This window comes from Streptomyces sp. NPDC004031, assembly GCF_053604375.1.
The window spans coordinates 1-55,905 of the sequence record NZ_JBSGHL010000056.1 but is presented as its reverse complement, the minus strand read 5'-3'; the positions used below and the strand labels follow the sequence as shown (position 1 = coordinate 55,905).

The following is a 55,905-nucleotide window of genomic DNA, read 5'->3' as shown; positions in this document are numbered from 1 at the left end:
TCGACACGGTCCTCGACCGCACCGCCGCGCAGCTCCTCCAGCCGGACGACCTGGGCGGCGGCGAAGGGCGCGTCACCGACGTCGGCGAGCGCCGGACCGCGCCAGAGCGCGAGGGCTTCCCGCAACACCTCGGCGGCCAGGGAGGGTTGTCCGGCGAGCAGCGCGTCCCGGCCCCGGGCAGCGAGCTGCTGGAAGCGGTGCGCGTCCACCTGGCCGGGGTCGATGGCCAGCCGGTAACCCGCGGGGTGCCCCTCGACCGGGACGGGCAGCACCTGGCGCAGCCGGGAGACCTGGGACTGCAGCGCGTTCGCCGCGCCCGCCGGAGGCTCCTCCCCGTACAGCGCGTCGATCAGGCGCTCGGTGCCGACGAGCCGCCCGGCGTCGAGCAGCAGCACCGCGAGCAGCGCGCGCCGCCGTGGGCCGCCCAGCGCCAGTTCGGCGCCGTCCGCGCCCAGGGCCTGTGTCGTACCGAGGATGCCGAACATCACGCCCCGATTGTGTCGCACCGGCGGCAGACAGCACCGATGCGTTCCGTGGGGTGCGTTCGCCCGGGGCGGGGCGCGGGTGGGGGCGCGTCTCAGCAGCCGGCCGCGGGAGAGCAGCCGTCGTCCTCCGCGGGATCGCAGCCGTCGTCCGTGGAGCCGTGCGCGGCGGCGTCGCACGCGGGCAGCGATCCGGACGCGGCGAGCAGCAGCAGGTCGTAAAGGGTGTCGCGCTGGTCGGCGTCCAGCGCGCCGAGCACCTCGTCCTCGACCCCGGCGAGCGAGAACTCTGCCTTGACCAGCACCCGCACCCCCTTCTCGGTGAGCCGCACGATGTGCCGCCGCCGGTCCTCGGGGGAGCGCTGCCGCTCGATCAGCCCGTCGCTCTCCAGCTCGTTGAGCAGGCCGACCACGGTGGCGCGGTCCATCATCAGCGTCGTCGCCAGCGCCTGCTGGGTGCTGCCGCCCTGGTCCCGCAGCACCGTCAGCGCCACCAGATGCCGCGGCCGCAGCCCGAGCGGCGTGAGCACGCCCTCCGCGTGCAGCCGCATGCGCCGAGCGAGCTGGTCCAGCAGCGCACCCGACCGCCGCGAGGGCTGGTTCAGCACGGGCAGGGAGACCATCCACGAATTCTATCCCGACATGCGGGAATCGTGCCGTGCTATAAATCGTTGGCGTAAGACAAATCAATGAGATAGGACAAACGAGATGCCTCACCTTCTGCACATCGACTCCAGCATCCAGGGCGAGCGGTCCACCAGCCGGCGGCTGACCGCCCGCGCCGCTGCCGCGTGGCGCGCGGCTCACCCCGGCGGCACGGTCACCTACCGCGACCTGGGCAGCAACCCGCTGCCGCACCTGACCCCCGCGACCGTGCACGCCGGGATGGTGCCGGAGGCCGACCGCACCCCCGAGCAGGCGGCGGCCTGGGCGCTGAGCCAGGAGGTCGTCGGCGAGGTCCTGGCGGCCGACACCGTCGTCCTCGGCCTGCCCGTCTACAACTGGGGCGCCCCCAGCAGCGTCAAGTCCTGGGTCGACCACCTGATCGCCGTCGGCCTGTCCGTCCACCCCGAGACGCAGGAGGGTCTGCTCGGCGACACCGACTTCGTCGTCGTGGGTTCCCGCGGCGGCGGTTACGCCCCCGGCACCCCGCGCGAGGGCTGGGACCACGCCGAGCAGTGGCTGCCGCACGGCGTCTCCCTGACCGGCCTCGTACCGCGCTTCATCACCGCCGAGCTGACGCTCTCCCGGGTCAACCCGGCGATGACCGAGCTGATCCCGCTCGCCGACAAGAGCCTCGCCGAGGCCGAGCAGGCCATCGACGCCCTGTGGCCGGCCCCCGTCACCGCCTGATCCCCGCCCGCGTCCCGCGCCCCGCGGCACCTCCCGGCAGCCGCGGGGCCCATCGCCGCCCACGCGGAGAACTCCTCGGGCAAGAGGCGCTGATGGGCCTGCAAGCCGCTGTTTCACGTGGAACATCGCCAACGGTGCACGCCGCGCAGGCGGTGGTGCCGCTCTCCGACACCGGGGCTGCCGGGGGGGCGGGCGGATCGACCGAACACAGAACGGATTTGAGCCGGACGACGACACCGCCCGCCCAGCGGGCGGCGCCCCCCGTGAGAGCCCACGTGGACGGCACGGCGGCCGGCGCCGTACGGGGAGCTGCGGGGTCCCGCCCTTCCCGGCAGGACACCGCGAAAAGGGCGGAAAAAAGCCCCGCCTGACCGGCTTCCGCAGGTCAGACAGGGTTCACGGTGTGGAGCCTAGGGGAGTCGAACCCCTGACATCTGCCATGCAAAGACAGCGCTCTACCAACTGAGCTAAGGCCCCGCAACGGAGACAGCGTACCCGGTGGAGCGGGGTCGGCCGAACGGCATTTCCGGGACCTAGGATGGTTTGCGGGATTCGCACGCGCAAACAGGGAGAGGTCATGGACGGCTCGGGCCGTACCGGAGGGGGCGGCCAGGAAGCCGGTGCGCGGGCCCTGGAGGCGCGGGAGTTGCAGCGCGGGTGGTACGGGGAACCGCTGGGCGAGCTCTTCCAGCGGCTCATCGCGGACCTGGGGCTCAACCAGGCGCGGCTCGCGGCGGTGCTGGGGCTGTCGGCGCCCATGCTGTCGCAGCTCAAGAGCGGGCAACGGGCCAAGATCGGCAACCCGGCGGTGGTACAGCGGCTGCAGGCGCTCCAGGAGCTGGCCGTGCAGGTCACCGAGGGCCGGACGGACGCGGTGGAGGCGGCGGCCCGGATGGACGAGATCCGTGACGCGGCCACCGCCTCCGTACTGAGCACGACACACTCCGCCCTCGCCGCCAGGGGTCCGGCCGCCGCCCCCCGCGAGGTGGTGCGCGGCATCCAAGAGGTGCTGCGCTCGGTGGCCTCGGCAGCGGAGGTGGAGCAGGCCGCCCGCTCTCTCGCGCCGCTCCATCCGCACCTGGCAGAGTTCCTCCGTGTGTACGGCGCCGGGCGGACCAGCGAGGCCGTGGCCCACTACGAGGCGCACCGGGACTGACGGACGGCCACGGGGGGAGAGCGGGACGCCATGGGTGAGGTCTTCGCCGGTCGCTACGAACTCGTGGACCCGGTCGGACGCGGTGGCACCGGCGCGGTCTGGCGGGCCTGGGACCAGCGGCGGCGCCGCTACGTGGCCGCGAAGGTGCTCCAGCAGCGCGACGCCCACGCCCTGCTGCGCTTCGTCCGCGAGCAGGCCATGCGCATCGACCACCCGCACGTCCTGGCCCCCGCGAGCTGGGCGGCCGACGACGACAAGGTGCTCTTCACCATGGACCTGGTGCGCGGCGGTTCGCTGTCGCACCTGGTCGGCGACTACGGGCCGCTGCCGCCGCACTACGTGTGCGTGCTGCTCGACCAGTTGCTCGCCGGGCTGCACGCGGTCCACACCGAGGGGATCATCCACCGCGACATCAAGCCCGCCAACATCCTGCTGGAGGCGACCGGCACCGGCACCCCGCACGTGCGGCTGTCGGACTTCGGCATCGCCATGCGGCAGGGCGAACCGCGGCTCACCGACGCGCACTTCGTGGTCGGCACCCCGGGGTATTTCGCGCCCGAGCAGTTGCAGGGCGCCGAACCCGCCGTCGCCGCCGACCTCTACGCGGTGGGGCTGGTCGCCCTCTACCTGCTGAGCGGGCTGCGCCCGGACGCCGAGGCCGTCAACGCCCGCTTCCTCGCCGACGGCGCCCCGCCCGCGCCGAGGGAGGTGCCGCGGCCGCTGTGGCAGGTCCTGGTGGCCCTGCTCCAGTCCGACCCGCAGGCCCGCTTCCGCACCGCCCTCGGGGCGCGCAAGGCGCTGGCGGGTGCCGTCGAGCTGCTGCCCGAGCCGCCGTCGGGGGAGGAGCCGGTCGAGATCTTCGACCAGGTGGGGCCGCTGCCCGAGGGCTTCGGCCCCGACGGGCCGGTGCGGACGGCGACCGGCGGCAGCACGTACGTGGTGGGGCCGTCCGCGGCGGGGGCAGGGACCGGGAGCGCCGGGATCCCTCGGCGGGGCGCGGAGCAGCAGCCGAGCCCCGCCGGGCCCTCCGTCACGCATCCGCCCACCAGGGCGGACGTCCCCGCTTCCGCCGTACCGCCGCCGGGCCCGGCTCCCGCTCCCGAGGCCGCGCCCGCCGTCCCGCAGCCGCCCGTACCGCCGCAGCCGCTGCCGCCGCGCGCGGACGCCGCGGGCGCCGCGACCGCGGGGGCCCGTCGGGGTGCGCACCGGACCGTCCCGCGGCGCAGGCCGGGACCACCGCGCGCGGTGGTGATCCCGGTCCTGGTCGTCGCCGCGCTGTGCTTCGCGGTCGGCATCGTGGCGCTGGCCACGGGCTGAGGCCCCGGCAGGACCGTCCGGCCCGGCGTCACCGCTACCGCGGCGGGCGTTGCTGCGTGACCGTGTCGGCGGCGGCCGGCCGCCGCCGCGCCGCGAGCGTCCACCCGCCCAGCGCCAGCACCAGCACCGTCCCGGCGCCGAGCGCGGCGAAGCCGACCAGGCGCCGCGTGGAGGTGCCGCCGTCCGCGGCGGCCCGGGACGGAGCGGTGCCGTCCGCCGAGGACACGTCGTGCGCGCCGACCCCGATCCCCGCGGCCTTCGGGTCCCCCTCGTAGGCGGGCGCCGCCTGCGCGCTGCCCGCGACCTCGATCCGCAGCGTCACCGGCACGGCGCCCCGCACGAAGGTGGCGACCTCCGGGTGCACGGTGACGGCGACGTAGTACCAGCCCGCGAAGCGCACCGCCGAGACGTCCGAGTCGTCGGCGCCGCGGTTCGCGTACGAGACGGGCGCGAGCTGCTCGTGCAGCGAGCTGGGGGTGCCGTCGTAGGACTCGTCGGTGTCGTCGACCAGCGCGCGCACCGGGTTGAAGACGGCCAGCCGCACACCGCCGCTGGTGAAGCCGGAGTCGTCGGTGACCTCGGCGTTGGAGAAGTCGGCGAAGACGGTCGCCCGCTGGCCCCAATCGACGGGGATCTTGTAGAAGCGCGTCTCGCCCGGCCGGACCGTGTCCTTCCAGATGCCGGTCCGCACCGCCGCCGCGGTCTCCGGGGAGGTGCCGCCCGCCGCCTCGTGCGGGGTCCCGGCGGTCAGCGGGGTGGGGGTCGCGCTGTCGGGGTCGATGCCGGGGTCGCTGCCGGGCACGTGCCCGGCGGGGGCGCCGGCCCTGAGCGGCGGCTCCACGACCCAGCGCAGCTCCAGCGGCCAGGGTGCCGGGTCGGAGGCGCCCTCGCTGGTGCGGTGCACGGACAGCGTGTACTGGTCGGCCTCCTGGCAGAGGTCGTCGGCCGCGATCGTGCGGGAGACCGCGGTGCCCACCGGACGTGCCCCGTCGTCCTCCCCGAAGTGCACGTCGGCGTCGTCGCACTGGTCACCGTCCGCGCTGAGCAGGGTCAGCTCGATGCCGTCGTCGAAGGCCACCCGCGCGCCGGGCGCGGGAAGCGCGAAGGCCGAGGCATAGGCGGAGGAGACGGCGTCGAGCGCGATGCCGTAGTAGCGCGTCTCACCGGGCCGGATCGTGTCGCGGTAGGTGACGCCTGGCTTCATCGCGGGGGCGTCCGCGGTCGTGGCCGCACCGGCGAGCTGCGCGCCCTGCGGCTGCCAGCCTGCGGGAGCGGCGGCCGTACCGCCCGTTCCCCCGGTCACGCCGTCCGCGTGGGCGGGCCCGGCCTGGAGGGCTCCCAGCGCCAGCAGCGCCCCCGTCACGACGGCCCCCGCCACGCGCCGCCCGCCTCCCCCACGGGCGCCGGTACGACGACGGCCCCCGGCACGTATGCCGCCGCATATGCGCCGGAAAACGCAAGACGCGGCATATATACCGAGCCGTTGAGCCGCCCCGGCCCCTAAGGCACGCCGCCCCGCGGCCCACGCCCGCGCACCGTGCTTCCCGGCCCCTGCCGCCCGTATGCGGCGGTGCGGCGCCCCGCGCCCTGTCATGCCCCACCCCTTGTCGTACGGCTCCGCATACGGCGTGCCAGGGCCGTCGCTCCGGGTCCGGCGAGCGATCCGGAGCGGTCACGGTCCCACAACAACGAAGGTCCCGGCCGCAGTCACTGCGGCCGGGACCTGGGGCGGTGGTGCCGGCTCTCGGCGGCCCACCGCGGCGTCACACGTTGGCGCCGGAACCCGCCGGGACCGAGTCAGTGGCTTCCGTCCACAGGTCCTGCTCGGCGCGGTCCGCCTGGATCTGTCGGTAGACGAACAGCCCGGCGACGGCGGCCAGTGCAACCAGGAGAAACTTCTTCATCGCCCGACCTCCTCCTTCATGCATGGTGGAAACAGCTCCTGACGCGCCCGACTATACACAGCAGCCGATACCGAACGGTGACCTGCGCCCCCGAAGCGCCGCTTCCTCTCGCTCCCAGCGCGCCGACCTGCGCACAAACGCCGAAGGCCACGTACTCGATCGAGTACGTGGCCTTCGCGCGTCGGTGGGGCTACCAGGACTTGAACCTGGGGCCTCTTCCTTATCAGGGAAGCGCTCTAACCGTCTGAGCTATAGCCCCGCGCTGCAACGAAAGATTAGCGCACGCCTGGCCATGTCCCAAAATCGGTATCGCCCGGTGCTACTCGTCCTCGGCGAGCGTCAGCTCCACACCGCCCACGAAGCCCGCGGACAGGTTGTAGATGAAGGAGCCCAGCGTGGCCAGCGCGGTGGCCAGCACGACGTCGATGACCGCGATCACCGTGGTGAAGAGCATCACGCGGGACAGCGACAGGAAGGACACCAGGTCGAAGCCGCCCTTGCCGCCCTGCTCGGACGTGGTGGCGTCGGAGATGGTCGAGCCGACGGTGCTGAAGACGCCGATCGCGTCGAGCACCATCCACAGCACCGCGACGGCCACGATCGTGCAGATGCCCAGCGCGATGGACAGCAGGAAGCTGACCTTCATCACCGACCACGGGTCGGCCTTGGCGATCCGCAGCCGCGCCTTGCGCGTGCGCGGCACCGTACGGGCCGCGGGGCGCGGGCGGCGCACCCCGGCGGAGGATGCCGAGCCGCGCCCCCCGGAGCGGCCCTGCGCGCCCCGCCCGCTGTGACCGCCCGGCGCTCCGGGCGTACCCGGCGGGGCGGGCGGCGCACCCGGCGGCGGAGGCGCGTAGGCCTGCGGCGGCTGGTGCGGTTGGGCCGGCTGCTGACGCGTGCCCGTCACTGAGTATCCCCCCTGGTCAGGGCCGCCAGCCGAGCCACGGGCACCTCCGGTCGTCCCGGACCCGCCTGCGGCGCCCGTGGCTCCACTCACGGCTTACTCCTCCGGCTCACCGGCCGCGGGCGCTTCGCCCTCGGCCGTAACGTCCTGTCCGGCGTCCTGTCCGGTGCCGGCCACGACATGTTCGATTCCGTGTCCGGACCCATCCTCGCCCATAACGGCGGGACCGGTCGCATCCGGATCATCCTCCGCTTCGGCGTTACGCGCGATACCGACCACGGCGTCGCGTTTCCCGAGGTTGATCAGTTGGACGCCCATGGTGTCACGGCCGGTTTCACGGACCTCGTCGACCCGCGTCCGGATGACCCCGCCGCTCAGCGTGATGGCGAGGATCTGGTCACCGGCCTCGACGACGAGCGCGCCGACCAGCGAGCCCCGGTCCTCGACGATCTTGGCGGCCTTGATGCCCAGGCCGCCGCGGCCCTGCACCCGGTACTCGTCGACCGAGGTGCGCTTGGCGTAGCCGCCGTCGGTGGCGGTGAAGACGTACGTCCCGGCCCGCACCACGTTCATGGACAGCAGCTCGTCGCCCTCGCGGAAGCTCATGCCCTTGACCCCGGACGTCGCCCGGCCCATCGGCCGCAGCGCATCGTCCGACGCGGTGAACCGGATGCACTGGGCCTTCCGGCTGACCAGCAGCAGGTCGTCCTCCGCCGAGACCAGTTCGGCGCCGATCAGCTCGTCGGGGGTGCCGCCCTCGGCGCCCTCGGCCCCGTCGGCGGCCTCGCGCAGGTTGATCGCGATGACACCGCCGGCCCGCGGGGAGTCGTAGTCCTTGAGCGCGGTCTTCTTCACCAGGCCGGACTTGGTGGCGAGCACCAGGTACGGCGCGGCCTCGTAGTCCTTGATGGCCAGGATCTGCGCGATCCGCTCGTCGGGCTGGAAGGCCAGTAGGTTGGCGACGTGCTGGCCGCGCGCGTCCCGCCCGGCGTCCGGCAGCTCGTAGGCCTTGGCGCGGTAGACCCGGCCCTTGTTGGTGAAGAACAGCAGCCACTGGTGCGTGGTGGTGACGAAGAAGTGGTCGACGATGTCGTCCTGCTTGAGCTTCGTGCCGCGCACGCCCTTGCCGCCGCGCTTCTGCGAGCGGTAGTCCTCGGTCTTGGTGCGCTTGACGTAGCCGCCGCGGGTGATCGTGACGACGATGTCCTCCTCGGCGATCAGGTCCTCGATGGACATGTCACCGTCGAAGGGCACGAGCTTGCTGCGCCGGTCGTCGCCGTACTTGTCGACGATGGCCTGCAGCTCCTCGCTGATGATCTGCCGCTGCTTCTGCGGCGAGGCGAGGATCGCGTTGTACTCGTTGATCTTCGCCTGGAGCTCGTCGTGCTCGGCGATGATCTTCTGCCGCTCCAGCGCGGCCAGCCGCCGCAGCTGCATCTCCAGGATCGCGTTGGCCTGGATGTCGTCGATGTCGAGCAGGCCCATCAGGCCCTCGCGTGCGACCTCGACCGTGTCGCTGCGCCGGATGAGCGCGATGACCTCGTCGATCGCGTCCAGCGCCTTGAGCAGGCCGCGCAGGATGTGGGCGCGCTCCTCGGCCTTGCGCAGCCGGAAGCGGGTGCGCCGGACGATGACCTCGACCTGGTGGGTGACCCAGTGCCGGATGAAGGCGTCCAGCGACAGCGTGCGCGGCACCCCGTCGACCAGGGCCAGCATGTTGGCGCCGAAGTTGGTCTGCAGGTCGGTGTGCTTGTAGAGGTTGTTCAGCACGACCTTGGCGACCGCGTCCCGCTTCAGGACGATGACCAGCCGCTGGCCGGTGCGCGACGACGTCTCGTCGCGGACGTCGGCGATGCCGCCGATCCGGCCGTCCTTGACGAGGTCGGCGATCTTCTGCGCCAGGTTGTCGGGGTTGACCTGGTACGGCAGCTCGGTGACGACCAGGCACTGCCGGTTCTGGATCTCCTCGACCTCGACGACCGCCCGCATGGTGATCGAGCCGCGGCCGGTGCGGTACGCGTCCTCGATGCCCTTGCGGCCGACGACGAGCGCGCCGGTCGGGAAGTCGGGGCCCTTGATGCGCTCCATGAGCGCTTCCAGCAGCTCCTCCGGACCCGCGTCCGGGTTGGCCAGGCACCACTGGGCGCCGTCGGCGACCTCGCGCAGGTTGTGCGGCGGGATGTTGGTGGCCATACCGACCGCGATGCCGGCCGAGCCGTTGATCAGCAGGTTCGGGAAGCGGGACGGCAGGACCGTCGGCTCCTGGTTGCGGCCGTCGTAGTTGTCCTGGAGGTCGACGGTCTCCTCGTCGATGTCCCGGACCATCTCCATCGACAGCGGCATCATGCGGCACTCGGTGTACCGCATGGCGGCGGCCGGGTCGTTGCCGGGCGAGCCGAAGTTGCCGTTGGAGTCGACGAGCGGCATCCGCATCGACCACGGCTGCGCGAGGCGGACCAGCGCGTCGTAGATCGAGGAGTCGCCGTGCGGGTGGTAGGTGCCCATGACGTCGCCGACGACGCGGGCGCACTTGTAGAAGCCCTTCTCCGGCCGGTAGCCGCCGTCGTACATCGCGTACAGCACCCGGCGGTGCACCGGCTTGAGGCCGTCCCGCACGTCCGGCAGCGCACGCGAGACGATGACGGACATCGCGTAGTCGAGATAGCTGCGCTGCATCTCGGTCTCGAGCCCGACGGGCTCGACGCGCAGGCCGCCGGCCTCGTTGCGCAGTTCCCGCTCGGAGTCGGGGACGTCGGGCACGGGGGGCATGTTCGGGGGGGTCTGGTCGTCGGCCATCGCTGTCAGATAGTCCTTTCACACGGCCAATGAGGGGGGCCGACTCAGATGTCCAGGAACCGGACGTCCTTGGCGTTGCGCTGGATGAAGGAGCGGCGGGCCTCCACGTCCTCGCCCATCAGGACCGAGAACAGGTCGTCGGCCTGCGCCGCGTCGTCCAGCGTGACCTGGCCGAGCACACGGTGGTCGATGTCCATCGTGGTGACGCGCAGCTCCTCCGCGTTCATCTCGCCCAGACCCTTGAAGCGCTGGATCGAGTCCTCACGGACGCGCTTGCCGTTCTGCTTGCCCAAAACCACCAGCGCGTCGCGCTCGCGGTCGGAGTAGGCGTACTCGAAGTCGTCCCGGCCCCACTTGATCTTGTACAGCGGCGGACGGGACAGGTAGACGTGTCCGGCCTCCACCAGCGGGCGCATGAAGCGGAAGAGGAAGGTCAGCAGCAGCGTGTTGATGTGCTGGCCGTCGACGTCGGCGTCCGCCATCAGGATGATCTTGTGATACCGCAGCTTGGCGATGTCGAAGTCCTCGTGCACGCCCGTGCCGAAGGCGGAGATCAGCGCCTGGATCTCCTGGTTCTGCAGGATCTTGTCGATCCTGGCCTTCTCGACGTTGAGGATCTTGCCGCGGATCGGCAGGATCGCCTGGTACTGCGGGTTGCGGCCGGACTTCGCGGAGCCACCGGCCGAGTCGCCCTCGACGATGAAGATCTCGCACTTCGTCGGGTCGTTGGACTGGCAGTCGCTCAGCTTGCCGGGCAGCGACGCGGACTCCAGCAGGCCCTTGCGGCGGGTCAGGTCGCGCGCCTTGCGGGCCGCCACCCGGGCCGTCGCCGCCTGGATGGCCTTGCGGACGATGTCCGCGGCCTCCACCGGGTTGCGGTCCAGCCAGTCGCTGAGGTGCTCGTGGACGACCTTCTGCACGAAGGTCTTCGCCTCGGTGTTGCCCAGCTTGGTCTTCGTCTGGCCCTCGAACTGCGGCTCGCCGAGCTTGACCGAGATGATCGCGGTCAGACCCTCGCGGATGTCCTCGCCGTTGAGGTTGTCGTCCTTCTCGCGCAGCAGCTTCTTCTCCCGCGCGTACTTGTTGACCAGGCTGGTCAGCGCCGCGCGGAAGCCCTCCTCGTGGGTGCCGCCCTCATGCGTGTGGATGGTGTTGGCGAAGCTGTAGACGCCCTCGCTGTACTGGCTGTTCCACTGCATCGCCACCTCGACGGACAGCAGCCGCTCCTTGTCCTCCGCCTCGATGTCGATGACGGTGGGGTGGATCAGCTCGCCCTTGCGCGAGTTGAGATACGTCACGTAGTCGACGAGGCCGCCCTCGTAGAAGTACGTGACGCTGAGCGGCTTGCCCTCCTCGTCCACGTGGTCGGCGCGCTCGTCGGTCAGCGAGATGCGCAGGCCCTTGTTGAGGAAGGCCATCTCCTGGAAGCGGCGCGAGAGCGTCTCGAAGGAGTAGTCGGTGGTCTCGAAGATGTCGCCGTCGGCCCAGAAGGTCACCGACGTGCCCGTCTCCTCGACGGCCTCGTTGCGTGCCAGCGGCGCCGTCGGCACCCCGAGCTTGTAGTCCTGCGTCCAGCGGTAGCCGTCCGTGCGCACCTCGACCGCGACGCGCGTCGACAGCGCGTTGACCACGGAGACGCCGACGCCGTGCAGACCGCCGGAGACCGCGTAGCCGCCGCCGCCGAACTTGCCGCCCGCGTGCAGCACGGTCAGCACGACCTCGACGGCCGGCTTGCCCTCGGAGGCGACCATGCCGACCGGGATACCGCGTCCGTTGTCCACCACGCGCACCCCGCCGTCGGCGAGGATCGTGACGTCGATGGTGTCCGCGTGCCCGGCCATCGCCTCGTCGACCGAGTTGTCCACCACCTCCTGCACGAGGTGGTGCAGGCCGCGCTCGCCGGTGGACCCGATGTACATGCCAGGACGCTTGCGCACCGCGTCCAGGCCTTCGAGCACGGTGATCGCGCTGGCGTCGTAGGACTTGCTGGAATTCTCGTTGGGGTTGCCGGAATCGGCCACGAAGCGCCCTTTCTGGCACAGCACGAGCCGGGTCCCGACGCGCGGGATCGGCTGCGTCTTCGACATGTTCCGCTGGGGTACCCCTGCCGCTTGGCCAGGGGAGGGCGGTGTTGGAGCCAGTCTACCGGTAGCGCCGACCCTCATGGGGCTTTGCCGGTACCTCGCTTCCCATGTGCCGCCCAAAACCGCTGCCGTGAGACTCCCTCCACGCGGACCAGGCCCCAAAACCGCTCACGCGGGCGTCCAGGGCTTCCGGCTGTCAGGGCCCGGCTACGCACAGCAGGCTCTCCCCCCGGCATCCCCGCGGCCCTGTCACCAGGCTCGCACGCAGGTCCGACACAGCCCTCTGACCTGCGCTTTCATCGCGGTACGTGAAAGGTCCGCGGCGCCGCCCGGCTCGTACGGGCGTACGGCGGTGGTACGGGGGCGCGAGTCGGGCGCTCCCCGTACGGCGTCCGGCACGCGAGGAACCGGCTCAGCCGTACGTGTCACCCGGGCCGCGGCTGCCCGGCGCGCGCAGCCGCCCGTTGTAACCGCGCGGGGGGCCCGCCGGGCCCTGGACCTTCAGCAGCTTGACCGTGCCGTGCCCGAGGTCGGTGTTGAGCCGGGCCACCAGCATCGGGGCCAGCAGCCGCAGCTGCGTCGCCCAGGCCGTGGAGTCGCACACCACGGTGAGGACGCGCGCCTCCTCGTCGTAACGCTCGGGCGCGCAGTGCTGCGCCACGTCGGGGCCGACGAGCTGCGGCCAGCGGCCCATCACCCCGCCGACCGCGGCCGGCGCCTCCCAGCCGCGCTCGGTGATCAGCCGGTTGATCGCCGCGCCCAGCGGCAGCGGGTCGCGCCCGTCGGCGTGCGCGCCGCTGCGCAGGCCGCCCCGCCTGGCCTGCTTCTTCTGCACGGCCGCCGCGCCCCTGGCCCTGGCCTGCTCCTTCGCCGCACGCAGCGCGACCCGCGCCAGATCCACACCCGAGGGCTGCTGGCCGGGCACGGCGGGGGAGGCCTCCGGGGTGCCGGACGGACCCGGTGTGCCCGGGGTGCCGGGCAGGCCGGGAGTGGCGTCGCTCACTGCCGCACCACCGTCCCGTTCTCCACCGCGAAGCGCGCGCCGCGCAGCGCCCCGGGCACGTCGTCGTCCACCGCCGCGGTGACCAGCACCTGCTCGCCGCCCGCGACGAGATCCGCGAGCCGCTCCCGGCGCCGGGCGTCCAGCTCGGCGAAGACGTCGTCGAGGACCAGCACCGGCTCGTCGCCGTCCGCGCACAGCAGCTCGTAGGAGGCCAGCCGCAGCGCCAGCGCGTACGACCAGGACTCGCCGTGGCTCGCGTACCCCTTCGCGGGCATCGGGCCGAGCTTGAGCAGCAGGTCGTCGCGGTGCGGGCCGACCAGCGTCACACCGCGCTCGATCTCCTGCCGCCGGGCCTGCGTCAGCGCCTCCAGCAGCCGCTCGCGCAGCTCTTCGCGGCCGCTCGCGCCGGCCATCGCCTCGTCGCCGATCGAACCGCGGTAGTCCAGGCCCACCGGCCCGCCGCCCGGCGCGAGCTGCTCGTACGCCTTGTCCACCAGCGGCTGGAGGGCCGCGACCAGGTCCAGCCGGTGCGCCAGCAGCTCCGCGCCCGCGCCCGCGAGATGCTGGTCCCACACGTCGAGGGTGGACAGGTCCCCCGCAGACTTCGTCGCGGGAGGTCCCCCCGGGCCCTTGCCGCCGTGCCGTCGGGCCAGCGCGGCGGTCTTCAGCAGCGTGTTGCGCTGCTTGAGCACCCGGTCGAAGTCGCTGCGCACCCCCGCCAGGCGCGGCGCCCGTGCGGTGATCAGCTCGTCCAGGAAGCGCCGCCGCTCCCCCGGATCGCCCTTGACCAGCGCCAGGTCCTCGGGCGCGAAGAGCACGCTGCGCACGATGCCCAGCAGGTCGCGCGGGCGGACCTGGGAGGAGCGGTTGATCCGGGCGCGGTTGGCGCGGCCGGGGTTGATCTCCAGTTCGAGCAGCTGGCGGCGCTCGGCCGCGTCGCCGCCGTGCGGGCCGGGTCCGCCGCCCTGCACGACCTGGGCGCGCACCACCGCGCGCTCGGCGCCGATGCGCACCAGCGGGGCGTCGGCGGCGACCCGGTGGCTGCCCAGCGTCGCGAGGTAGCCGACCGCCTCGACCAGGTTGGTCTTGCCCTGCCCGTTGGGGCCCACGAACGCCGTGACGCCCGGGTCGAGAGGGACCTCGGCGCGGGCGTAGGAGCGGAAGTCGGCGAGCGACAGGTGCGCTACGTGCATCGCGTGCTTGGCGCGCGGCCGCGCCGACCTCCTTGCTGTGCTGTGCGGTGCGGGCCGCCGGACGGCCCGCACCTGCGGCTTACTCCGCGGCGGTGACCGCGTGGCCGCCGAACTCGTTGCGGAGCGCGGCGATCATCTTCATCTGCGGCGAGTCCTCCTGGCGGGAGGCGAACCGCGCGAAGAGCGAGGCGGTGATCGCCGGCAGCGGCACCGCGTTGTCGATCGCGGCCTCCACCGTCCAGCGTCCCTCACCGGAGTCGTCGGCGTGACCGCGCAGCTTCTTCAGGTGCTCGTCCTTGTCGAGGGCGTCCACGGCCAGGTCGAGCAGCCACGAGCGGATGACCGTACCGGACTTCCAGGAGCGGAAGACCTCGCGGACGTCGGTGACCGAGTCCACGGCCTCCAGCAGCTCCCAGCCCTCGGCGTAGGCCTGCATCATCGCGTACTCGATGCCGTTGTGGACCATCTTGGCGAAATGCCCCGCGCCGACCTTGCCGGCGTGCACCGCGCCGCTGTCGCCTTCGGGCTTGAGCGCGTCGAAGATCGGCTGCGCCTTGGCGATGTCCTCGGCCTTGCCGCCGTACATCAGCGCATAGCCGTTCGCCAGGCCCCAGACGCCGCCGGAGACGCCGCAGTCGACGAAGCCGATGCCCTTGGCGGCCAGCTGCTCGGCGTGCTTCTCGTCGTCCGTCCAGCGCGAGTTGCCGCCGTCGACGACCAGGTCGCCGGGGGAGAGCAGCTCGCCCAGCTCGTCGATGGTCGCCTGGGTCGCGGCGCCGGCCGGCACCATGACCCACACCACGCGCGGCGCCTGCAGACTGTCCACAAGCTCCTTGAGGCTGTGGACATCGGCGAGATCGGGGTTGCGGTCGTAGCCGATGACGGTGTGCCCTGCGCGGCGGATGCGCTCGCGCATGTTGCCGCCCATCTTGCCGAGACCGATGAGACCGAGCTCCATCACACTTCCTTCGTTTCGAAGCCTCGCGGACCCCCGGAACGCGCACCGGCGCCGTCCGCGGCCGTCTGACGCTGAACCTGACCTGAGGACGAGCCTACGTCGGTCCGTATGCCCCCTGCGGGCGGGCTCAGCCGGACAGCCGCACCGGCATGATCAGGTACTTGTACGCCTCGTCCGCCTCGGCGTCGACCGCCGGGCGGCCGCTGAGCAGCGCGGGCTTGGTGGACGTGGTGAAGGACAGCTGGGCGGCCGGGGAGTCGATGGCGCTCAGGCCGTCGAGCAGGAAGGTCGGGTTGAAGGCGATCGAGATGTCGTCGCCCTCCAGCTTGGCGTCGACCCTTTCCACAGCCTGTGCATCCTCGCTGGAACCGGCCTCCAGGGTCAGCACGCCCTGCTCGAAGCTCAGCCGCACCGGGGTGTTGCGCTCGGCGACCAGGGCCACGCGCTTGACGGCCTCGACGAAGGGCGCCGTCTCGATCACCGCGACGGAGGCGAACTCCGTGGGGAAGAGCGTGCGGTACTTCGGCAGGTCGCCCTCCAGCAGCCGGGTCGTCGTCCGGCGGCCGGCGCCCTCGAAGCCGATCAGGCCCTCCCCGGCTCCGGAGCCGGCCAGCGCGATCGAGACGGTGTCGCCGCTGGTGAGCGACTTGGCGATGTCCTGCAGCGTCTTGGCGGGCACCAGGGCGACGGCGGAGATGTCGGCCTGCTCCGGCTTCCACAGGAACTCGCGGACGGCGAAGCGGTAGCGGTCGGTGGCGGCCAGCGTCACCGTGTCGCCCTCGATCTCGATCCGGACACCGGTCAGCACCGGCAGCGTGTCGTCGCGCCCGGCGGCGATGGCGACCTGGCTGGCGGCGGCGGCGAAGACCTCACCGGGCACGGTGCCGGACGCCGTCGGCATGGCGGGCAGCGCCGGGTATTCCTCCACAGGCAGTGTGTGCAGCGTGAAGCGCGAGCTACCGCAGACCACGGTGACGCGGACGCCGTCGGTCGAGATCTCCACCGGGCGGTTGGGCAGCGCCCGGGAGATGTCGGCGAGCAGCCGGCCGGACACCAGGACGGTGCCCTCCTCGTCCACCTCGGCCTCGACGGCGACCCGGGCCGAGACCTCGTAGTCGAAGCCGGACAGGCTCAGCTGCCCGTCCTCGGCCTTGAGCAGCAGGCCCGCGAGGACCGGCACCGGGGGACGGGCCGGGAGGCTGCGGGCTGCCCAAGCCACTGCCTCGGCGAGTACGTCGCGCTCCACCCGGATCTTCACCGGAACCGCCTCCTGCTTGTTGCCGACTGTCGGGGAACAGTCTGCCGCAGGGGACTGTCACTCGTTGCTGCTTGCCGTCAAGCGGCGACACGGGCGGGCGGACGACGACCGGCGAGTTGTGCACAGGACCGGCTTCGAAACGCTTTCCCCGCTCTCTACGTGTAGTCGTAGTAGTAGGGGGTGTGGATACCGTGGATAACCGGTTCCTGCGCAGGTCAGCCCGTGTTTTTTATCCCCAGAGCCTGTGGGTGGAGCCTGTGGGCAACCGGGGCCCGCTGTGGACGGCGGAAAGTTGTGCACACCTCGTGCACAGGCCGATGGGGGTTGTCCCCAGCTCCATCCCCAGGAATACCCAGGTTCTCCCCAGGCCAACCCACCACGTTGGTGTGACGGCTTTCACTCTTCCGTGGGACAGACCGGATTTCGTTGCCGAACAGTGGACAGAGATGTGGAGAAGTGGCCTTCCGCTGTGCACAACCGACCGCATCCTGTGGGCGAGCGGTGGACAACCGGTCGGCGGGTGCTGTGGACGACCGCGCTGTCCACAGTCTGTGGACGACGGTTACCCACATTTCCCCAACCGGCTGAGCTGCCCGGACGGCCGCGCGGCGGCCGGACCTGTGGAGGGTATCGGGACAACTCCGGTGTCCCCAGGGTGTGGACGACAAAAACGCCGCGATCCTGTGGACAACAGGACCGCGGCGTCGGGGATTCGAACAGGGCGCGGGGCGTGCGAGGGCGCGGAACGCGCGCGGCGGGACGAACGTGCGGGGCGGGACGTGCGCCCGCGGCTCAGCTCTTGATGCGGTTGGTGAGCTCGGTCACCTGGTTGTAGATCGACCGCCGCTCGGCCATCAGCGAGCGGATCTTGCGGTCGGCGTGCATCACCGTGGTGTGGTCGCGGCCGCCGAACAGCGCGCCGATCTTCGGCAGCGACAGGTCCGTCAGCTCCCGGCACAGGTACATCGCGATCTGCCGCGCGGTGACCAGCACCCGGCTGCGGGAGGAGCCGGACAGGTCGTCCACCGCGAGCCCGAAGTAGGCCGCCGTCTCCGCCATGATCGCGTTGCCGCTGATTTCCGGCACCGAGTCCTCGCCGCCCGGGATCAGGTCCTTGAGCACGATCTCGGTGAGCTGGAGGTCCACCGGCTGCCGGTTGAGGCTCGCGAAGGCCGTGACGCGGATCAGCGCGCCCTCCAGCTCGCGGATGTTGCGGGAGATCCGCGAGGCGATGAACTCCAGCACCTCCGGCGGCGCGTTCAGCTGCTCCTGCACCGCCTTCTTGCGCAGGATCGCGATCCGCGTCTCCAGCTCGGGCGGCTGGACGTCGGTGATCAGGCCCCATTCGAAGCGGTTGCGCAGCCGGTCCTCCAGGGTGACCAGCTGCTTGGGCGGCCGGTCCGAGGACAGCACGATCTGCTTGTTCGCGTTGTGCAGCGTGTTGAAGGTGTGGAAGAACTCCTCCTGCGTCGACTCCTTCTGCGCCAGGAACTGGATGTCGTCGACGAGCAGGATGTCCATGTCCCGGTATCTCTTGCGGAACGCGTCCGCCTTGCCGTCCCGGATGGAGTTGATGAACTCGTTGGTGAACTCCTCCGAGCTGACGTACCTGACCCGGGTGCCCGGGTAGAGGCTCCGCGCGTAGTGTCCGATCGCGTGCAGCAGGTGCGTCTTGCCCAGACCCGACTCGCCGTAGATGAAGAGCGGGTTGTACGCCTTGGCCGGCGCCTCGGCCACCGCGACGGCGGCGGCGTGCGCGAAGCGGTTGGAGGCGCCGATGACGAAGGTGTCGAAGAGGTACTTCGGGTTCAGCCGCGCGGTCGGCTCCACCGCCCCGCCGCTCGCACCGCCCGACCCGGGACCGCCGCTGTGGCCGCCGCCGTGACCGGGCCCGTGGCCGGGTCCGCCCGGACCGCCGCCGTGGCCGCCCGCCGGGCCGGGCCCGGGGCGGTCGCCGCGGGAATCGGAGGCGGGGTGCTGCTGTGGTGGGTAGCCGCCGCCGGTCGCGGGGGGGTACGGGCCCCGGTCCGGGGGCAGCGCCTGGTGCGGAACGGAGGGGTAGCCGTCGGAGCGCTCGGGGCGGTAGGGCCCGGAGGGGTCGGGGCGCGGGTCGCGGTGGCCGGAGTAGTCGTCGGGCCTGCGGTCCGGGAAGCCGCCGCCGGAGGTGCCCCAGGTGCCGAGCCCCGGCTGCTGCCAGCTCTCGCCCGCGGGGGTGCGCGGCGTCCAGTCGTCGCTGCCGCCGGGCGGGTCCTGGTAGGAGTGCCGCGGGCGGGGGACGTCGTCGTACGGGTCCTCGGGCGGACGCTGCCGCTCGGGGGAGGGCGCGGGCGGCGGGGCGGGCTGCTCCTGCTCGCCGCCGGACGCGACGGCGATGGCGATCCCCACGGTGTGACCGAACTCATGACTGAGCACGTCCGTGATGAGCTGCTTGAGCTGCTGCCCCTCCAGGATCTTCTTGGCGTACTCGTTCGGCGCCGACAGCACCGCGGTGCCGGCCACCAGCGCAAGCGGCTGGATACGGCGCAGCCACTCGGCGTGCACCGGCTTCAGGTCCTCCCCGCTCACCAGCAGCTTCTGCAGGACCCGGGGCCACACTGCGGCAAGATCGGCGCTTACGTCAGCCACAGGGCACGCTCTCTCGGGTTGCTGAACTAACTGGGGGTGCGTGGACTCCCGCGGACGTGTGGATCGCGACAGGGGCGGGAAGAGTACGGAGTTCAGCCACGGTAATCAGCGCGGCGTGCGCGGTTCAAGTCGTTGTCCACAGGGTGTGTACAAATGGCGGGCGCGCACCGCCGGGTTTGACCGGATGGCCTAGCCGCACGTACCGTATCGAGGTCGAGTTGTCGATGGCTGCTGCCGCCTGCCTACCGATAGGCGAGGATCCTCCGGTGTATTCGTACTGCCGGGCGGTCGTCAAGCGGTGACCCGTTTGGTCCGCGAGCTTTTCGTGGGCGCACGGTGACAGCCAGGCGACGCCCCGCCGGATCCGAGACTCTCCTGGAGCCCCTGAGTGAGCAAGCGCACTTTCCAGCCGAACAACCGTCGTCGTGCCAAGACCCACGGCTTCCGCCTGCGGATGCGTACCCGTGCCGGTCGCGCCATCCTCGCGACCCGCCGTGCCAAGGGCCGCGCGCGCCTGTCCGCCTGATTGCCTCAGGCCTGATGTCGTGCTGCCCACCGAGAATCGGCTGAGGCGGCGCCAGGATTTCGCTGCGGCCGTACGCCGTGGACGCCGGGCGGGCCGCCCGCTGCTGGTCGTCCATCTGCGTCGCGACGCCACCCACCCGCATGTGCCTGGGGAGAGCACTCCCCCGGCACGTGCGGGTTTCGTCGTAAGCAAGGCGGTCGGCGATGCCGTACAGCGGAATCGGGTCAAACGCAAGCTCCGGCATCTCGTACGGGAACGTCTGTCTCTGCTTCCCCCCGGTAGCCTGGTAGTGGTACGCGCGCTTCCCGACGCCGGGAACGCGGACCATGCACAGCTGGCCCTCGACCTGGACGCCGCACTGAAGCGGCTGCTGGGCCGTGACACCCATGGCGACGCCGAGGGGAGGGTGGCTCGATGAAATACCCGCTGCTGGCACTGATCAAGCTGTACCAGTGGACGATCAGTCCGCTGCTCGGCCCGGTGTGCCGGTACTACCCGTCGTGCTCGCACTACGGGTACACCGCGATCGATCGGCATGGTGCGATCAAGGGCACCGCCCTGACCGCGTGGCGCATCCTCCGGTGCAACCCCTGGTCGCCCGGCGGTGTGGATCATGTACCGCCGCGTAAGCGGCCGCCATGGCACCAACTGCTGCGCCGCGCACTGCGGGGCGGCTCCGACGGGCCCGTCACGCCCGAGCCCACCGGACCCTCTCACGCCCAAGGAGCCTGACCGTGGGGATCCTGAACCCCCTATACGACGCAGTGTCGTGGATCATCGTCCAGTTCCACTCGTTCTACAGCCTGATCTTCGACAAGGACAGCGGCTGGGCGTGGGGTCTGTCCATCGTCTCGCTGGTGGTCCTGATCCGCATCTGCCTGATCCCGCTCTTCGTGAAGCAGATCAAGTCGACGCGGAACATGCAGGCGCTCCAGCCGAAGATGAAGGCGATCCAGGAGCGGTACAAGAACGACCGCCAGAAGCAGTCCGAAGAGATGATGAAGCTGTACAAGGAGACGGGCACCAACCCGCTCTCCTCGTGCCTGCCGATTCTGGCGCAGTCGCCGTTCTTCTTCGCGCTCTACCACGTGCTGAGCAACATCGCGAAGGGCAACGAGGTCGGTGTGATCCACCACAACCTCGTCAGCAGCGCGCAGAACGCCCACATCTTCGGTGCCCCGCTGGCCGCGAAGTTCCTGGACAGCTCCTCCAAGATCGAGGGCCTCGGCGCGACGCTCGCCGATGTGCGCGTCGTCACCATCATCATGATCGTGATGATGTCGGCCTCGCAGTTCTTCACCCAGCGCCAGCTGATGACGAAGAACGTCGACATGACGGTCAAGACGCCGTTCATGCAGCAGCAGAAGATGCTGATGTACGTCTTCCCGCTCATCTTCGCCGTGATGGGTATCAACTTCCCCGTCGGTGTCCTCATCTACTGGCTGACCACCAACGTGTGGACCATGGGCCAGCAGATGTTCGTGATCTACCGCAACCCCACCCCGGGCAGCCTGGCCTTCAAGCAGCGCCAGGAGCGGCTGCGTGCCAAGGGCAAGCTCGTGGAGCCGCCGGAGGAGGTCGCCGCCAAGGAGGCCGTCGAGGTCGCGCGGGCGAACCGCACCCAGCCCAAGCGGCAGACCAAGGCCAAGCGGCACACCGGTGCCACCGGTGGCGGTACGGGCCCCGGCGCCCCTCGTGCGGGCGGCTCCGGCGGCCAGGACCAGGACGCGGGCGGCAGCGCCAAGACTGTCGACGGCGACACCGCCGACTCCGCCGGCTCCGGGTCCTCCCAGGCCTCCGGCGGCGGCAGCAAGCCCAAGTCCGGCAACGGCGGAGCCCCGCGGGCGGGTGCGCCGCGCGCCGGTGCGCCCCGTGCCGGAGCCCCCAAGGCCGGCGGTCAGAAGGGCGGCGGTCAGAAGGGCGGCTCCACGGGCAAGCAGCCCGGAGCCAAGGCCAAGCCGACCACGTCGAAGAAGAAGTAAGAGGAGAGTCCAGGCGTGAGCGACGTCAACACCGGCACGGCAACCGACAGCGGCTCGTCCGCGACGCTGACCCGCCTCGAGCAGGAGGGCGAGATCGCGGCGGACTACCTGGAGGGGCTGCTGGACATCGCCGACCTCGACGGTGACATCGACATGGATGTCGAGGGCGAGCGGGCTTCGGTGTCGATCATCGGCGACGGCTCCGCCCGCGAGCTGACCAAGCTCGTCGGGCGGGACGGCGAGGTGCTGGAGGCGCTCCAGGAGCTCACCCGGCTCGCGGTGCACCGCGAGACCGGCGAGCGCAGCCGCCTGATGCTGGACATCGCGGGCTTCCGGGCCCGCAAGCGCGCCGAGCTGGCGCGGCTGGGCGCGGAGGCTGCCGCCGAGGCGAAGGAGACCGGTGAGCCGGTCAAGCTCGACCCGATGACCCCCTTCGAGCGCAAGGTCGTCCACGACGCGGTGGCCGCCGCGGGGCTGCGCAGCGAGTCCGAGGGCGAGGAGCCCCAGCGCCGGGTGGTCGTCCTGCCGGTCTGACGACCGGCTGCCGCCCATGATCATTCGGCCCCGTCTGCTCGCAGGCGGGGCCGAATCTTGTCAGGCTGGACGAACCCGAACGTGACGATCGACACGACAACCGACCACGAGAACCGACGAAAGGAAAGTCCCGTGACGGAGGCAGCAGCGGAGCTTCCCGCGCCGCCGGAGCAGGCCGGGGCAGTGTTCGGCGACCGGTTCGCCGACGCCGTGCGCTATGCCGAGCTGCTGGCGGACGCCGGGGTGCACCGTGGCCTCATCGGTCCGCGTGAGGTGCCGCGGCTCTGGGAGCGGCACCTGCTGAACTGCGCGGTGCTCTCCGAGGTGATCGAGCAGGGCGTGTCGGTGTGCGACGTCGGCTCCGGTGCCGGCCTCCCCGGCATTCCGCTGGCGCTGGCCCGCCCCGACCTGGACATCACGCTGCTGGAGCCGCTGCTGCGCCGCACCACCTTCCTGGAGGAGGCGGCACGGCTGCTCGGGCTGGAGAACGTCACGGTGGTCCGCGGCCGGGCCGAGGAGATGGTCGGCAAGCTGCCGCCGGTGGACGTGGTGACCGCGCGGGCGGTGGCCCCGCTGGAGCGGCTCGCCGGGTGGGGGCTGCCGCTGCTGAGGCCGCACGGGGAGATGGCGGTGCTCAAGGGCGACACCGCCGAGGAGGAGCTGAAGGCGGCGCGGGCGGCGCTCGGCAAGCTCGGTGCGGTGGGTGCCTCGGTGGTCCAGGTGGGCGAGGGCGTCGTGGACCCGCAGTCCACCGTGGTGCGTGTTCTGGTGGGCGAGAGCCCGGGTGGCGTACGGGCGGCCACGCGCCGGGCCAAGGCCGCGCGGGCCAGTCGGGCGCCGCGTACCGGAGGCAGCGCAGGACGCCGCCGCCGCTGAAGCCGGGCGGGGCTCCGCGGCGCGGACCATCCGCTCCCCGCCTGTCCGCCTGTCCGCCCGATGCTGAGCAGGACAGCCGACGCGGGCCGAATGCGCCGACTGAAACGGCCAAAGCGGCACAATTCGGAGTGTCTGCCGCAATACTGGCGCGGTGCGGCGCATCGTGTTTCACGTGAAACGTCGCTCACTGCTTCCAGGAGTCCTCAGCCGCGGTCGAGCCGCGGCCGAGGCGCGCGCCAACAAACCGACCAAGACCAATTCGGCTGTGGATAACCGGGATTTGTCCACAGGCGGCCGGGGCTCGCTGGTTCAGCACCCCTCAGGCATGGCAGGCTCTTCCTATCGCGAGCCTGACGTCGAGGAGAGTGAGTCATTGCGGTCCGACGCCAACATCGCGGGGCCGATGGCCGACCCGGTCCCCGGCCCCCGCACTGCTGAATCAGCCGGGGGATCACTTTCCACGCCCCCCGGCTTCGGGAGCGATGTTTCACGTGAAACATTGCCTCCTATGGATGACACCCCGATCGGCCGCGCTGCCCAGATGGCCGTCGAGGCGATGAACCGCACGGGCGAGGGGCTGCCGCGACCGGCGCAGACCCGCGTCATGGTGGTCGCCAACCAGAAGGGCGGGGTCGGAAAGACCACGACCACGGTGAACCTGGCGGCCTCGCTGGCGCTGCACGGCGCCCGTGTCCTGGTCATCGACCTCGACCCGCAGGGCAACGCATCCACCGCGCTCGGCATCGACCATCACGCCGAAGTGCCGTCGATCTACGACGTGCTGGTGGAGAGCAAACCGCTGTCCGATGTGGTGGTGCCGGTGGCCGATGTGGAGGGGCTCTTCTGTGCGCCCGCCACGATCGACCTGGCCGGTGCCGAGATCGAACTCGTCTCGCTGGTCGCGCGGGAGAGCCGGCTCCAGCGAGCCATCGAGGCCTACGAGCAGCCGCTGGACTACGTCCTGATCGACTGCCCGCCCTCGCTCGGCCTCCTCACCGTCAACGCCCTGGTGGCCGGCGCCGAGGTGGTCATCCCGATCCAGTGCGAGTATTACGCGCTGGAGGGCCTCGGACAGCTGCTGAAGAACGTGGACCTCGTCCGGGCCCATCTGAACCCGAAGCTGCATGTCTCCACGATCCTGCTGACGATGTACGACGGCAGGACCCGCCTGGCGTCCCAGGTCGCCGAGGAGGTGCGCACCCACTTCGGGAAGGAAGTGCTGCGCACCAGCATCCCGCGATCGGTACGCATCTCCGAGGCGCCCAGCTACGGCCAGACCGTCCTCACCTACGACCCGGGCTCCAGCGGCGCCCTGTCCTATCTGGAGGCTGCGCGGGAGATGGCGCTGCGCGGTCTGCCGGGCGGTCTCACCGTGGAGTACCAGCCGCAGGACGACCAGCATCATGAGCAGCACCCGCACAGCATGTCGGAGGGCATCCAGTGAGTGATCGACGCAGAGGACTTGGGCGCGGTCTCGGCGCGCTGATCCCGGCAGCGCCGCAGCCAACCAGTCCGGCGGCGGGAGCCGCTCCGGTGATGGTGCCGGACCGTGGGGTCGCGGCCGCCAAAGTGGCCGGACTTGTGGACCGCCGGTCGGCCGACGCGCCGCCCGCGGTGGACATCCCTGTTTCACGTGAAACAGAGCCTGATCTCTCCGCCGCCCGGGTTCCGGTGAGCGGTGCCTACTTCGCCGAGCTGGAGCTCGACGCGATCACCCCCAACCCGCGCCAGCCGCGGGAGGTGTTCGACGAGGACGCGCTCAACGAGCTGATCACCTCGATCAAGGAGGTCGGCCTCCTCCAGCCCGTGGTGGTGCGGCAGATCGGCGCGGATCGCTTCGAGCTCATCATGGGCGAGCGCCGCTGGCGTGCCTGCCGTGAGGCGGGGCTGGAGCGGATCCCGGCGATCGTCCGGGCCACGGACGACGAGAAGCTGCTTCTCGACGCCCTGCTGGAGAACCTGCACCGGGCTCAGCTCAACCCGCTGGAAGAGGCGGCCGCCTACGACCAGTTGCTGCGGGACTTCGCCTGCACGCATGAGCAGCTCGCCGACCGGATCGGCCGGTCGCGCTCGCAGGTCTCCAACACGCTGCGGCTTCTGAAGCTGCCGGCTCCGGTGCAGCGCCGGGTGGCCGCGGGCGTGATCTCCTTCGGGCACGCCCGCGCGCTGCTGGCGCTCGATGACTCCGAGGAGCAGGACCGGCTGGCTCTCCGGATCGTGGCGGAGGAGCTGTCGGTCCGCACGGTCGAAGAGATCGTGAAGCTGATGAACAGCGAGCCGCGGACGGCGAAGAAGACCGCGGCGCCGCGGGCAGGCCGTCGGGTGTCCCCCGCGCTCACACATCTCGCGACCCGGCTGTCCGACCGCTTCGACACCCGGGTGAAGGTCGACCTGGGGCAGAAGCGCGGAAAGATCGTTGTGGAGTTCGCGTCGATGGAGGACCTGGAGCGCATCCTCGGCACCATGGCGCCGGGCGAGGGCAAGGTCCTGGAGAGCCCGCTCGACGACGGAGCCGAGGACGACGACGAGTGACACCGTGGCACCCCGGCACTGCCGTCGGGGTGCCACCCCACCGCCGTTGGTAGCGACAGAAATGGGGTCTGTGGCACATGGGGCGTCGGCTGGTACCGCTCACGCTGGACAACCTTCCCGATCTCCCCAGACCCTGCAGACGCTGTGTCTTCTGGGAACTCGACCCCGTGAGCGGCGAGGCCGCCGTCCAGGCCGGTAAGCCCGAACTGGAGAAGGAGGCCTGGATCTCCGCCGTCCTGCTGGAGTGGGGATCCTGCGGCCGGGTCGTCTATGTCGACGAGATGCCGGCGGGCTTTGTGCTCTACGCCCCCGCCGCCTACGTCCCGCGGTCCACCGCCTTCCCCACCAGCCCGGTGTCGCCGGATGCCGTGCAGCTGATGACCGCCCGGGTGCTGCCCGGCTACCAGGGCCAGGGCATCGGGCGGGTGCTCGTACAGACCGTCGCCAAGGATCTGGTGCGTCGGGGCTTCAAAGCGATCGAGGCCTTCGGCGACGCGACATGGTCGTCGCCCTCATGCGTGCTGCCCGCGGACCATCTGCTCGCCGTCGGCTTCAAGACGGTCCGGCACCATCCGCGCTATCCGCGGCTGCGGTTGGAACTGCGCTCGACGATCTCCTGGAAGGAAGACGTCGAGATGGCCATCGACCGGCTGCTGGGCGCCGTACAGAAGGAGCCCGCACTCCGGCCGCTCTGAGTATCCGCTGTGGCCCGTACGGGCCACCAGGCGCCGCGGCACAGCGAAAAGGGCCGGCTCCCCAGGAGGGGAGCCGGCCCTTCATGTTCCACGTGGAACAGTCGCGGACTCAGCCGATGAAGTCCGACAGGTCACGCAGCAGCGCGGCCTTGGGCTTGGCGCCGACGATCGTCTTCACGACCTCGCCGCCCTTGTAGACGTTGAGCGTCGGGATCGACATCACGCCGTACTTGGCCGCGGTGACGGGGTTCTCGTCGATGTTGAGCTTGACGATGGTGATCTCGTCCGGGTGCTCCGCGGCGATGGACTCCAGCGACGGAGCGATCTGGCGGCACGGGCCGCACCACTCGGCCCAGAAGTCGACCAGAACAGGCTTGTCGCTGTTCAGGACCTCGTCGGCGAAGGTGTCGTCAGTCACGTGGATGGGCTTGCCGGCCACGGCAGTCTCCTCAGGTTCGATGGGATGCGGGGTGAAGGGTTCAGGCGGGCTGTTCGGCGTCGCTGAGGGCCGCCAGGTAGCGCTCGGCGTCCAGGGCGGCGGAACATCCGGTGCCGGCTGCGGTGATCGCCTGGCGGTAGGAGTGGTCCACGACGTCCCCGGCGGCGAAGACCCCCGGGATGCTGGTGCGGGTGGTGGGCGACTGGACCTTGAGGTAGCCCTCGGCATCCAGGTCGAGGACGCCCTTGAAGAGTTCCGTCCGCGGGTCGTGGCCGATCGCGATGAAGAGCCCGGTGACCGGCAGCTCGGAGGTCTCGCCGGTCTTGGTGTTGCGCAGCGTCAGGCTGGAGAGCTTGCCGTCGCCGTGGATCTCGGCGACCTCGCTGTCCCACACGAAGGAGATCTTCGGGTCGGCGAAGGCCCGCTCCTGCATCGCCTTGGACGCCCGCAGGGTGTCCCGCCGGTGCACGATCTTGACGGACTTGGCGAACCGGGAGAGGAAGGTGGCCTCCTCCATCGCGGTGTCGCCGCCGCCGATGACCGCGATGTCGTGCTCGCGGAAGAAGAAGCCGTCACAGGTGGCACACCAGGAGACGCCACGGCCGGAGAGCTGATCCTCGTTGGGCAGGTTGAGCTTGCGGTGCTGCGACCCGGTGGCGACGATCACGGCCTTCGCCCGGTGGACGGTGCCCGCCGAGTCGGTGACCGTCTTGATGTCACCCGACAGGTCGACGGCGACCACGTCGTCCGGGACCAGCTCGGCGCCGAAGCGCTCGGCCTGGGCCCTCATGTTGTCCATGAGGTCGGGGCCGATGATGCCGTCACGGAAGCCGGGGAAGTTCTCCACCTCGGTGGTGTTCATCAGCGCACCGCCCGCGGTGACCGAGCCCTCGAAGACCAGCGGGCTGAGGGAGGCGCGTGCCGTGTACAGCGCCGCGGTGTAGCCCGCGGGCCCCGAGCCGATGATGATCACGTTACGGACGTCGCTCACGGGTGTCTTCCTCGTCTCTGCGGACTGCGGTGGGGGTCCGGTTCTGGCTGGACTCTCGTCGTGCCTAACGGATCCTACGGGGCGGGCATTCCCGCGGCAGTGCAGCGCTCCAGGCGCACCGGCGCAAGCGCCCAGGAGGGTGTCAGCCCCGCGGGTAGCTGCTCTCGAAGAGCACCTGGGCGGGAGTCTCGGCAGTGCACGACGCCGTCAGCACGTACGCCTCCACCGTGCTGCTGTCCGTGCCGGGGAGGATGACGACGAACGACTCGACGCCCTCGTAGAGCTTCCGCTCGGCGGCCAGCGGCTTGTCGGTGCGCTGGGTGGCCTTGAGCACGCAGGAGGGGACGGACGTCACGGTGCCGTTGGGCGCGGCGACGACGGTGTCCCCGTTCTCGCCCAGCATCGGGGATTTCGCCGGGCCGCCCATCGAGGAGCTTCCTGGACTGCTGAGGAGCCGCGCCACATCGATCGCCACCGTGTCCGGCGCGGCGTCGTCCCCGGACGAGCCCTTGGCCGAGGAGACGCTGTCCTTCTGCATACCCCCGGAGCCGCTGTGCGATGCCAGCTCGTACGTGAGCCCGCCCAGCATGAGGACCGCGGCCGCTCCGGCGGCGGTCAGCAGCAGGCGGCGTCCGCGCTGCCTGGCCCGCCCGGGACCGATGGGCGCCGACGGGCGGGTGGATGCCGACGGGCGGCCGGCAGGCCCTGATGTTCCACGTGGAACATCGGATCGGATTCCGCCGGGCTCGGGCCGCGGTGTTTCACGTGGAACATCCGCGTGCTCGCTCGTCGGCAGCGGCTCGGCAGCGAGTGCCGCGTCGATACGTGCGGCCACGTCCGCCGGCATCGGCTCGGGTGCCTCGGGGACCGGCAGCTCTGCGAGAAGTCCGCTGATCTCCTGCAGCGACGCCAGCACGTCCGCACAGTCGGCGCAGGAGTCGAGGTGCGCGCGGACCTCGGTGGCCCGCTCGACCGGCAGGATGCCCTCGGCGAGGTCGGCGATCTCGACGACGTCGGGATGCGCGTTCTGGTCCGTGTGCAATGTCATCGGGGGTCACCTCCGCCCTGTTCCGTTCCTGCCGGTGGGACGGATGGTTCCGCCGACCGGTTCCTCTGTCTGCCGGGGCCACTGCCCGTACGACCCGCTCCGCCCGCCCGGAGATGGGTCAGCAGCGGCAGCAGCCGGGCGCGGCCCCGCGCGCATCTGCTCTTCACCGTGCCCTCGGGCACGGCCAGCACGGCGGCGGCCTCGGCCACCGGATAGCCCTGCATGTCGACCAGGACGAGCGCGGCGCGCTGTTCGGCGGGCAGCGTGGCCAGCGCCTCCAGCAGTTCGCGGTGCAGCTCCTCGCGTTCGGCGGGGGCCTCCGCGGATTCGTGCGGTTCGAGATGTGCCTCGAAGCTGTCCTCGTCGGCCATCGTGGCGGTCCGCCGGGACGCCGCCCGCCGGACCCGATCCAGACAGGCGTTCACCGTGATGCGGTGCAGCCATGTCGTGACCGCCGCCTGACCACGGAAGGTGTGAGCGGAGCGAAAGGCCGACACCAGCGCGTCCTGCACGGCGTCCGCCGCCTCCTCGCGGTCGCCCAGGGTGCGCAGGGCGACCGCCCACAGCCGGTCCCGGTGCCGGCGGACCAGCTCGCCGAAGGCGTCCGGCTCACCGGCCACATGGCGCGCGAGCAGGTCGGCGTCGACGGCTTCGCCGAGCGGTATTCGCTCCTCCAAGGCCGGATCCCCCCGTCCGCGGTCGATCAGCCGATGACGCTGATCTCCGAGATCTTGCCACGGAACTGACCGTTCGGGGCGAGCGGGAGCTTGGTCAGCCAGACGACCAGGTAGCGGGTGGTCACCGGGGAGGCGGGCTTGAGAGTCACCCGGGAGGTGCCGGAGCCGGAGGCGACCTTGGTGAAGCCGGTCGCCTGCTGCGGCTGCGTCTTCGTGCCCGGGGGTGCGGCCAGCAGCTCCAGGTCGGTGCCGTCCCCGGCCAGGTCGACGGTGACCGACGTGACAGGGTGGTCGGCGCCCAGGTCCAGCACGAGGCCGACGCCGTCCTTGAGGCCGCCGAGGTCCGCGCGGGTGTAGGCCAGCGTCTGCCAGAAGGTCGAGGCGTCCTTGTCATAGGCGTTGCCGACGAGCTTGGGCGACTCGGAGCCGTCGCCCTGGGGGTCGAACGACTTCGCCCCGACGATCGTCAGCGGAGCCACCGGCGGGGGCGCGGAGTGCGGCTGCGCCGTGGGCGTCGGTGTCGGAGTGGGAGTGGAGTTCTCCCGCGACTTCAGGGCGTCCGCCAGCTGCCAGCTGCCGAGCCCGATGGCCACAATCAGCAGCGCAGACACGGCCCACTTGAGCGCGCTGCCGGTGCGGCCCGGGAGCGCGGGCGGCGCGACCGGCGCAGCCTCCGGGGCGGTGTAGAGGGACGCGTTGGCGGGCGGCTGCGGGGGCTGCTGGTAGACGTGCTGCCGGTAGACGGGCTTGGTGTGCTCGGGCGGCCGGATCCGCGGGATCCCGGCGACCGCCTTCGCCAGCTCCTCCGGGGTGGTGCAGGGCGGCTCCTCGCGGGAGGCGGTCGCACCGTCGTTGACGAGGGCGCGCATCGCCACGTCGGACAGAGCGCGGTGGACCCCGGCGCGCAGCTGGTCGGGCGCGACCAGACCGACGCCCTTGGGGAGTCCCGACAGGCCGTGCGCGTCGTCCTCGTAGGGCCAGCGCTGGGTGAGGCAGGCGTAGATCAGGGCGCCGATCGCCTCGGTGTCCTGCCGCTGCGGGCGGTCGGCGCTCAGCCCGCGCAGGGCGGCGGCGACGGCGAGCCCGCGGATGCGGTACTGCCCGGAGCTGGTGCGCAGCACCGCGCCCGGGTCCAGCCGCAGATGGGCCAGGCCCTCGCGGTGCGCGGCGGCCATGCCCTGGGAGACCTGGGCGGCCATCTGGTAGGTCTCGTGCGGCTCCATCGGGCCCGAGGCGAGCAGGTCCGCCAGCGAGATGGCGTCGGGCAGCCACTCGTGGATCACGTAGACCAGCTCGTCCTCCTCGACCGCGTCGAGGACCTGGACGAAGCGCGGGTCGCCGAGCAGCGCCGCCGACCGGGCCGCGGCCAGCACCTGCCGGGCACGCGGATGCTCGGCGGGCAGCAGGTGGATGCCGACGGCCCGGCGGAGCTTCTCGTCCACCGCGCGCCAGCTGCTGAAGCCGTCGACCCGGGTCACGCACTCCGCGAGCTGGTAGCGGCGGGCGAGCCGGTGGCCGCTGTGCAGTTCCGGCGCGGTCGGCTTGGGGCGGGGGCGCGGCTCGGGCTTGCCGACAGCAGGCTCGGCGGCGGTCTGCGGGGCCTCGGCGGGGGTTTCCGGTGTGTCGGTGCCGGAGCTGGCTGCCGGGCCCTCCACGGGCCGCTCATCGGTTTCGGGTCCGGTCTCGGCGGCGGCTTCCGTATCGGTCCGGGCCTCGGCCGCCTCCTCGGAGCCGGTCGGCCCGGCGCCCTTCGCTGAGGAGTCGGTCGTCCCGGAGCCCGCCGCCTCGGAGTGGGCCGTCCCGGAGTCGGCCCTTTCGGGCGCGGGCTCGGAGCCGGTGGACGTGTCGGGGTCGTGTGTCGTCTGCTGTGCGGTCACGTCGGTGGTGGGGTCGCCCTCTGCCGTGTCCTCGGACGTGGTGTCGCCGTCGGCGCTGCTGCCGTGCCGGCCGTCCGTCGGGGTTCCGTCGGGTGTGCCGTCCTGCTCGGGGTCAGACGGTGCGCTGCCCTCTTCGGCCACCTCGACGGCCGCCGTGCTCCGATCCGCCACCGTCGTTCCTGCCTCCCCATCCAGTGCACGATCTCACATCGAGCCGAGGACAATTGTGCCCGCAGTCCGGCTGTATGCACGACACGCGGCGGCTCGCGATGGTTGCCCACGGAGTGCTGTCGGCGGGCCGCTGGCGCGGTCAGCGCCCGAGCCGCCCCCGGACCATGCCGATCATGCCGTTCAGCTCCTGGATCCGCATCTGCTTCGCGATCAGCAGGAAGATGCCCATGAGCAGGCCGCCACCGACCACCAGCGACGCCAGCGACCCCGTCACCCCGCCGCCCAGCTTGTCGCTGAGCATCCACACCGCGATCCCGGCGATCCCGGCCGCCGGGATGCAGGCCCCGATGAGCCGGGCGTACGTGCGGACCACCCGGCGGCCGTCGAGGTCGCCGCCCAGTCGGCCGCGCAGCCGCTTGACGGCCACCCCGACGCCGACCGCGTAGGCGAGGCCGTAGGAGAACGCCATGCCGACCACGGCCCAGCGGGCGGGCAGCACCAGGAAGCAGATGCCGGAGGCCGCCGCGTTGACGGCGGCCACGATCACGGTGTTGTAGAAGGGGGTGCGGGTGTCCTCGAAGGCGTAGAAGCCGCGCAGGATGACGTACTGCACGGAGTAGGGGATCAGGCCGCCGCCGAAGGCCATCAGGATGAAGCCGATGTTGCGGGCGGAGCCCGCGTTGGTGCTCGCGTAGAGCAGGGTGCACATCGGGACGCCCAGCGCGAGGAAGGCGAAGGCGGCGGGCACGATCGCGACCGCCGAGGTGCGCAGGCCGTAGGAGATGTCGTCGCGAACCGCGGCGATGTCGCCGTCGGCCACGGCGCGGGAGATCCGCGGCAGCACCGCGGCCATCACCGACACCGTGATGATCGCCTGCGGCATCTGCCAGATGAGCAGCGCGTTGTTGTAGGCCGTGATGCCCGTGCCCTGGAAGCCGCTCTTGTCGGCGTTGGCGCCCGCCCAGGTGGCGAGCTGGGTGACCACGATCAGGCCGGCCTGGTTGGCGAGCACGAAGAAGAACGTCCACTTCGCGAGCTTGGCGGCCTTGCCGAGCCCGTGCCCGCGCCAGTCGAACCGCGGGCGGAACTTGAACCCGGCGTCCCGCAGGTAGGGCAGCATCGCGAGGGACTGCACCACCAGGCCGAGCAGGGTGCCGATGCCCAGCAGCCGGGCGCCCTCGGGGGTGATGGTGGTGGCGTCCATCCGCGTGGTGCTGTAGGAGCCGTAGACCCAGATGAACATGCCGAAGGTGAAGATCACCACGACGTTGTTCAGCACCGGGGTCCACATCATCGCGCCGAAGCGGCCACGCGCGTTGAGCACCTGGCCCATGACCACGTGGACACCCATGAAGAAGATCGTGGGCAGGCAGTAGCGGGCGAAGGTGATCGCCACGTCGTACGTGTCCGGGTTGTCGGCGATCTTGGCGGACATCAGCCGGATGAGCAGCGGCGCCGCGATCACGGTGACCGCGACGATGCCGCCGAGGATCACCATGACCACGGTCAGCAGCCGGTTGGCGTACGCCGAGCCGCCGTCGTCGTCGTCCTTCATCGCCCGCACCAGCTGCGGGACGAACACCGAGTTCAGGCCGCCGCCGATGGTGAGGATGTAGATCATCGTCGGCAGGGTGTTCGCGACGGCGTAGGAGTCGCCGAGGGTCGCCACGCCGATCGCGGCGGCGATCACCAGGGTGCGTACGAAGCCGGTGAGGCGGGACACCAGGGTGCCCGCGGCCATCAGGGCGCTGGACTTGAGGATGCCGCCGCCCTTGGCCGCCGCCGCGGGGGCCGTGGGCGCGGGCGCCCGCCGGGGGGTGCCCGGGGCGGCAGGAGCGCCCTGCTGGGGACCCTGCGGGGAGTGACCGGGCTGGTAGTCCTGCGGCGGGTACGGCTGCTGCCCCTGGTCCTCGTAGGGCTGCTGGTACGGCTCCTGGTAGGGCTGCTGGTACGGATAGCCGTAGCGGGGGTCGGCGTAGCGCGGGTCGACGTACTGCTGGTCGGCGTAGCGCGCGTCGCCGTACGCCTGGCTCTGGTACATCTCCTGGGCGTAGCCGGTGTCCTGGAAGACCGGCAGGGAGAAGCCGGTCGTCTCGTTCGCCGACGGCATGTGCGGATAGCCGGCCGGGTAGCCGTACTGCTGCGGCGGGTACCCCTGGTAGCCGCCGCCCTGCTGGTGACCGCCCTGCCCGCCCTGGTAGCCGCCGTCCTGCGGGTAGCCCTGCTGCTGGTGGTAGTCCTGCTGCGGGTAGTTCTGCTCGTACCCGCTCTGCTGGTAGCCGGTGCCCGGGTCGTAGCCGCCCTGCTGTTGCTGCTGGGGGTAGCCCTGCTGGTACCCGCCGTCCTGCTGCGGATACTGCGGCTGCTGGTCGCGGAAGAGGTGCGCGAAGGCGTCGTACTCCTGGCCCTGCTGCTCATGCCCCTGGACCGGCGCGTCCGCCGCCGGGTACTGCGGGTACTGCGCCGCGTCGGGGTACGGGTTCTGCTCCGGGTGGCCGGACTGCTGCTGCCACTGTGCCGGATCCTGCTGCTGGTACGGATCGTAGGCATACGTGTTCTGCAGATACGGGTCGGGTGCCGCCGGACCCTGGTCGGGAGATTGGGGCATCTGGCCCGCAGAGTCGCGGTCACCGTCGTACGGCGCGTTCATCAGTGCCCCACCTTATTGTCTCCGGCTACCCGTCCACTTTCTCACCTGCTGGTGATGGCTCCCGGGTTTCCGGCCCGGTGTCAGCGGCAGGGTCACCCGGCTGCTCCGGGTCCGTTCCGTCCGTGTCCTCGTCGCCGTCCCCGCCGTCCCCGCCGTCGTCCCCACCGCCCGAGGCGGCGAGTTTCTTGCGCTGACGGTAGATCCGTACCCCGGCCAGGACCAGGAGCAGCAATCCGGCGCCGATGACGAGCATCACAAGGTCGGTGACCTTGTTGATGTGGACATCAAAGGACGTCGAGCTGCCGTACATCTGATTGTCCACGGTGTACAGGGCGGCGACGACGTTCACCGTCCCGTTCGCGCTGGCCTTGGTCTGGAACTTCAGGGTACGGGTGTGGCCGCCGTCGATGGCGATCGGCTGGTCGGAGTCCTTGATCTCCAGCCGGATGTTGGCGCCCGACGTGAGCTTCAGCACCACGTTCACCGGCTGGCCGAGCTCGTTCTTCACCGTGATCGGGATGGTGCCGCTGCGTCCGGACAGGGTCAGCGTTGTCTTGTCGACGATGTGGACCGAGTCGATGAGGTCCGTGAGGTACAGGCCGATCGCGTTGCGGTAGGCCATGGCGCCCGACACGTTGCCGCGCCAGTTGGTGGACATCGAGCGGAGCACCGCGTTGCCGAACGGGACGGTGACGCGGTCCTGGCGGGTGAGGATCACCACGAAGGTGTTGAGGTGCTTCTGCGTCTCGTGGATCTGGGCGAAGTCCTGGACGGTCGACTCCTGCTTGCGCAGCGCCGCCGGGTAGGACTTCGCCGACGGCACCGAGTGGTTGGCGCGCGGGTCGGCGTGGGCGGAGGCCGCCTCGTCGAAGTAGACCGGTGTGGCCCATGCGGCCGTCGAGGTCTCGTGGATCGCCTCCGCCATGGCGCGGGCCTGGGCGACGGTGGGCATCCGCTGCGGTGCGACCACCACCGAGCGCTGCCTCTCCGGCGCCTCCATGGTGATCATCAGCGTCTGTGCGATGTAGCTCTGCACCGCGAGGTTGGTGTCCTCGGCGTCGGACATCGCGCCGCTGAAGGCGGTCGACAGCGTCGCGTCGCTGACCACGGCCGTGGTGCCCTTGCCGATGGACCGGGCCGCGTTCGGCGTGTGGTCCAGGTCGTCGCTCTCGTGGAAGGTGTCGCTGCGCGCGATGATCCGCTTGGCGCCGCCGGTCCGGGCCACCGAGACGATGGACGGGTCGATCGCGCCGTCCACCGGCCATGCCACGTCGGCGGTCGGGGTGCTGCCGAGGATCGTCTCGACGGTGGTCAGCCCGAGCGTCGTGCCGGTCTTCAGATAGCCCGTGGTGCCGGGAACCTTCTGTCCCTGGTGGGCCACGGAGGCCAGGTCGGTGTCACCGAAGGGGAGGGCGATCACCTGGTCGCCGGCGACCGCGAGTCTGAGGTCGTTCAGCCACTGCTTGGCGAGGTCGGTGCCCTTCCCCGCGGTGGTCTTGGTGACGTCGCCGCCGGGGCCCACCACCCGGTAGCCCTTGGTCATGAACTCCACGGTGGCCAGCAGATCGGGATCGACGACCCAGGTCACCTGCAGGTTGCGGGCCAGATCGACCATCGTCCGCAGCCGCCCGCCCGGTGCCAGCTCGGTGGCGAGGTCGTCGTCGAGGAAGATCGGGCTGCGCTGGGAGTCGGTGTCGCCGCGCGGCGCGATGTGCGAGGTGTCGATGAGCGGCCACAGATAGCTGATCTTGGTGTGCTTGGTGCCGGTGGCGTCGTCCGCGCCATACCAGGGCAGGAAGGTGCGCTTGATGCCGACGACGTGCTCCGACGGGTCGGACGAGGTGCTGCCCTCCAGCGCCACGCCCAGCTGGTAGACACCCGCGTCGCTGAAGTCGAGGGCGCTGACCGGGACGGTGAGGGTGAAGGAGGTCTTCCCACCCGGCGGGAGGTCGGCGACGGTGGCGGTGTGGTTCTCGACCTCGTCGCCGTCCTGCGCGTAGCTGTAGCCCGTACGGGAAGCCGAGTCCTTGAGAGCGCTGCGGGTGTCCAGCGGGCCGTCGGAGCGCACCCGGAAGCCCACATGGGCACCGGTGACCGCGGACTTGCCGTTGTTGGTGAGCCGGCCGGAGACGGTGACCGTGCCGCCCTTGGCCGGGATGCGCGGGGTGAGGGCGTCCAGCGAGACCGTGACCGCACGCGAGCCGGACGGAGCGGCCGCCTGGGCGGCGGGCGCGGTGGTGGCCTGCAGCAGCCCGGTCAGCAGGGCCCCGCCGGTCGCCAGAGCCAGGACCTGTGCCATCCGGCGCCGGACCCGGGACGGGGACTTTCCGGGTGACTGTGCCGCCTCGCCCACGCGTTCGCCCGTCCTCGTCTGTGAATCTGATCGTCTGCCGTGCTGGTCCATCCGATGTGCGTGCTGGCATGGTAACGATCGGCGCTGTGCCGCAGTGCCGTGGACGGCAGCTTGATACGGGCTTGGTACCGGAGCCCGGACGGGCCGGGAAACCTGTGCGCGCGGGGCGCCCGCGGACCCGTACCCTTTTACGTTGTGCCGAATGCCAACAATGCCGCTCAGACCCCGTCGTCCGCCGGTGCCGCCCAGGCCTCCCGCCAGGTCGAGCCCGTCGCCGAGGAGCTGGGGCGCCGCTTCCGCGCCGCCGGCTTCGCCCTCGCCCTGGTCGGCGGCTCGGTCCGGGACACCCTGCTGGGCCGGCTCGGCAACGACCTGGACTTCACCACCGACGCGCGCCCCGAGCAGGTCCTGAAGATCCTGCGGCCGTGGGCGGACGCCGTGTGGGAGGTCGGCATCGCCTTCGGCACCGTCGGCGGCATGAAGAAGGCGCAGGGGCTGGACGGCACCACACGCGGCTTCCAGATCGAGGTCACCACCTACCGCAGCGAGGCGTACGACCGCACGTCCCGCAAGCCCGCGGTCTCCTACGGCGACACCATCGAGGAGGACCTGGTCCGCCGGGACTTCACGGTGAACGCCATGGCGGTGGCGCTGCCCGGCAGCGACTTCATCGACCCCTACGGCGGCCTCAACGACCTCGCCGCCCGGGTGCTGCGTACCCCGGGTGCGCCCGAGGCGTCCTTCTCCGACGATCCGCTGCGGATGCTGCGGGCCGCCCGCTTCGCCGCCCAGCTGGACTTCGAGGTGGCGCCCGAGGTGGTCGTCGCCATGACGGAGATGGCCGACCGGATCGAGATCGTCTCGGCCGAGCGGATCCGGGACGAGCTGAACAAGCTGATCCTCTCCGACCACCCGCGCAAGGGGCTGCGGCTGCTGGTGGACACAGGGCTCGCCGACCGGGTGCTGCCCGAGCTGTCGGCCCTGCGGCTGGAGCGTGACGAGCACTTCCGGCACAAGGACGTCTACGAGCACACGCTGACGGTGCTGGAGCAGGCGATCGACCTGGAGCAGGACGGGCCTGACCTGGTGCTGCGGCTCGCCGCGCTGCTGCACGACATCGGCAAGCCCAAGACCCGGCGTTTCGAGTCGGACGGCCGGGTGTCCTTCCACCACCACGAGGTGGTGGGCGCCAAGCTGACCAAGGCGCGCATGCTCCAGCTGAAGTACTCCAACGAGCTGGTCAAGGACGTCTCCCGGCTGGTCGAGCTGCATCTGCGCTTCCACGGCTACGGCGGCGGCGAGTGGACGGACTCCGCGGTGCGCCGCTACGTACGGGACGCGGGGCCGCTGCTGGAGCGGCTGCACAAGCTCACCCGCTCCGACTGCACGACCCGCAACAAGCGCAAGGCGGCGGCGCTGTCGCGGACGTACGACAGCCTGGAGGCCCGGATCGCCGAGCTCCAGGAACAGGAGGAGCTGGACGCGATCCGGCCCGATCTGGACGGCAACCAGATCATGTCGATCCTGGGTGTCCCGCCGGGGCCGGTGGTGGGCAAGGCGTACCAGCATCTGCTGGAACTGCGGCTGGAGAACGGCCCGCTGGGTGAGGAGGCCGCGACCGCGGCCCTGCACGAGTGGTGGGCGGCGCAGTCCGCCGGATGAGGCCGGGTTCCTCGGTGGCGGTGGCGGTGGCTGAGGCTGAGAGCGGCCATGTTTCACGTGGAACATGGCCGCCCGTGTCGGTCCGCCGGGGTCAGTTCGCCGAGGTGCTTGCGCGCGGTGTTCCACGTGAAACATCGCGGACCCGCGCCATCCCGAGCGCGGTGGCGGCGTAGATGAGCGCGAGGGCCACGATCAGCACCGGCGAGCGTCCGTCGGCGGGCAGCACCAGGGCCGCGACCGCGGCGGCGCCCGCGAAGGCGACGTTGAAGACCACGTCGTAGACCGAGAAGACCCGGCCCCGGTACGCGTCGTCCACCTGCGCCTGCACGACCGTGTCGGTGGCGATCTTGGCGCCCTGTGTGGTGAGCCCGAACACGACCGCGGCGAGCATCATGGGCGCGAGTGTGAAGGACAGCGCGAGCGGCGGCAGCAGCACCGCCGAGGCGGCGCAGCACCCGACGATCCACCCGGAGGTGCTGAACCGCCCGGTGGCCCAGGGCGTGATGAGCGCCGCGGCGAAGAACCCGGCGGCCGACAGCCCCACGGCGAGCCCCAGCAGTCCGAGCCCCGCATCGGCGTCGGAGGCGTCGGACCAGGAGTAGCGGCAGAGCATCAGCAGGGTCACGGTGAGCGCGCCGAAGCAGAAGCGCATGGCCGTCATGGCTGCCATCGCCCGCGCGGCCGGCGGCCTGCGACGCAGATGCGCCATTCCTTCGCGCAGCCCCTGCGCGGTCCCGGCGAGGGCGGACCGCACACGCGGGCGCACCCGCTCGGGGTCGGGGCCGAGCAGATCGCGTCCCAGGGTGAGCGCGGCCAGACCGGCGCACAGGTAGAGCAGTGCCCCGAGCAGCACGGTCGCGGCGTTGGCCGCGTCGCCCTCGGCGGCGAAGAGGTGGACCACGAACGCGGCGCCGCCGCCGACGGTGGCCGCGAGGGTGCCCGCGGTCGGGGAGAGCGCGTTGGCGGTCACCAGGGCGTCCCGGTCCACCACCCGGGGCAGGGCCGCGGAGAGCCCCGCCAGGACGAAGCGGTTGACCGCCGTCACCGACAGGGCGGACAGGTAGAACAGCCAGTCCGGGACGCGCAGCAGGATGAGCCCCGCGGTGCCGCAGGACAGCACCGCCCGCAGCAGGTTGCAGTAGAGCAGCACCTGGCGGCGCCGCCAGCGGTCGAGCAGGACGCCGGTGAAAGGGCCGAGCAGCGAGTAGGGCAGCAGCAGGACCGCCATCGCGGAGGCGACCGCCCCCGGGGTCGCCTGCTTCTCCGGCGAGAAGACCACGTAGGCGGCCAGCGCGACCTGGAAGACGCCGTCGGACAGCTGGGACAGCAGGCGTACCCCGAGCAGCCGGCGGAAGTCCGGCAGCCGCAGCAGAACGCGCAGGTCACGCAGAAGGCCCATGCGCACAGCCTCACACGACGCGTAAGGCCCCGGGTACGCGACCCAGGGCCTTACGTGTGAGAGCCGTACGCAGCGCGAACGCTACGGACCCGTGCGAGCGGTGTGTCAGCGCTCGACGTCGCCGCGGATGAACTTCTCCACGTTCTCGCGGGCCTCGTCGTCGAAGTACTGCACCGGCGGGGACTTCATGAAGTACGAGGACGCCGACAGGATCGGGCCGCCGATGCCGCGGTCCTTGGCGATCTTCGCGGCACGCAGGGCGTCGATGATGACACCGGCGGAGTTCGGGGAGTCCCAGACCTCCAGCTTGTACTCCAGGTTCAGCGGGACGTCACCAAAGGCGCGGCCCTCGAGGCGGACGTACGCCCACTTGCGGTCGTCGAGCCACTGCACGTAGTCGGACGGGCCGATGTGCACGTTCTTGGCGCCGAGGTCGCGGTCGGGGATCTGCGAGGTGACGGCCTGCGTCTTGGAGATCTTCTTGGACTCCAGGCGCTCGCGCTCGAGCATGTTCTTGAAGTCCATGTTGCCGCCGACGTTCAGCTGCATGGTGCGCTCGAGGACCACACCGCGGTCCTCGAAGAGCTTGGCCATCACGCGGTGCGTGATGGTCGCGCCCACCTGCGACTTGATGTCGTCGCCGACGATCGGCACACCGGCCTCGGTGAACTTGTCCGCCCACTCCTTGGTGCCGGCGATGAAGACCGGGAGGGCGTTGACGAAGGCGACCTTGGCGTCGATGGCGCACTGGGCGTAGAACTTCGCCGCGGCCTCGGAACCGACGGGCAGGTAGCAGACCAGCACGTCGACCTGGCGGTCCTTGAGCACCTGGACGACGTCCACGGGCTCCTCGGCGGACTCCTCGATGGTCTCCCGGTAGTACTTGCCGAGGCCGTCGAGCGTGTGGCCGCGCTGGACCGTCACGCCGGTCTGCGGCACGTCGCAGATCTTGATGGTGTTGTTCTCGCTGGCGCCGATGGCGTCCGCGAGGTCGAGGCCGACCTTCTTCGCGTCGACGTCGAAGGCGGCGACGAACTCGACGTCGCGCACGTGGTAGTCGCCGAACTGCACGTGCATGAGACCAGGCACCTTGCCGTCCGGGTCAGCGTCCTTGTAGTACTCGACGCCCTGCACCAGCGACGTGGCGCAGTTGCCCACACCGACGATGGCTACGCGAACCGCACCCATACCCGTTGCTCCCTGTGTAATCGTCACGCGGTTCCCCGGGCTTCGGGTCGGCCGCCGTTCTCTTGGTTGTTGTCGTTGTCGTCCCGCTGATCGGGCGAGCGCATCGTGCGCCCGGCCCGCTCGGTCTCGATCAGCTCGTTGAGCCAGCGGACCTCGCGCTCCACCGACTCCATGCCGTGCCGCTGCAGCTCGAGCGTGTAGTCGTCGAGCCGCTCGCGGGTGCGGGCCAGCGAGACGCGCATCTTCTCCAGGCGCTCCTCCAGGCGGCTGCGCCGCCCTTCGAGCACCCGCATCCTGACGTCCTTGGACGTCTGGCCGAAGAAGGCGAAGCGGGCTGCGAAGTGCTCGTCCTCCCAGGCGTCGGGACCGGAGTGGGCCAGGAGCTCCTCGAAGTGCTCCTTGCCCGCCGCCGTCAGCCGGTAGACGATCTTCGCACGGCGCCCGGCCAGAGGCGCGGCGTGCGGATCGCTGTCCACCGCCGGCTCCTCCACCAGCCACCCCAGCGCGACCAGCGTCTTCAGACAGGGATACAGGCTCCCGTAACTGAAGGCCCGGAAGACCCCGAGCGAGGTGTTGAGCCGCTTGCGCAGCTCGTACCCGTGCATCGGGGACTCGCGCAGCAGACCGAGAACCGCGAATTCGAGGATTCCGGAGCGCTTGCTCAATGGCCCGTCCCTCGTCCTCTCGTTTCGCGCTTCTGTCGATCCGATGTATCGAGTCGATACATCGTGACGATAGAGCGGCGCGAGACATCATGCAAGGCGGGCTCTCGTGACCGGCATCACATCCGCAAACCTGTGGACTCCGGGGAGACCGCTATGTGGTGAACATGCGCATCGTGGGTCTTTTGACCCTGCGTACTCTGTTCGCCATGCGGAGCACCGGGAACCCCACGCCGCTGGCGGGCGTCTTGATCCACGGTGCAGTGCGGCCTGACCCAGCCGCATGCAGGGGGACCGTCCGCAATGTCACCGATGCCTTCAGGCGAACCCGCCTGTCGAGGAGTAGCTGTTCATGAGCGAGCACCGTCGCAAGCAGCAGCCGCCGTCGCCGTCCGGCGGCCGCGCAGCCGCCCGGCGCGGGGGACAGCAGCCGACGCCCCCGCCGTCCGGCGGCCACCGGTCCGGAGGCGGCCCGCCGCCCGGTGACCGCGGCGGAAGCGACGTCCCCACCGGATCGCCGAGCGGTTCGCACGGCCGGCGGGCCGACGGCCCGGACATCATCGGGGGCGGCAGGGACTCCGGCGGTGAGCCCTACCAGGGCCGGGCGGCGGCGCGCCGCGCGGCCCAGGGGCACGGGCGGCGCCGAGGCGGCGGCGCGGGCAGCGGTCCGGGAGGTCCGGGCGGTCCGGGGGGCCCGGCGGGACGTGGCGGACGGGGGCCCGCCAGGCGCCCCGGCAAGAAGCGCTTCATCGACTACCCGCGCTTCGGCAAGGACGGCTGGCGTCGCTGGATGCCGTCCTGGCGGCAGGTCACCGCGCTCTGCGTCGGTTTCATCGGCACCCTCGTCGGCATCGCGGGCATCGCGTACGCCATGGTGGACGTCCCCGACGTGAACAAGGCCTCGCAGGCCCAGAACAACGTCTACTACTGGGCCGACGGCTCCCGCATGGTCACCGGCGGCGGTAGCGTCAACCGGCAGAACATCCCGTACGAGAAGATCCCCAAGGCCATGCGCGACGCGGTGATCTCGGCGGAGAACAAGAGCTTCGAGACGGACAAGGGCGTCGACCCGAAGGGTATTGCCCGCGCGCTGTTCAACATGGCGCGCGGCGGCGAGACCCAGGGCGGCTCGACGATCACCCAGCAGTACGTCAAGAACACCATGCTGGATCAGTCGCAGACGGTGAGCCGCAAGTTCAAAGAGCTGTTCATCTCCATAAAGGTCGGCCGGACGGTCAGCAAGAACGACATCATGTCCGGCTATCTGAACACCTCGTACTTCGGACGGGGCGCGTGGGGGCTCCAGGCCGCGGCGCAGACGTACTACGGCGTCGACGCCGAGAAGCTCAACCCCAGCCAGTGCGCGGTGCTCGCCGCGCTGCTGAAGGGCCCGACGTACTACGACCCCAACGGCAACGTGAGCATCGACAGCTCGGCGACGCCGGCCGCGAACAAGGCGCGTGCCGAATCCCGCTGGAAATCGATCCTCGACAACGAGGTGCGCTTCGGTCACATGACCGCGGCCGACCGTGCGAAGTTCACAGCCTTCCCGATGCCGCAGGGCCTCAAGGCCCAGGTCGGAATGAGCGGCCAGATCGGCTACCTGGTCTCGACGGCCAACAACTACATAATCCAGCACTCCAATCCGAAGATCACCCAGGACATGCTGGACCGGGGCGGCTATCAGATCTACACGACCTTCGACAAAGCCAAGGTCGACGCGCTGAAGACCTCCGTCGAGAAGGTCCAGGCGGAGCGGATCAAGCCCGGAGCCGGGCACATGTACACCGGCGGCGACCCCCAGTTCAAGGGCGACGCCGACACCAACGTGCAGTTCGGCGCGGCCTCCGTCGTACCGGGTGACGGCAAGATCGTGGCTCTCTACGGCGGCCCCGGCATGGACAAGGGCGAGTTCAACAACAACGCCGACACCCTGGGTGTCCCCGTCGGTTCAACCTTCAAGCCCTTCGTGCTCGCCGCCGCGATGACCTACGGCACGAACTACAGCGACGGCAAGCCGCTCACGCCGGACAGCAAGTACAACGCCGACGACCTGATCCCCATCAAGGATCACGACGGCAACCAGATCAAGACCAAGGACGGCTCGGTCTTCCGACAGAAGAACGAGTCCGGTACCAAGTGGGGCTACGTCACCTTGAACAAGGCGATGGAGCAGTCCATCAACTCCCCCTTCGTCCAGCTCGGCGAGGACGTCGGCCTGGACAAGGTGAAGGACGTCGCGCTCAAGTCCGGCATCCTCGAGGACTCGATGAAGGCCACCCAGAACGTCGCCTCGTTCTCCATCGGCACCTCGACGCCCAGCGCGATCCGTATGGCGAACGCCTACGGGACGTTCGCCGACTCGGGCGTCTCCGTCGACCCGTACTCGGTGACCAAGGTGCTGCACGACGGGGACACCGACCACGCGTTCAAGAAGCCGGAGCGCACCAAGACGGTGGCGCTCCAGCCCGCGGTCGCCGACACCGTGACCCAAGTGCTGCAGAACGTGGTGAAGAAGGGCACCGGTAAGGCTGCGCTGGCGCTGCACCGCGACGTGGCCGGCAAGACCGGTACCACCGACACCGACGGCGGTACGCGGTCGGCGTGGTTCGTCGGCTACACCCAGCAGCTGTCCACCTCGGTCGTGATGTTCCGGCAGGACTCCAAGAAGGCGCAGCTGCAGCCGATGGCCGGTACCGGTGGCCCGACGTCGACCACCCACGGTGGTGACATCCCGGCGACCATCTGGACCAACTACATGAAGGTCGCGCTCGGCAACTCCGACGACCCCGGCTTCCCGAAGCCCGGCAAGATCGGCGACGGCAAGACGATCAGCGAGGAGGGCGCGCCGTCCCCGACGCCGTCGATGACGACGTCGCCGACCCCGACCACCTCGCCGACTCCGTCGCAGACGCCCACCCAGGGCCCGACCGAGACGCCGACGTGGCAGCCGCCGACCGACACACCGTCGCCCACGGACACGCCGCGCTGCTCGATCTTCAACCCGCAGGACTGCAACAGCTCCTCGCCGACGTCCTCGCCGACGGCGACGGACACCGGGCCCCCGGGACGCAACAACAACAACGGAGGCACCCGAGGCAGCTCGGGCTGACGGCCCCCGGGAGCCCGTCCCCGCTCGGGGCCAGGCTCCCGGACCGCTGAGGCCGGGCCTTTCCCAGACCCCGTGCCGGTCGCCGATCCGCATCCGGATCGCATGACGACCGTCACGGGGTCTGCTGCACCCACAGCCCCGTACGGCAGGATGTGCGCATGACGAGCGTGCGCGATCGAGAAGAGGACGACCGGCGGGACGTTCCGGTGCGCCCCACCGACGAGGACTCGCTGGCCGCGGCCGCGAGCGAGCTGATCGGCGGCCCGGCGGGCAAGCACGCCGAGACCGGTGGGCACCGCTGGTGGACGGCGCTGCGCGTGATGGTGCTGATCGTCATCGGAATGGTCGCGCTCGGCATGGTCCAGAAGGCACCGTGCTACGACGGCGGGTGGTTCCAGGGCGGCGACGCCCAGTACATCCACGCCTGCTACTCCGACATCCCGCACCTCTACCACGACCGCGGCTTCGCCGACGACGTCGTGCCGTACTTCGACAGCATCCCCGGCTCGCTCTCCGGCAGCGGCTTCCACCACCTGGAGTACCCGGTTCTGACCGGGCTCTTCATGGAGGTCGCCTCCTGGCTGACGCCGCACGGTGGCAGCATGCAGCACCGCAGTCAGATCTTCTGGATCGTGAACTCCGGCATGCTGATGATCTGCGCGGCCGCGCTCGTCGTGCTGGTGTCCCGCACCAACCGGCGGCGGCCGTGGGACGGGCTGTTCATCGCGCTGTCCCCGGCACTGGCGCTGTCGGCCACGATCAACTGGGACCTGTTCGCCGTGGCCCTGGCCGCCGCGGGTCTGCTGCTGTGGTCGCGCAGCCGGCCGCTGGCCGCCGGTGTGCTCATCGGCCTGGCCACGTCCGCGAAGATCTACCCGGTGCTGCTGCTGCTCGCCCTGCTGCTGGTGTGCGTGCGTGCGGGCCGGATGCGGGCCTTCGGCGCGGCGCTGGGCGGCGCGGTGGGGGCCTGGCTGGTGGTCAACCTGCCGGTGATCCTGCTGGCCCGGTCCGGCTGGGAGCAGTTCTACAGCTACACCCGCTCGCGAGGCGTGGACTACGGGTCGCTGTGGCTGGTCGTCATGCAGCGCTCCGGCAACCCGCTCAGCGGGGTGAGCGCGTACGCCGCCGCACTGATGATCGTGCTGTGCGCCGCGATCGCGGGCCTCACCTTCTACGCGCCGCGCCGGCCGCGGCTCGGCCAGGTCGCCTTCCTGCTGGTGGCCGCGCTCGTGGTGAGCAACAAGGTCTACTCGCCGCAGTACGTGCTGTGGCTGCTGCCGCTGGCCGTGCTCGCCCGGCCGCGCTGGCGTGACCTGCTCATCTGGCAGGGCGCCGAGGTGCTCTACTACCTGGGCATCTGGATGGAGCTGGCCTACGTCAGCGGCGGCACCAAGCACCACGGGCTGCCCACCGACGGCTACCAGCTGGCCGTCGTGCTGCACCTGCTGGGCGTGCTCTACCTCAGCGCCGTGGTCGTCCGCGACATCCTGCGGCCCGAGCACGACGTCCTGCGGCAGGACGGCTCCGACGACCCGGTGGGCGGGGTGCTCGACGGAGCCGGGGACTCCTTCGTCCTGGCCATGGCGCCGGACCCGGGCGCCGAGCCGGAGCCGCTGCCCGCGGCGGCCGGGGTGCCCGGCCCGGCGGGCGAGCCCGGCGGCCTCGGCAGGCCCGCGGGGCCGGCCGCACCCGGCGGCGGGCCCGCGGGCGGGACGGGCTACGAGGCCTGACGGTCCACGATCCGGTCGAACTGCGTGGTGGTGTGCCGCAGGTGCGCCACCAGCTCGTCACCGACCGCGGGCGGTGCCACGTCGCCCGGCAGGAAGAGGATCGACACCTGCATGTGCGGCGGCTCGGCGAACCACCGCTGCTTGCCCGCCCAGACGAACGGCGACAGGTTGCGGTTCACCGTCGCCAGACCCGCACGGGCCACGCCCTTGGCCCGCGGCATCAGGCCGTGCAGTGCCTTGGGCGCCTCCAGGCCGACACCGTGCGAGGTGCCGCCCGCCACGACGACCAGATGGCCGGCGTCGGCGGCCTTCTCCTGCCGGTAGCCGTAGCGCTCGCCCTTGGCGATCCGGGTGACGTCGAGGACCGCGCCGCGGTACTCCGTCGCGTCGTGGTCGCCGAGCCACATCCGCGTACCGATGCGGGCGCGGAACCGGGTCTGCGGGAACTGCTGCTGGAGCGCGGCCTGCTCGGTCGCCTTGAGGTGGCTGACGAACATGGTGTGCAGCGGCAGCCGGGCGGCGCGCAGCCGCTCCATCCAGCCGAAGACCTCCTCGACCGCGTCACTGCCGTCGGGGCGGTCGAGCGGCAGGTGGATGGCGAAGCCCTCCAGCCGGACGTCGTCGATCGCGGTGTGCAGCTTGCCCAGGTCGTCCTCACCTACGCCGTGGCGCCGCATCGAGCTCATGACCTCGATGACCACCCGGGCGCCCACCAGGCCGCGCACCCCCTCGACCGAGGAGACCGAGCGGATCGCCCGGTCCGGCAGCGGCACCGGTTCCTCGCCGAGCCGGTAGGGGGTCAGGACGAGGAGGTCGCCGCCGAAAAAGTCCTTGATCCGGGCCGCTTCGTACGTCGTGCCGACGGCGAGCATGTCGGAGCGCAGCCGCGTCGCCTCGTCGGCGAGCCGCTCGTGGCCGAAGCCGTAGCCGTTGCCTTTGCAGACCGGGACTATGCCGGGGAACTGGTCGGCCACTTGCTGCTGGTGGGCGCGCCAGCGTGCGGTGTCGACATACAGCGTGAGCGCCATGGCCTGGAGGACCTTCCTGTCGTGCGTCGGCCGGTCAGCGGCGCGACATGTAGATGTCGAGAGCCTTGTGGAGCAGCTTGTTGAGCGGGAAGTCCCACTCGCCCAGGTACTCGGCGGCCTGGCCGCCGGTGCCCACCTTGAACTGGATCAGGCCGAACAGGTGGTCGGTCTCGTCGAGGGAGTCGCTGATACCGCGCAGATCGTAGACGCTGGCACCCATCGCGTACGCGTCCCGCAGCATGCGCCACTGCATCGCGTTGGACGGCCTGACCTCGCGCTTGTGGTTGGCGGAGGCGCCGTAGGAGTACCAGACGTGCCGGCCGACGGTGAGCATCGTCGCCGCCGCGACCGCCTCGCCCTCGTGCAGCGCGAGGTAGAGCCGCATCCGGTTGGCGTCCTCGGCGTTGAGCTTGGTCCACATCCGCTGGAAGTAGGCCAGCGGGCGGGGGCGGAACTGGTCGCGCACCGCGGTGATCTCGTAGAGCTGCTGCCAGGTCGGGAGGTCGTCGTAGCCGCCCTGGATGACCTGGACGCCGGCCTTCTCGGCCTTCTTGATGTTGCGGCGCCACAGCTGGTTGAAGTTCTTCAGGATGTCGTCGAGCGAGCGGTTCTCCAGCGGGACCTGGTAGACGTAGCGCGGCTGCACGTCACCGAAGCCGGCGCCGCCGTCCTCGCCCTGCTGCCAGCCCATCCGGCGCAGCCGCTCGGCCACCTCGAAGGCGCGCGGCTCGATGAAGTCGGCCTCGACGTCCCGCAGCCGCTTGATGTCCGGGTCGGCGATGCCCGCCTTGATGGTGTTGGCCTCCCAGCGGCGGATTATCACCGGTGGGCCCATCTTCACGCTGAAGGCGCCGTTCTGCTTGAGGTGGCGCAGCATCGGCTGGAGCCATTCGTCCAGGTTGGGCGCATACCAGTTGATGACGGGACCCTCGGGCATGTAGGCCAGATACCGCTTGAGCTTGGGCAGCTGCCGGTACAGGACGAGGCCGACGCCGACCAGCCGGCCGCCGCCCTTGGACAGCTGGCCGGGCTGCTCGTCGAACCAGCCGAGGCTCTCCGACCGCCACTCGGACTTCACGTCGGCCCATGCGGGGACCTGGCAGTGGCTCGCCGAGGGCAGACTCTGGATGTATGCCAGGTGCTGCTCTCGGGTGATGGTCCTCAGGGTCAGACTCATGCGGGGCGCTCCCCATGCTCACGACTGCGGGGTTATCTGGCCCGAAGCCTACTGCTCAGGGGTAGCGCCCCCACCAGCCCTGTGGACAACGGCGCGGCTTTTCCACAGCCCGCCGGACCGTCGGCGCGGCAGCTACCAGAGCCCGCCGGTCAGGCCACCGTGCGCCACCCCGATGTAGAAGCCGACCGCGGACATGCCGAGGCCGACGATCAGGGCGAAGCGCTCGATCGTCGTGACGGAGATGAACTGGCCCCAGCCGCCGGTGAAGATGCCGACGATCCCGGTCCAGGAACTGAGCAGATGCAGGCTGTTGAAGGCCGAGGAGATGATCGAGATCCCGCCCAGGACGAGGGTGAGGATCGCGAGCGAGTTCACCAGGGGATGGGGCCGGCCGTCGGTGTTGAAGGTGAGGCGGTGGGTTCGTGCCGCGTGCTGTGCCATGGAGTACCTCCGTGACGGAGTCGTGGCGCGCTGTGGCGCCTGACACACCCGATGTGTACAGATTGCGGTCATTAGGGGGCGGATTTCAACCCGAGAGCACCAGCCGGTACTGTGTACGGTCTGCACCGGTGTCTGCGCTGGCCCGGTCGGGCAGTCCGGGGGAACACCTCCGGCTGTCAGTGGCCCGCGCTACCGTTGCGACGCAGATACAAACCCTCCTGCCACGGAAACGCCGTGGCCGCTGAGTCCAAAGGAGGTGGGTTCACCTATGCGTCACTACGAGCTCATGCTCATCCTCGACCCCGATCTTGAGGAGCGCTCTGTCGCCCCCCTGATCGAGTCCTTCCTGTCCGTCGTCCGCAACGGCGGCGGCAGCGTGGAGAAGGTCGACACCTGGGGCCGTCGTCGTCTCGCTTATGAGATCAACAAGAAGCCCGAGGGCATCTACTCGGTCGTCGACCTGAAGGCATCGCCGGAGGTCGTCAAGGAGCTGGACCGCCAGCTCAACCTGAACGAGTCGGTGCTGCGGACCAAGGTCCTCCGTCCGGAACTGCACTAGTACCGGACTCCGAGTAGCTAGCCAGCACTACCCAGAGCCAGTCGAGAGGTCACCCCATGGCAGGCGAGACCGTCATCACGGTCGTCGGCAATCTCGTCGACGACCCCGAGCTGCGCTTCACCCCGTCCGGTGCGGCGGTCGCGAAGTTCCGTGTCGCGTCCACTCCCCGCACGTTCGACCGGCAGACCAATGAGTGGAAGGACGGCGAGAGCCTGTTCCTGACCTGCTCGGTCTGGCGTCAGGCGGCGGAGAACGTTGCAGAGTCGCTGCAGCGCGGCATGCGCGTCATCGTGCAGGGCCGCCTCAAGCAGCGGTCCTACGAGGACCGCGAGGGCGTCAAGCGGACGGTCTACGAACTGGACGTCGAAGAAGTGGGCGCCAGCCTGCGCAGTGCCACGGCCAAGGTCACCAAGACCAGCGGCGGTGGCGGACGCAGCCAGGGCGGCTACGGCGGTGGCGGTGGCGGCGGCCAGCAGGGTGGCGGCGGCTGGGGCGGCGGCCCCGGCGGCGGCTCCGGCGGCGGGGCTCCCGCCGACGACCCCTGGGCCACCAGCGCGCCGGCCGGCGGCGGCCAGCAGGGCGGTGGTGGCGGTGGCGGTGGCGGCTGGGGCGGCGGCTCCGGCGGTTCCGGTGGCGGCTACTCGGACGAGCCGCCCTTCTAGGGCGGATCCTCACTCACTTCTTGATCGCATAGGAGAATCACCATGGCGAAGCCGCCTCCGCGCAAGCCGAAGAAGAAGGTCTGCGCGTTCTGCAAGGACAAGACCGTGTACGTGGACTACAAGGACACGAACATGCTGCGGAAGTTCATTTCCGACCGCGGCAAGATCCGTGCCCGCCGCGTCACCGGCAACTGCACGCAGCACCAGCGTGACGTCGCCACGGCCGTCAAGAACAGCCGTGAGATGGCGCTGCTGCCGTACACGTCGACCGCTCGATAAGGAAGGGTGACCGTAATGTCGAAGATCATCCTTACCAACGAGGTCAGCGGCCTCGGTGCCGCCGGCGACGTCGTCGACGTCAAGCCGGGCTACGCCCGCAACTACCTGATCCCGCGGGGCTTCGCCATCGCGTGGACCAAGGGTGGCGAGAAGGACGTCGAGCAGATCCGCCGTGCCCGCCGTATCCGCGAGATCCACTCGCTGGAGGACGCGAACGCGGTCAAGGGTCAGCTGGAGGCCGTCAAGGTCAAGCTGAGCACCCGCGCCGGCGACACCGGCCGTCTGTTCGGCTCCATCACCCCGGCCGACATCGCCGCGGCGATCAAGGCCGCCGGTGGTCCGGCCGTCGACAAGCGCCGGGTCGAGGTCGGTGCGCCGATCAAGACGCTCGGTGCGCACAAGGTGTCCGTGCGGCTGCACGCCGAGGTCGAGGCTGTCCTCGACCTGGAGGTCGTCGCGGCGTAACGCGCCTTTTGCTCGGTATGGCGCGGATGCCGTCGATGTTCCACGTGGAACACCGGCGGCGCCCGCACCGTCACGACGCAACGGAGGGCCGGGTATCCCCAGCGGGGGTGCCCGGCCCTCCGGTCTGTCCGGCCGTCCTCGGTCCGTCCGGCCGCTTCCGGTCGGCCCGGTCCGCTCCCTTGCCGGTCGGCGGGGCGGCTCCCGGCCCCTCTGCTCCCGGCCCCGGCCTCCCGGCTCCCGGCCTCCCAGCTCCCGCGCCGACCGTTTCAGCGCGCGGCGCCGGTGACCACCCAGCGGCCGGAGCGGGCCCGCAGCCACAGTGCGACGAGCCGGGTCAGCATCATGAGCGTCATGGCCCACCACAGGGCCGTCAGTCCCGCCCCGAGCGCCGGGACGGCGAGCGCGGCCGGGGCGAAGACCGCCAGCGTCACCAGCATCGACCAGGCCAGGTACGGCCCGTCCCCGGCGCCCATCAGCACACCGTCCAGGACGAAGACCACCCCGCACAGCGGCTGCGACACGGCCACCACCAGCAGCGCGGAGGCCAGCGCGGACCGCACGGCCGGATCGGAGCTGAACAGCGGGCCGATCAGCGGCCGGGACAGCGCCACCAGCAGTCCGAGGACCACCCCGCAGGCCACGCCCCACTCGATCATCCGGCGGCACGCGGCCCGCGCCCCCTCGGGGTCGTCCGCCCCCAGGTAGCGGCCGATGATGGCCTGGCCCGCGATGGCGATGGCGTCCAGCGCGAAGGCGAGCAGCGACCAGACCGTCAATGTGATCTGGTGGGCGGCCACGGAGGTGTCCCCCAGCCGGGCGGCGACCGCGGTGGCGATCATCAGCACCGCCCGCAGGCTGACGGTGCGCACCAGCAGCGGCAGTCCGGCACGGGCGCAGGCCCGTATCCCGGCGGCGTCCGGACGCAGGCCCGCCCACCAGGGCCCCGTGCCGCCGTCCGCCACGGCCTGGCGGCGGATACCGCGGACGACGACCCAGAGGTAGACAGCGGCCATGCCGTTCTGCGCGATGACCGTGCCCCACGCGGAGCCCGCGATGCCGAGACCGGCACCGTAGACGAGCGCGGCGTTGAGCCCCGCGTTCGCGGCGAAGCCGCCCACGGCGACGTAGAGCGGTGTGCGGGTGTCCTGGAGGCCGCGCAGCACGCCGGTGGCGGCCAGCACCACGAGCATGGCGGGGATGCCGAGGGAGCTGATCCGCAGATACGTGGTCGCGTAGGGGGAGGCGGTGCCGGACGCCCCGAAGAGGCTCACCAGGGCGGGCGCCGTGGGCAGCACGGCGGCGATCACCGCGCCGCCCAGCAGCAGGGCGAGCCAGATGCCGTCCACCCCCTGGCGCAGGGCGGCGGACAGGTCACCGGCGCCGACCCGGCGGGAGACCGCGGCGGTGGTGGCGTAGGCGAGGAAGACGAAGATGTTGACGGCGGTGGTGAGCAGCGCCGCGGCGACGCCGAGCCCGGCGAGCTGGGCCGTGCCGAGGTGGCCGACGATCGCGCTGTCGACCATCACGAAGAGTGGTTCGGCGACGAGGGCGCCGAAGGCGGGCAGGGCGAGGGTGAGGATTTCGCGGTCGTGGCGGCGCCTGGCCGCCGGTGCGCGGCGCGGGCTGCGGCCGGGGGCAGGCTCGGTGGTGCCAGGGGGTTCGACGGCGTGATGCACAAGCACAGCTTAATCGTCCACAAGTAAGAGGTGGAAGTGCTGAGGGACTCTTACCTCTGACTGCGTAGCGTGATCTCCTCCGCGTCGTTTGTGGCGATCTTGGCGGCACGGAAAAAGTTTTTCTCCTGCACAGGCTATGGATGAAGAAGATGCAGGTCAGGGCCTCTCCCCCGGGGAGGCGCGCAGCTTGTCCACAGCACTGTCCCAAGGCCTGTACACAGGTTGAGGGCAGTTCTCCACAGGTATGCAGCCGTCGTCCACACCCCCTGTGGATAACCGCCTTGGTCCGGGCCGCCAGGAGCCCTACCGTGGACCCCTCCCCCGGTGTGCCGCGAGCGGCGTGACGCGGCACCTCACGGCGCGGCGCGACGCGTGCGCGGCGCCCACCGGGCGGATCAAGGATCGGAGCGGTGCCATGAAAGAGTGGCACGCACGCGGGGTCCGGCCGGACCGGCCGGATGGGAGGAGGTGGCGGGCGTGAGCCAGCCAGAACCCGCCGACGACCACTGGCCGGACCTCCCGCCCGGTGAGCGCCAGGGGCCCGCCACCGGGGTCAGCCCCTTCCGCAAGAAGTCCGCCCAGGACGACACCCGCTACGCCGAGGGCGGCGGCGGCTTCGAGCGCGTCCCGCCGCAGGACCTGGACGCCGAGCAGTCCGTGCTCGGCGGCATGCTGCTGTCCAAGGACGCCATCGCCGACGTCGTCGAGGTCCTCAAGGGCGCCGACTTCTACCGGCCCGCGCACGAGACCATCTACCAGGCGATCCTCGACCTCTACGCCCGGGGCGAGCCCGCCGACCCCATCACCACCGCGGCCGAGCTCACCAAGCGCGGCGAACTGGCCCGGATCGGCGGCTCCCCGTACCTGCACACCCTCGTCAACGCGGTGCCCACCGCCGCGAACGCGGAGTTCTACGCCGAGATCGTCCACGAGCGGGCGGTGCTGCGCCGCCTCGTCGAGGCCGGTACGCGCATCACCCAGATGGGATACGCCGCCGACGGCGACGTCGACGAGATCGTCAACAGCGCGCAGGCCGAGATCTACGCGGTCACCGAGCAGCGCACCTCCGAGGACTACCTGCCGCTCGGCGACATCATGGAGGGCGCCCTCGACGAGATCGAGGCGATCGGCTCCCGCAGCGGCCAGATGTCCGGCGTCCCCACCGGCTTCGCCGACCTGGACTCGCTCACCAACGGTCTGCACCCCGGTCAGATGATCGTCATCGCCGCCCGCCCGGCGATGGGCAAGTCCACCCTCGCGCTGGACTTCGCCCGGACGTGCTCCATCGCCAACAAGATGCCCAGCGTCATCTTCTCCCTGGAGATGGGCCGCAACGAGATCGCGATGCGACTGCTGTCCGCCGAGGCCAGGGTCGCACTGCACCACATGCGGTCGGGCACGATGACCGACGACGACTGGACCAAGGTCGCCCGCCGGATGTCCGACGTCACCGAGGCGCCGCTCTACATCGACGACTCGCCCAACCTGTCGATGATGGAGATCCGCGCGAAGTGCCGCCGCCTCAAGCAGCGCAACGACCTGCGGCTGGTCGTCATCGACTACCTCCAGCTCATGCAGTCCGGCGGCTCCCGCCGCCCGGAGAGCCGCCAGCAGGAGGTCTCCGACATGTCCCGAAACCTCAAGCTCCTGGCCAAGGAACTGGAAGTCCCGGTCATCGCCCTCAGCCAGCTCAACCGAGGCCCCGAGCAGCGCACCGACAAGAAGCCGATGGTCTCCGACCTGCGCGAGTCCGGCTCCATCGAGCAGGACGCCGACATGGTCATCCTCCTGCACCGCGAGGACGCCTACGAGAAGGAGTCCCCCCGCGCCGGCGAGGCCGACCTGATCGTCGCCAAGCACCGCAACGGCCCCACGGCCACCATCACCGTGGCCTTCCAGGGCCACTACTCCCGCTTCGTGGACATGGCCCAGACCTGAGCCGGCTCGGCGTTCCCGGCTTCGGCGGGCCGCGGGGTCCGTCGGGGCGAGTTTCGGGAACCGACCCGGAAGCCGCCCTCCGGTAGTGGGCACGCCTATGCTGCCGGGATGATCAAGCCTGTTGAGCTGGTGATATTCGACTGCGACGGGGTGCTCGTCGACAGTGAGCGCATCGCGGTGCGCGTGCAGGTGGGGCTCGGGGCCGAGTTGGGGTGGGCGCTGGACGAGGCGGAGGTCGTCGAGCGGTTCATCGGGCGGTCGCATGCGGCGATCCGCGAGCAGGTCGCCGAGCGGCTGGGGGAGGAGGTCGCGGGGGTGTGGGCCGAGCGGTTCGAGGAGCGGCACCGGGTGGCGGTGGACGCCGATCTCGTCGCGGTGGACGGACTGCCCGAGGCGCTCGCGGCGATCGTGCTGCCGACCTGTGTGGCCTCCAGCGGCTCGCACGAGAAGATGCGGCACACCCTGGGGCGTACCGGGCTCTACGAGCACTTCGCGGGGCGGATCTTCAGCGCCGCCGAGGTCGCCCGGGGCAAGCCCGCGCCCGACCTCTTCCTGCACGCCGCCCGGCGTATGGGGGTGGACCCCGCCGCGTGCGTGGTCGTCGAGGACAGCCGGCCGGGCGTCACGGCGGCGCGGGCCGCGGGGATGCGGGCTTTCGGGTACGCGGGCGGGCTCACCCCGGCCGAGCGGCTCGCCGGGCCCGGGACGACGGTCTTCCACGACATGCGGGAGCTGCCCGCGCTGCTCGCCGGATGACGGGACGCCCCCGCGGCCGCGGGGAGGCGGCTGCGGGGGCGTCGGTCGGCGGGGAGAGGGGTCAGGTGGTGGTCCAGACGAAGGTGGCCGAACCGGCGGCGCCGGTCGTGGCCTTCGCTGTGACGGTGACGGTCCAGCTGCCCTTAGCGGTGGCCGCGCCGGTGAAGGTGCCGTCGGCGCTCAGCGTGATGCCGGGCGGCAGGCCCGTCGCGGTGTAGGTGTGGTGCGCGGCGGCGTCGGCCGGGTCGAAGGCCCAGTCGACGGCGGAGCGCACGGGGCTGCTCATGCCGTGCGGGTTGGGTACGGACAGCGCGCCCGCGGTCGCGGCGGGGGCGGAGTCCGCGGCGGCGGCCTGCGGGGACAGGGCCGCCGCGATGGCGCCGTTGACCGTGGTCGGCACGTTGAGCGTGCCGGTCACCGGCAGGCTGCGGGAGGAGTCGCCGACCAGGATCTGGTAATTGCCCGCGGCCGTGGTCCAGTTGTTGCTGCCGGTGCTCCAGGACGCCAGGTCGTGGGTGCTGACGGTGAACGTCAGCGTCTGCGACTGGCCCGGGTTCAGCGTGACGCGCTGGTAGCCGCGCAGCTGGTGCGGCGGTTCACCGGACGCGGCCGGGAAGCCGACGTAGAGCTGCGCCACGTCGGTACCGGCCCGGGACCCGGTGTTGGTCACCGTGACGTGGACCGTCGCGTTGCCGCCGCTGAGCGCCCCGACCTGGAGGTTGCTGTAGCCGAAGGTGGTGTAGGACAGCCCGAAGCCGAACGGGAAGAGCGGCTCGATGTTCTTGGC

The 55,905-nt window shown here is 71.0% G+C and carries 47 protein-coding genes, 2 tRNA genes and 1 pseudogene; 21 read left to right on the top strand and 29 right to left on the bottom strand.

What is annotated here, in order from left to right; genetic code table 11:
• The coding region (locus ACWERV_RS28955; protein WP_452938523.1) for an AfsR/SARP family transcriptional regulator at positions 1-485 on the bottom strand (485 nt) is incomplete at its 3' end.
• Positions 486-577: 92 nt separating this feature from the next.
• Positions 578-1,105 carry a MarR family winged helix-turn-helix transcriptional regulator gene (locus ACWERV_RS28950; protein ID WP_452938520.1) on the bottom strand — a complete coding sequence of 176 codons (528 nt, stop codon included), beginning with the start codon at positions 1,103-1,105 and terminating at the stop codon, positions 578-580.
• A gap of 85 nt (positions 1,106-1,190) precedes the next feature.
• On the opposite strand from ACWERV_RS28950, the gene ACWERV_RS28945 reads away from it, so the two are divergent.
• Positions 1,191-1,835 (top strand): FMN-dependent NADH-azoreductase, encoded by a 645-nt coding sequence (locus tag ACWERV_RS28945; RefSeq protein WP_398175109.1) that lies wholly within the window; start codon positions 1,191-1,193, stop codon positions 1,833-1,835.
• 404 nt (positions 1,836-2,239) lie between these two features.
• Here the strand turns inward: ACWERV_RS28945 and ACWERV_RS28940 are convergent.
• Positions 2,240-2,312, bottom strand: a tRNA-Ala gene (locus tag ACWERV_RS28940).
• Positions 2,313-2,412: 100 nt separating this feature from the next.
• Here ACWERV_RS28940 and ACWERV_RS28935 point away from each other — a divergent pair.
• Together ACWERV_RS28935 and ACWERV_RS28930 are read left to right on the top strand one after the other, a co-directional pair.
• Positions 2,413-2,991: a DNA-binding protein gene (locus tag ACWERV_RS28935; RefSeq protein ID WP_452938517.1), complete on the top strand. Its 579-nt coding sequence runs from the start codon at positions 2,413-2,415 to the stop codon at positions 2,989-2,991.
• Positions 2,992-3,021: 30 nt separating this feature from the next.
• Positions 3,022-4,308: a serine/threonine-protein kinase gene (locus ACWERV_RS28930; protein ID WP_452938514.1), complete on the top strand. Its 1,287-nt coding sequence runs from the start codon at positions 3,022-3,024 to the stop codon at positions 4,306-4,308.
• A gap of 34 nt (positions 4,309-4,342) precedes the next feature.
• Here the strand turns inward: ACWERV_RS28930 and ACWERV_RS28925 are convergent, their stop codons facing one another.
• From ACWERV_RS28925 to dnaA, 11 genes and pseudogenes are all read right to left on the bottom strand, one after another.
• The gene (locus ACWERV_RS28925) at positions 4,343-5,686 is read right to left on the bottom strand and encodes a hypothetical protein (protein ID WP_452938511.1); all 1,344 of its coding nucleotides are present in this window, start codon (positions 5,684-5,686) and stop codon (positions 4,343-4,345) included.
• Between the two features lie 385 nt (positions 5,687-6,071).
• Positions 6,072-6,212: a DLW-39 family protein gene (locus ACWERV_RS28920; protein WP_199923322.1), complete on the bottom strand. Its 141-nt coding sequence runs from the start codon at positions 6,210-6,212 to the stop codon at positions 6,072-6,074.
• 185 nt (positions 6,213-6,397) lie between these two features.
• Positions 6,398-6,471 (bottom strand) — tRNA-Ile (locus ACWERV_RS28915).
• 60 nt (positions 6,472-6,531) lie between these two features.
• The gene (locus ACWERV_RS28910; protein ID WP_452938507.1) at positions 6,532-7,209 is read right to left on the bottom strand and encodes a DUF3566 domain-containing protein; all 678 of its coding nucleotides are present in this window, start codon (positions 7,207-7,209) and stop codon (positions 6,532-6,534) included.
• A 3-nt stretch (positions 7,210-7,212) separates the two neighbouring features.
• On the bottom strand, positions 7,213-9,912 hold the full coding sequence (gene gyrA, locus ACWERV_RS28905) for a DNA gyrase subunit A (protein WP_452938504.1): 2,700 nt from the start codon (positions 9,910-9,912) through the stop codon (positions 7,213-7,215).
• A gap of 44 nt (positions 9,913-9,956) precedes the next feature.
• A complete protein-coding gene (gene gyrB / locus ACWERV_RS28900; RefSeq protein ID WP_398176038.1) occupies positions 9,957-11,957 on the bottom strand; it encodes a DNA topoisomerase (ATP-hydrolyzing) subunit B in 2,001 nt (666 codons plus the stop codon).
• A 451-nt stretch (positions 11,958-12,408) separates the two neighbouring features.
• Positions 12,409-12,921: a DUF721 domain-containing protein gene (locus tag ACWERV_RS28895; RefSeq protein WP_398176040.1), complete on the bottom strand. Its 513-nt coding sequence runs from the start codon at positions 12,919-12,921 to the stop codon at positions 12,409-12,411.
• A 74-nt stretch (positions 12,922-12,995) separates the two neighbouring features.
• Positions 12,996-14,192 (bottom strand): DNA replication/repair protein RecF, encoded by a 1,197-nt coding sequence (gene recF, locus ACWERV_RS28890; protein WP_452938502.1) that lies wholly within the window; start codon positions 14,190-14,192, stop codon positions 12,996-12,998.
• A gap of 79 nt (positions 14,193-14,271) precedes the next feature.
• Positions 14,272-15,165: pseudogene (gene gnd / locus ACWERV_RS28885) on the bottom strand (phosphogluconate dehydrogenase (NAD(+)-dependent, decarboxylating)); the annotation flags it as partial.
• 112 nt (positions 15,166-15,277) lie between these two features.
• Positions 15,278-16,408 (bottom strand): DNA polymerase III subunit beta, encoded by a 1,131-nt coding sequence (gene dnaN, locus ACWERV_RS28880; protein ID WP_031512716.1) that lies wholly within the window; start codon positions 16,406-16,408, stop codon positions 15,278-15,280.
• 792 nt (positions 16,409-17,200) lie between these two features.
• A complete protein-coding gene (gene dnaA, locus ACWERV_RS28875) occupies positions 17,201-19,033 on the bottom strand; it encodes a chromosomal replication initiator protein DnaA (protein ID WP_452938499.1) in 1,833 nt (610 codons plus the stop codon).
• Positions 19,034-19,421: 388 nt separating this feature from the next.
• On the opposite strand from dnaA, the gene rpmH reads away from it, so the two are divergent.
• From rpmH to ACWERV_RS28830, 9 genes are all read left to right on the top strand, one after another.
• A complete protein-coding gene (gene rpmH, locus ACWERV_RS28870) occupies positions 19,422-19,559 on the top strand; it encodes a 50S ribosomal protein L34 (RefSeq protein WP_030543677.1) in 138 nt (45 codons plus the stop codon).
• A gap of 19 nt (positions 19,560-19,578) precedes the next feature.
• Complete coding sequence (gene rnpA / locus ACWERV_RS28865) at positions 19,579-19,977, top strand: ribonuclease P protein component (protein ID WP_398175127.1); 399 nt, start codon at positions 19,579-19,581, stop codon at positions 19,975-19,977.
• Positions 19,974-20,291 (top strand): membrane protein insertion efficiency factor YidD, encoded by a 318-nt coding sequence (gene yidD / locus ACWERV_RS28860; protein ID WP_031512713.1) that lies wholly within the window; start codon positions 19,974-19,976, stop codon positions 20,289-20,291. The genes rnpA and yidD overlap by 4 nt, the downstream gene beginning before the upstream one ends.
• Before the next feature lie 2 nt (positions 20,292-20,293).
• The gene (gene yidC, locus ACWERV_RS28855) at positions 20,294-21,541 is read left to right on the top strand and encodes a membrane protein insertase YidC (protein WP_452938494.1); all 1,248 of its coding nucleotides are present in this window, start codon (positions 20,294-20,296) and stop codon (positions 21,539-21,541) included.
• A gap of 15 nt (positions 21,542-21,556) precedes the next feature.
• Entirely contained in the window at positions 21,557-22,075 is a 519-nt protein-coding gene (locus ACWERV_RS28850; RefSeq protein ID WP_398175132.1) for a Jag family protein, read from the top strand.
• Between the two features lie 132 nt (positions 22,076-22,207).
• Positions 22,208-22,951 carry a 16S rRNA (guanine(527)-N(7))-methyltransferase RsmG gene (gene rsmG / locus ACWERV_RS28845; protein WP_398175134.1) on the top strand — a complete coding sequence of 248 codons (744 nt, stop codon included), beginning with the start codon at positions 22,208-22,210 and terminating at the stop codon, positions 22,949-22,951.
• 325 nt (positions 22,952-23,276) lie between these two features.
• The gene (locus tag ACWERV_RS28840) at positions 23,277-24,395 is read left to right on the top strand and encodes a ParA family protein (RefSeq protein ID WP_398176042.1); all 1,119 of its coding nucleotides are present in this window, start codon (positions 23,277-23,279) and stop codon (positions 24,393-24,395) included.
• A complete protein-coding gene (locus ACWERV_RS28835) occupies positions 24,392-25,483 on the top strand; it encodes a ParB/RepB/Spo0J family partition protein (RefSeq protein ID WP_398175136.1) in 1,092 nt (363 codons plus the stop codon). The genes ACWERV_RS28840 and ACWERV_RS28835 overlap by 4 nt, the downstream gene beginning before the upstream one ends.
• A 77-nt stretch (positions 25,484-25,560) precedes the next feature.
• Positions 25,561-26,178, top strand: a complete 618-nt coding sequence (locus tag ACWERV_RS28830; protein WP_398175138.1) for a GNAT family N-acetyltransferase — start codon at positions 25,561-25,563, stop codon at positions 26,176-26,178.
• A gap of 109 nt (positions 26,179-26,287) precedes the next feature.
• Here ACWERV_RS28830 and trxA read toward each other — a convergent pair whose 3' ends face one another.
• The 7 genes from trxA to ACWERV_RS28795 form a co-directional block, all read right to left on the bottom strand.
• Positions 26,288-26,617 (bottom strand): thioredoxin, encoded by a 330-nt coding sequence (trxA, locus tag ACWERV_RS28825; RefSeq protein ID WP_031512704.1) that lies wholly within the window; start codon positions 26,615-26,617, stop codon positions 26,288-26,290.
• Between the two features lie 40 nt (positions 26,618-26,657).
• Complete coding sequence (trxB, locus tag ACWERV_RS28820) at positions 26,658-27,608, bottom strand: thioredoxin-disulfide reductase (RefSeq protein WP_398175142.1); 951 nt, start codon at positions 27,606-27,608, stop codon at positions 26,658-26,660.
• A gap of 142 nt (positions 27,609-27,750) precedes the next feature.
• The gene (locus ACWERV_RS28815; protein ID WP_452938488.1) at positions 27,751-28,656 is read right to left on the bottom strand and encodes an anti-sigma factor family protein; all 906 of its coding nucleotides are present in this window, start codon (positions 28,654-28,656) and stop codon (positions 27,751-27,753) included.
• Positions 28,653-29,333 (bottom strand): RNA polymerase sigma factor SigM, encoded by a 681-nt coding sequence (gene sigM, locus ACWERV_RS28810; RefSeq protein WP_452938485.1) that lies wholly within the window; start codon positions 29,331-29,333, stop codon positions 28,653-28,655. The genes ACWERV_RS28815 and sigM overlap by 4 nt, the downstream gene beginning before the upstream one ends.
• 26 nt (positions 29,334-29,359) lie before the next feature.
• Entirely contained in the window at positions 29,360-30,988 is a 1,629-nt protein-coding gene (locus ACWERV_RS28805) for a protein kinase family protein (protein ID WP_452938528.1), read from the bottom strand.
• Positions 30,989-31,520: 532 nt separating this feature from the next.
• Positions 31,521-33,989 carry a murein biosynthesis integral membrane protein MurJ gene (gene murJ, locus ACWERV_RS28800; protein ID WP_452938482.1) on the bottom strand — a complete coding sequence of 823 codons (2,469 nt, stop codon included), beginning with the start codon at positions 33,987-33,989 and terminating at the stop codon, positions 31,521-31,523.
• Between the two features lie 67 nt (positions 33,990-34,056).
• Positions 34,057-36,330 carry a DUF6049 family protein gene (locus ACWERV_RS28795; protein WP_452938479.1) on the bottom strand — a complete coding sequence of 758 codons (2,274 nt, stop codon included), beginning with the start codon at positions 36,328-36,330 and terminating at the stop codon, positions 34,057-34,059.
• 249 nt (positions 36,331-36,579) lie between these two features.
• On the opposite strand from ACWERV_RS28795, the gene ACWERV_RS28790 reads away from it, so the two are divergent.
• The gene (locus tag ACWERV_RS28790) at positions 36,580-38,046 is read left to right on the top strand and encodes a CCA tRNA nucleotidyltransferase (protein ID WP_452938477.1); all 1,467 of its coding nucleotides are present in this window, start codon (positions 36,580-36,582) and stop codon (positions 38,044-38,046) included.
• Between the two features lie 91 nt (positions 38,047-38,137).
• Here ACWERV_RS28790 and ACWERV_RS28785 read toward each other — a convergent pair whose 3' ends face one another.
• The 3 genes from ACWERV_RS28785 to ACWERV_RS28775 form a co-directional block, all read right to left on the bottom strand.
• Positions 38,138-39,445 (bottom strand): MFS transporter, encoded by a 1,308-nt coding sequence (locus ACWERV_RS28785; RefSeq protein WP_452938475.1) that lies wholly within the window; start codon positions 39,443-39,445, stop codon positions 38,138-38,140.
• 105 nt (positions 39,446-39,550) lie between these two features.
• Positions 39,551-40,633, bottom strand: coding sequence for an inositol-3-phosphate synthase (locus tag ACWERV_RS28780; RefSeq protein WP_398175156.1), 1,083 nt, complete (start codon positions 40,631-40,633; stop codon positions 39,551-39,553).
• A gap of 23 nt (positions 40,634-40,656) precedes the next feature.
• The gene (locus tag ACWERV_RS28775) at positions 40,657-41,298 is read right to left on the bottom strand and encodes a PadR family transcriptional regulator (protein WP_398175158.1); all 642 of its coding nucleotides are present in this window, start codon (positions 41,296-41,298) and stop codon (positions 40,657-40,659) included.
• 349 nt (positions 41,299-41,647) lie between these two features.
• Here ACWERV_RS28775 and ACWERV_RS28770 point away from each other — a divergent pair, with 349 nt between their 5' ends.
• Positions 41,648-44,407, top strand: coding sequence for a transglycosylase domain-containing protein (locus tag ACWERV_RS28770; protein WP_452938471.1), 2,760 nt, complete (start codon positions 41,648-41,650; stop codon positions 44,405-44,407).
• Between the two features lie 158 nt (positions 44,408-44,565).
• Entirely contained in the window at positions 44,566-46,137 is a 1,572-nt protein-coding gene (locus tag ACWERV_RS28765; protein WP_452938468.1) for a glycosyltransferase family 87 protein, read from the top strand.
• Here the strand turns inward: ACWERV_RS28765 and ACWERV_RS28760 are convergent.
• The 3 genes from ACWERV_RS28760 to ACWERV_RS28750 form a co-directional block, all read right to left on the bottom strand.
• Positions 46,125-47,165 carry an alanine racemase gene (locus tag ACWERV_RS28760; protein ID WP_398175164.1) on the bottom strand — a complete coding sequence of 347 codons (1,041 nt, stop codon included), beginning with the start codon at positions 47,163-47,165 and terminating at the stop codon, positions 46,125-46,127. The two genes, ACWERV_RS28765 and ACWERV_RS28760, sit on opposite strands and share 13 nt — an antisense overlap.
• Positions 47,166-47,199: 34 nt before the next feature.
• Positions 47,200-48,342 carry a lipid II:glycine glycyltransferase FemX gene (locus ACWERV_RS28755; protein ID WP_398175166.1) on the bottom strand — a complete coding sequence of 381 codons (1,143 nt, stop codon included), beginning with the start codon at positions 48,340-48,342 and terminating at the stop codon, positions 47,200-47,202.
• Positions 48,343-48,474: 132 nt separating this feature from the next.
• The gene (locus ACWERV_RS28750; protein ID WP_398175168.1) at positions 48,475-48,783 is read right to left on the bottom strand and encodes a hypothetical protein; all 309 of its coding nucleotides are present in this window, start codon (positions 48,781-48,783) and stop codon (positions 48,475-48,477) included.
• Between the two features lie 268 nt (positions 48,784-49,051).
• On the opposite strand from ACWERV_RS28750, the gene rpsF reads away from it, so the two are divergent.
• From rpsF to rplI, 4 genes are read left to right on the top strand one after another with little or no spacing between them, the layout of a single operon-like run.
• Positions 49,052-49,342, top strand: coding sequence for a 30S ribosomal protein S6 (gene rpsF, locus ACWERV_RS28745; RefSeq protein ID WP_031512681.1), 291 nt, complete (start codon positions 49,052-49,054; stop codon positions 49,340-49,342).
• A 56-nt stretch (positions 49,343-49,398) separates the two neighbouring features.
• Entirely contained in the window at positions 49,399-50,004 is a 606-nt protein-coding gene (locus tag ACWERV_RS28740) for a single-stranded DNA-binding protein (protein ID WP_452938464.1), read from the top strand.
• A 42-nt stretch (positions 50,005-50,046) separates the two neighbouring features.
• Positions 50,047-50,283 carry a 30S ribosomal protein S18 gene (rpsR, locus tag ACWERV_RS28735; RefSeq protein WP_031512678.1) on the top strand — a complete coding sequence of 79 codons (237 nt, stop codon included), beginning with the start codon at positions 50,047-50,049 and terminating at the stop codon, positions 50,281-50,283.
• A 15-nt stretch (positions 50,284-50,298) separates the two neighbouring features.
• Positions 50,299-50,748, top strand: coding sequence for a 50S ribosomal protein L9 (gene rplI / locus ACWERV_RS28730; protein WP_398175173.1), 450 nt, complete (start codon positions 50,299-50,301; stop codon positions 50,746-50,748).
• Between the two features lie 266 nt (positions 50,749-51,014).
• Here the strand turns inward: rplI and ACWERV_RS28725 are convergent, their stop codons facing one another.
• Entirely contained in the window at positions 51,015-52,328 is a 1,314-nt protein-coding gene (locus ACWERV_RS28725; protein ID WP_452938525.1) for an MATE family efflux transporter, read from the bottom strand.
• A gap of 573 nt (positions 52,329-52,901) precedes the next feature.
• On the opposite strand from ACWERV_RS28725, the gene dnaB reads away from it, so the two are divergent.
• Entirely contained in the window at positions 52,902-54,362 is a 1,461-nt protein-coding gene (dnaB, locus tag ACWERV_RS28720) for a replicative DNA helicase (protein WP_452938459.1), read from the top strand.
• A gap of 108 nt (positions 54,363-54,470) precedes the next feature.
• Positions 54,471-55,118 (top strand): HAD family hydrolase, encoded by a 648-nt coding sequence (locus ACWERV_RS28715; protein WP_452938456.1) that lies wholly within the window; start codon positions 54,471-54,473, stop codon positions 55,116-55,118.
• Positions 55,119-55,179: 61 nt separating this feature from the next.
• Here ACWERV_RS28715 and ACWERV_RS28710 read toward each other — a convergent pair.
• Positions 55,180-55,905, bottom strand: a 726-nt coding sequence (locus ACWERV_RS28710) for a fibronectin type III-like domain-contianing protein (RefSeq protein ID WP_452938454.1), incomplete at its 5' end; no start/stop codon positions are given.

What these genes read in the sequence shown, in the direction of transcription:
- ACWERV_RS28830 (WP_398175138.1), top strand. Translation starts at nt 25,561, where the DNA reads ATGGGGCGTCGGCTGGTACCGCTCACGCTGGACAACCTTCCCGATCTC.
- ACWERV_RS28795 (WP_452938479.1), bottom strand. Translation starts at nt 36,330, where the DNA reads ATGGCACAGGTCCTGGCTCTGGCGACCGGCGGGGCCCTGCTGACCGGG.
- rpsR (WP_031512678.1), top strand. Translation starts at nt 50,047, where the DNA reads ATGGCGAAGCCGCCTCCGCGCAAGCCGAAGAAGAAGGTCTGCGCGTTC.
- yidD (WP_031512713.1), top strand. Translation starts at nt 19,974, where the DNA reads ATGAAATACCCGCTGCTGGCACTGATCAAGCTGTACCAGTGGACGATC.
- gyrA (WP_452938504.1), bottom strand. Translation starts at nt 9,912, where the DNA reads ATGGCCGACGACCAGACCCCCCCGAACATGCCCCCCGTGCCCGACGTC.
- ACWERV_RS28755 (WP_398175166.1), bottom strand. Translation starts at nt 48,342, where the DNA reads ATGAGTCTGACCCTGAGGACCATCACCCGAGAGCAGCACCTGGCATAC.
- rpsF (WP_031512681.1), top strand. Translation starts at nt 49,052, where the DNA reads ATGCGTCACTACGAGCTCATGCTCATCCTCGACCCCGATCTTGAGGAG.
- ACWERV_RS28760 (WP_398175164.1), bottom strand. Translation starts at nt 47,165, where the DNA reads ATGGCGCTCACGCTGTATGTCGACACCGCACGCTGGCGCGCCCACCAG.
- ACWERV_RS28740 (WP_452938464.1), top strand. Translation starts at nt 49,399, where the DNA reads ATGGCAGGCGAGACCGTCATCACGGTCGTCGGCAATCTCGTCGACGAC.
- ACWERV_RS28780 (WP_398175156.1), bottom strand. Translation starts at nt 40,633, where the DNA reads ATGGGTGCGGTTCGCGTAGCCATCGTCGGTGTGGGCAACTGCGCCACG.
- ACWERV_RS28935 (WP_452938517.1), top strand. Translation starts at nt 2,413, where the DNA reads ATGGACGGCTCGGGCCGTACCGGAGGGGGCGGCCAGGAAGCCGGTGCG.
- ACWERV_RS28945 (WP_398175109.1), top strand. Translation starts at nt 1,191, where the DNA reads ATGCCTCACCTTCTGCACATCGACTCCAGCATCCAGGGCGAGCGGTCC.
- ACWERV_RS28765 (WP_452938468.1), top strand. Translation starts at nt 44,566, where the DNA reads ATGACGAGCGTGCGCGATCGAGAAGAGGACGACCGGCGGGACGTTCCG.
- ACWERV_RS28920 (WP_199923322.1), bottom strand. Translation starts at nt 6,212, where the DNA reads ATGAAGAAGTTTCTCCTGGTTGCACTGGCCGCCGTCGCCGGGCTGTTC.
- ACWERV_RS28840 (WP_398176042.1), top strand. Translation starts at nt 23,277, where the DNA reads ATGGCAGGCTCTTCCTATCGCGAGCCTGACGTCGAGGAGAGTGAGTCA.
- ACWERV_RS28750 (WP_398175168.1), bottom strand. Translation starts at nt 48,783, where the DNA reads ATGGCACAGCACGCGGCACGAACCCACCGCCTCACCTTCAACACCGAC.
- rplI (WP_398175173.1), top strand. Translation starts at nt 50,299, where the DNA reads ATGTCGAAGATCATCCTTACCAACGAGGTCAGCGGCCTCGGTGCCGCC.
- ACWERV_RS28770 (WP_452938471.1), top strand. Translation starts at nt 41,648, where the DNA reads ATGAGCGAGCACCGTCGCAAGCAGCAGCCGCCGTCGCCGTCCGGCGGC.
- ACWERV_RS28715 (WP_452938456.1), top strand. Translation starts at nt 54,471, where the DNA reads ATGATCAAGCCTGTTGAGCTGGTGATATTCGACTGCGACGGGGTGCTC.
- ACWERV_RS28785 (WP_452938475.1), bottom strand. Translation starts at nt 39,445, where the DNA reads ATGGGCCTTCTGCGTGACCTGCGCGTTCTGCTGCGGCTGCCGGACTTC.
- ACWERV_RS28815 (WP_452938488.1), bottom strand. Translation starts at nt 28,656, where the DNA reads ATGACATTGCACACGGACCAGAACGCGCATCCCGACGTCGTCGAGATC.
- recF (WP_452938502.1), bottom strand. Translation starts at nt 14,192, where the DNA reads ATGCACGTAGCGCACCTGTCGCTCGCCGACTTCCGCTCCTACGCCCGC.
- murJ (WP_452938482.1), bottom strand. Translation starts at nt 33,989, where the DNA reads ATGCCCCAATCTCCCGACCAGGGTCCGGCGGCACCCGACCCGTATCTG.
- ACWERV_RS28950 (WP_452938520.1), bottom strand. Translation starts at nt 1,105, where the DNA reads ATGGTCTCCCTGCCCGTGCTGAACCAGCCCTCGCGGCGGTCGGGTGCG.
- ACWERV_RS28930 (WP_452938514.1), top strand. Translation starts at nt 3,022, where the DNA reads ATGGGTGAGGTCTTCGCCGGTCGCTACGAACTCGTGGACCCGGTCGGA.